This is a genomic window from Flagellimonas lutimaris, assembly GCF_051494225.1.
In the GTDB taxonomy this organism is placed as follows: Bacteria; Bacteroidota; Bacteroidia; order Flavobacteriales; family Flavobacteriaceae; genus Flagellimonas; species Flagellimonas lutimaris_A.
This window is the reverse complement of the sequence record NZ_JBNPYE010000001.1, coordinates 922741-980411: the sequence shown is the minus strand read 5'-3', so window position 1 is coordinate 980411 and position 57671 is coordinate 922741. Positions and strand designations below refer to the sequence as shown.

At 35.8% G+C, this 57671-nt stretch carries 53 protein-coding genes; 17 read left to right on the top strand and 36 right to left on the bottom strand.

What is annotated here, in order from left to right; all coding sequences use genetic code 11:
• Positions 1–103 precede the first annotated feature (103 nt).
• The 10 genes from ACQQ5U_RS04380 to ACQQ5U_RS04335 all read right to left on the bottom strand — a co-directional run bounded on the left by ACQQ5U_RS04380 (position 104) and on the right by ACQQ5U_RS04335 (position 11693).
• Positions 104–1069: a hypothetical protein gene (locus ACQQ5U_RS04380; protein WP_437395723.1), complete on the bottom strand. Its 966-nt coding sequence runs from the start codon at positions 1067–1069 to the stop codon at positions 104–106.
• 4 nt (positions 1070–1073) lie between these two features.
• Positions 1074–2528, bottom strand: coding sequence for an MBOAT family O-acyltransferase (locus tag ACQQ5U_RS04375; protein WP_437395722.1), 1455 nt, complete (start codon positions 2526–2528; stop codon positions 1074–1076).
• Positions 2529–2531: 3 nt separating this feature from the next.
• Positions 2532–3716 (bottom strand): GNAT family N-acetyltransferase, encoded by a 1185-nt coding sequence (locus ACQQ5U_RS04370; RefSeq protein WP_437395721.1) that lies wholly within the window; start codon positions 3714–3716, stop codon positions 2532–2534.
• 116 nt (positions 3717–3832) lie between these two features.
• Positions 3833–5071 (bottom strand): GNAT family N-acetyltransferase, encoded by a 1239-nt coding sequence (locus tag ACQQ5U_RS04365; protein WP_437395719.1) that lies wholly within the window; start codon positions 5069–5071, stop codon positions 3833–3835.
• Positions 5068–6105 carry a peptidoglycan bridge formation glycyltransferase FemA/FemB family protein gene (locus tag ACQQ5U_RS04360; RefSeq protein WP_437395718.1) on the bottom strand — a complete coding sequence of 346 codons (1038 nt, stop codon included), beginning with the start codon at positions 6103–6105 and terminating at the stop codon, positions 5068–5070. The genes ACQQ5U_RS04365 and ACQQ5U_RS04360 overlap by 4 nt, the downstream gene beginning before the upstream one ends.
• A gap of 630 nt (positions 6106–6735) precedes the next feature.
• Positions 6736–7509: an SDR family oxidoreductase gene (locus tag ACQQ5U_RS04355; protein ID WP_437395717.1), complete on the bottom strand. Its 774-nt coding sequence runs from the start codon at positions 7507–7509 to the stop codon at positions 6736–6738.
• Positions 7510–7558: 49 nt separating this feature from the next.
• Entirely contained in the window at positions 7559–8845 is a 1287-nt protein-coding gene (locus ACQQ5U_RS04350; protein WP_437395716.1) for a carbamoyl-phosphate-synthetase, read from the bottom strand.
• 9 nt (positions 8846–8854) lie between these two features.
• Entirely contained in the window at positions 8855–10117 is a 1263-nt protein-coding gene (locus ACQQ5U_RS04345) for a glycosyltransferase family 2 protein (RefSeq protein ID WP_437395715.1), read from the bottom strand.
• Between the two features lie 2 nt (positions 10118–10119).
• Positions 10120–10941, bottom strand: a complete 822-nt coding sequence (locus tag ACQQ5U_RS04340; protein ID WP_437395714.1) for an SMP-30/gluconolactonase/LRE family protein — start codon at positions 10939–10941, stop codon at positions 10120–10122.
• A gap of 5 nt (positions 10942–10946) precedes the next feature.
• A complete protein-coding gene (locus tag ACQQ5U_RS04335; protein WP_437395713.1) occupies positions 10947–11693 on the bottom strand; it encodes an SDR family NAD(P)-dependent oxidoreductase in 747 nt (248 codons plus the stop codon).
• Between the two features lie 659 nt (positions 11694–12352).
• On the opposite strand from ACQQ5U_RS04335, the gene rfbF reads away from it, so the two are divergent.
• From rfbF to ACQQ5U_RS04320, 3 genes are read left to right on the top strand one after another with little or no spacing between them, the layout of a single operon-like run.
• Positions 12353–13129 (top strand): glucose-1-phosphate cytidylyltransferase, encoded by a 777-nt coding sequence (gene rfbF / locus ACQQ5U_RS04330; RefSeq protein ID WP_437395711.1) that lies wholly within the window; start codon positions 12353–12355, stop codon positions 13127–13129.
• Entirely contained in the window at positions 13120–14211 is a 1092-nt protein-coding gene (gene rfbG, locus ACQQ5U_RS04325) for a CDP-glucose 4,6-dehydratase (protein WP_437395710.1), read from the top strand. The genes rfbF and rfbG overlap by 10 nt, the downstream gene beginning before the upstream one ends.
• A complete protein-coding gene (locus ACQQ5U_RS04320) occupies positions 14199–15113 on the top strand; it encodes an NAD-dependent epimerase/dehydratase family protein (RefSeq protein WP_437395709.1) in 915 nt (304 codons plus the stop codon). Before rfbG ends, ACQQ5U_RS04320 begins: the two co-directional genes overlap by 13 nt.
• 12 nt (positions 15114–15125) lie before the next feature.
• On the opposite strand, the gene ACQQ5U_RS04315 is transcribed toward ACQQ5U_RS04320, so the two are convergent.
• Both ACQQ5U_RS04315 and ACQQ5U_RS04310 read right to left on the bottom strand, forming a co-directional pair.
• Positions 15126–15734, bottom strand: coding sequence for a sugar transferase (locus ACQQ5U_RS04315; protein ID WP_437395708.1), 609 nt, complete (start codon positions 15732–15734; stop codon positions 15126–15128).
• Positions 15735–15903: 169 nt separating this feature from the next.
• Entirely contained in the window at positions 15904–16386 is a 483-nt protein-coding gene (locus ACQQ5U_RS04310) for a hypothetical protein (RefSeq protein WP_437395707.1), read from the bottom strand.
• Between the two features lie 474 nt (positions 16387–16860).
• Between ACQQ5U_RS04310 and ACQQ5U_RS04305 the strand changes: the two genes are divergently transcribed.
• Positions 16861–17499, top strand: a complete 639-nt coding sequence (locus ACQQ5U_RS04305; RefSeq protein WP_437395895.1) for a sugar transferase — start codon at positions 16861–16863, stop codon at positions 17497–17499.
• 69 nt (positions 17500–17568) lie between these two features.
• Here ACQQ5U_RS04305 and ACQQ5U_RS04300 read toward each other — a convergent pair whose 3' ends face one another.
• The 13 genes from ACQQ5U_RS04300 to ACQQ5U_RS04240 all read right to left on the bottom strand — a co-directional run bounded on the left by ACQQ5U_RS04300 (position 17569) and on the right by ACQQ5U_RS04240 (position 32521).
• Complete coding sequence (locus tag ACQQ5U_RS04300) at positions 17569–18705, bottom strand: glycosyltransferase family 4 protein (RefSeq protein WP_437395706.1); 1137 nt, start codon at positions 18703–18705, stop codon at positions 17569–17571.
• 67 nt (positions 18706–18772) lie between these two features.
• Positions 18773–19855 (bottom strand): glycosyltransferase, encoded by a 1083-nt coding sequence (locus ACQQ5U_RS04295; protein ID WP_437395705.1) that lies wholly within the window; start codon positions 19853–19855, stop codon positions 18773–18775.
• Positions 19856–19858: 3 nt separating this feature from the next.
• Positions 19859–20935, bottom strand: coding sequence for a glycosyltransferase (locus tag ACQQ5U_RS04290; protein WP_437395704.1), 1077 nt, complete (start codon positions 20933–20935; stop codon positions 19859–19861).
• 132 nt (positions 20936–21067) lie between these two features.
• Positions 21068–21667 (bottom strand): serine O-acetyltransferase, encoded by a 600-nt coding sequence (locus ACQQ5U_RS04285; RefSeq protein WP_437395703.1) that lies wholly within the window; start codon positions 21665–21667, stop codon positions 21068–21070.
• A 48-nt stretch (positions 21668–21715) separates the two neighbouring features.
• On the bottom strand, positions 21716–22273 hold the full coding sequence (locus tag ACQQ5U_RS04280) for an acyltransferase (protein WP_437395702.1): 558 nt from the start codon (positions 22271–22273) through the stop codon (positions 21716–21718).
• 201 nt (positions 22274–22474) lie between these two features.
• Positions 22475–24340 (bottom strand): Ig-like domain-containing protein, encoded by a 1866-nt coding sequence (locus ACQQ5U_RS04275; protein ID WP_437395701.1) that lies wholly within the window; start codon positions 24338–24340, stop codon positions 22475–22477.
• Positions 24341–24998: 658 nt separating this feature from the next.
• Positions 24999–25253 (bottom strand): hypothetical protein, encoded by a 255-nt coding sequence (locus tag ACQQ5U_RS04270; protein WP_437395699.1) that lies wholly within the window; start codon positions 25251–25253, stop codon positions 24999–25001.
• Between the two features lie 311 nt (positions 25254–25564).
• Complete coding sequence (locus ACQQ5U_RS04265) at positions 25565–26647, bottom strand: glycosyltransferase family 4 protein (RefSeq protein WP_437395698.1); 1083 nt, start codon at positions 26645–26647, stop codon at positions 25565–25567.
• Complete coding sequence (locus ACQQ5U_RS04260) at positions 26625–27731, bottom strand: O-antigen ligase family protein (protein ID WP_437395697.1); 1107 nt, start codon at positions 27729–27731, stop codon at positions 26625–26627. The genes ACQQ5U_RS04265 and ACQQ5U_RS04260 overlap by 23 nt, the downstream gene beginning before the upstream one ends.
• A complete protein-coding gene (locus tag ACQQ5U_RS04255; protein ID WP_437395696.1) occupies positions 27728–28624 on the bottom strand; it encodes a glycosyltransferase family 2 protein in 897 nt (298 codons plus the stop codon). Before ACQQ5U_RS04255 ends, ACQQ5U_RS04260 begins: the two co-directional genes overlap by 4 nt.
• Positions 28617–29948 carry a murein biosynthesis integral membrane protein MurJ gene (murJ, locus tag ACQQ5U_RS04250; RefSeq protein WP_437395695.1) on the bottom strand — a complete coding sequence of 444 codons (1332 nt, stop codon included), beginning with the start codon at positions 29946–29948 and terminating at the stop codon, positions 28617–28619. Before murJ ends, ACQQ5U_RS04255 begins: the two co-directional genes overlap by 8 nt.
• Before the next feature lie 124 nt (positions 29949–30072).
• Entirely contained in the window at positions 30073–31404 is a 1332-nt protein-coding gene (locus ACQQ5U_RS04245) for a UDP-glucose dehydrogenase family protein (RefSeq protein WP_437395694.1), read from the bottom strand.
• 76 nt (positions 31405–31480) lie between these two features.
• Positions 31481–32521, bottom strand: coding sequence for an NAD-dependent epimerase (locus tag ACQQ5U_RS04240; RefSeq protein WP_437395693.1), 1041 nt, complete (start codon positions 32519–32521; stop codon positions 31481–31483).
• Between the two features lie 511 nt (positions 32522–33032).
• Between ACQQ5U_RS04240 and ACQQ5U_RS04235 the strand changes: the two genes are divergently transcribed.
• From ACQQ5U_RS04235 to ACQQ5U_RS04220, 4 genes are read left to right on the top strand one after another with little or no spacing between them, the layout of a single operon-like run.
• Complete coding sequence (locus ACQQ5U_RS04235; RefSeq protein ID WP_437395692.1) at positions 33033–34166, top strand: DegT/DnrJ/EryC1/StrS family aminotransferase; 1134 nt, start codon at positions 33033–33035, stop codon at positions 34164–34166.
• Positions 34163–36109, top strand: coding sequence for a polysaccharide biosynthesis protein (locus ACQQ5U_RS04230; protein WP_437395691.1), 1947 nt, complete (start codon positions 34163–34165; stop codon positions 36107–36109). The genes ACQQ5U_RS04235 and ACQQ5U_RS04230 overlap by 4 nt, the downstream gene beginning before the upstream one ends.
• 14 nt (positions 36110–36123) lie before the next feature.
• A complete protein-coding gene (locus ACQQ5U_RS04225; RefSeq protein ID WP_437395690.1) occupies positions 36124–36894 on the top strand; it encodes a polysaccharide biosynthesis/export family protein in 771 nt (256 codons plus the stop codon).
• A gap of 51 nt (positions 36895–36945) precedes the next feature.
• On the top strand, positions 36946–39312 hold the full coding sequence (locus ACQQ5U_RS04220; RefSeq protein ID WP_437395689.1) for a GumC family protein: 2367 nt from the start codon (positions 36946–36948) through the stop codon (positions 39310–39312).
• Here the strand turns inward: ACQQ5U_RS04220 and ACQQ5U_RS04215 are convergent, their stop codons facing one another.
• Positions 39313–40056: a tyrosine-protein phosphatase gene (locus ACQQ5U_RS04215; protein ID WP_437395688.1), complete on the bottom strand. Its 744-nt coding sequence runs from the start codon at positions 40054–40056 to the stop codon at positions 39313–39315.
• Between the two features lie 274 nt (positions 40057–40330).
• Here ACQQ5U_RS04215 and ACQQ5U_RS04210 point away from each other — a divergent pair, with 274 nt between their 5' ends.
• From ACQQ5U_RS04210 to ACQQ5U_RS04185, 6 genes are all read left to right on the top strand, one after another.
• Positions 40331–41605, top strand: coding sequence for a sensor histidine kinase (locus tag ACQQ5U_RS04210; protein ID WP_437395687.1), 1275 nt, complete (start codon positions 40331–40333; stop codon positions 41603–41605).
• A complete protein-coding gene (locus tag ACQQ5U_RS04205) occupies positions 41598–42299 on the top strand; it encodes a response regulator transcription factor (protein ID WP_437395686.1) in 702 nt (233 codons plus the stop codon). The genes ACQQ5U_RS04210 and ACQQ5U_RS04205 overlap by 8 nt, the downstream gene beginning before the upstream one ends.
• Positions 42300–42696: 397 nt before the next feature.
• On the top strand, positions 42697–43461 hold the full coding sequence (locus tag ACQQ5U_RS04200; protein ID WP_437395685.1) for a hypothetical protein: 765 nt from the start codon (positions 42697–42699) through the stop codon (positions 43459–43461).
• Positions 43462–43552: 91 nt separating this feature from the next.
• The gene (locus tag ACQQ5U_RS04195) at positions 43553–46108 is read left to right on the top strand and encodes a M1 family metallopeptidase (RefSeq protein WP_437395684.1); all 2556 of its coding nucleotides are present in this window, start codon (positions 43553–43555) and stop codon (positions 46106–46108) included.
• Between the two features lie 145 nt (positions 46109–46253).
• Entirely contained in the window at positions 46254–46934 is a 681-nt protein-coding gene (locus ACQQ5U_RS04190) for a DUF6799 domain-containing protein (RefSeq protein ID WP_437395683.1), read from the top strand.
• Between the two features lie 68 nt (positions 46935–47002).
• Complete coding sequence (locus tag ACQQ5U_RS04185) at positions 47003–47914, top strand: hypothetical protein (RefSeq protein ID WP_437395682.1); 912 nt, start codon at positions 47003–47005, stop codon at positions 47912–47914.
• A gap of 5 nt (positions 47915–47919) precedes the next feature.
• Here ACQQ5U_RS04185 and ACQQ5U_RS04180 read toward each other — a convergent pair whose 3' ends face one another.
• Genes ACQQ5U_RS04180 through ACQQ5U_RS04160 form a run of 5 tightly spaced genes read right to left on the bottom strand, consistent with a single transcriptional unit; the run spans position 47920 to position 50582 of the window.
• A complete protein-coding gene (locus tag ACQQ5U_RS04180; protein ID WP_437395681.1) occupies positions 47920–48630 on the bottom strand; it encodes an acetolactate decarboxylase in 711 nt (236 codons plus the stop codon).
• 6 nt (positions 48631–48636) lie between these two features.
• Positions 48637–49614: a permease gene (locus ACQQ5U_RS04175; RefSeq protein WP_437395680.1), complete on the bottom strand. Its 978-nt coding sequence runs from the start codon at positions 49612–49614 to the stop codon at positions 48637–48639.
• On the bottom strand, positions 49607–50014 hold the full coding sequence (locus tag ACQQ5U_RS04170) for an OsmC family protein (RefSeq protein WP_437395679.1): 408 nt from the start codon (positions 50012–50014) through the stop codon (positions 49607–49609). The genes ACQQ5U_RS04175 and ACQQ5U_RS04170 overlap by 8 nt, the downstream gene beginning before the upstream one ends.
• A gap of 11 nt (positions 50015–50025) precedes the next feature.
• Complete coding sequence (locus ACQQ5U_RS04165) at positions 50026–50265, bottom strand: thioredoxin family protein (RefSeq protein ID WP_437395678.1); 240 nt, start codon at positions 50263–50265, stop codon at positions 50026–50028.
• Positions 50265–50582, bottom strand: a complete 318-nt coding sequence (locus tag ACQQ5U_RS04160) for an ArsR/SmtB family transcription factor (protein ID WP_437395677.1) — start codon at positions 50580–50582, stop codon at positions 50265–50267. Before ACQQ5U_RS04160 ends, ACQQ5U_RS04165 begins: the two co-directional genes overlap by 1 nt.
• A gap of 287 nt (positions 50583–50869) precedes the next feature.
• On the opposite strand from ACQQ5U_RS04160, the gene ACQQ5U_RS04155 reads away from it, so the two are divergent.
• Positions 50870–51751, top strand: coding sequence for a 3-keto-5-aminohexanoate cleavage protein (locus ACQQ5U_RS04155; protein ID WP_437395676.1), 882 nt, complete (start codon positions 50870–50872; stop codon positions 51749–51751).
• Complete coding sequence (locus ACQQ5U_RS04150; RefSeq protein WP_437395675.1) at positions 51748–52386, top strand: hypothetical protein; 639 nt, start codon at positions 51748–51750, stop codon at positions 52384–52386. The genes ACQQ5U_RS04155 and ACQQ5U_RS04150 overlap by 4 nt, the downstream gene beginning before the upstream one ends.
• A 298-nt stretch (positions 52387–52684) precedes the next feature.
• Here the strand turns inward: ACQQ5U_RS04150 and ACQQ5U_RS04145 are convergent, their stop codons facing one another.
• The 4 genes from ACQQ5U_RS04145 to mnmE form a co-directional block, all read right to left on the bottom strand.
• Positions 52685–53551, bottom strand: coding sequence for a sigma-70 family RNA polymerase sigma factor (locus ACQQ5U_RS04145; protein WP_437395674.1), 867 nt, complete (start codon positions 53549–53551; stop codon positions 52685–52687).
• A 15-nt stretch (positions 53552–53566) separates the two neighbouring features.
• Positions 53567–54301, bottom strand: coding sequence for an NYN domain-containing protein (locus ACQQ5U_RS04140; protein ID WP_437395673.1), 735 nt, complete (start codon positions 54299–54301; stop codon positions 53567–53569).
• Positions 54302–54305: 4 nt separating this feature from the next.
• Positions 54306–54500 carry a small ribosomal subunit protein bS21 gene (locus ACQQ5U_RS04135; protein ID WP_437395672.1) on the bottom strand — a complete coding sequence of 65 codons (195 nt, stop codon included), beginning with the start codon at positions 54498–54500 and terminating at the stop codon, positions 54306–54308.
• Between the two features lie 355 nt (positions 54501–54855).
• The gene (mnmE, locus tag ACQQ5U_RS04130) at positions 54856–56226 is read right to left on the bottom strand and encodes a tRNA uridine-5-carboxymethylaminomethyl(34) synthesis GTPase MnmE (protein ID WP_437395671.1); all 1371 of its coding nucleotides are present in this window, start codon (positions 56224–56226) and stop codon (positions 54856–54858) included.
• Positions 56227–56312: 86 nt separating this feature from the next.
• Between mnmE and ACQQ5U_RS04125 the strand changes: the two genes are divergently transcribed.
• Positions 56313–56675: a DUF4870 domain-containing protein gene (locus ACQQ5U_RS04125; protein WP_437395670.1), complete on the top strand. Its 363-nt coding sequence runs from the start codon at positions 56313–56315 to the stop codon at positions 56673–56675.
• Here the strand turns inward: ACQQ5U_RS04125 and ACQQ5U_RS04120 are convergent.
• Positions 56659–57471, bottom strand: a complete 813-nt coding sequence (locus tag ACQQ5U_RS04120; protein ID WP_437395669.1) for a GNAT family N-acetyltransferase — start codon at positions 57469–57471, stop codon at positions 56659–56661. The genes ACQQ5U_RS04125 and ACQQ5U_RS04120 overlap by 17 nt on opposite strands.
• Between the last annotated feature and the right edge of the window lie 200 nt (positions 57472–57671).

Below are 57671 nucleotides of genomic sequence, written 5' to 3'. Positions count from 1 at the left end.
TATTACAGTTGAATAGTCACTTAACACTGTATAAGAAAGAAAGCTATTTGGAGCAGTTTATAATAGGATTGGTTTTGGTGAGTATCACAAAAGAAAATCCTGATTATTGACAGTCTTGAGATACTTTGCTAGATTTCATATAATCGGAAATAACAGAAGCGATCAATTCTCTTCCATGGTTATTCCAATGGTGGTCGTAAATCAGAGTAACTGGTTTTTTAGAGCGTTCAAAAGTTGGGGCAAAATCCAAATACTTAATATTGTTTTCATCACAATATTCCAAAAATGATTCACTGGTTTTTCTGGAATCCAAAAGAATCGTGGTTTTGCACTTATCAAAACCGTATAACGATACAAGGCTTTTAAAATTTTCCAAGTATTCCTTTTCTTTTCGTTTAGGAATTTCAATTTTATTGGTTTCGTAGCCTTGCGCGTTATCCTGAAATGCCTTTCCTGTGATCAAATTTTTTATTGGATCTACGATTCCAATTTTTGAACCATACGCCAAAAGTTTAATGTTGTCCCTGATTTTAAACACTGTGGACCGTAGCATGGCTATTCTTTGTTTGTTGGGTTCGTATACTCCTCGGTTTAAATCACTTTCGTAATTCAGATAAATAATAATTTCATCGATAAGCTCAAATTGGTCTTGATAGGCATTGATCAAATGCATCTGGTTGGCCAAATCATATCCGGCATACCCATATTCATATACTTCAACGGTATCCAGGGCCATTTCTATTTTTTTACCGGTGGATTCATCATAATCTTGATGAAAACCTTCTATAAAAGAATCTCCGATCAGTGCTATTTCAAAACCTTCCTTTGTCGGTGTATACTCCCTGTATGAATTAAAACCTGAACTATTAATGTTAAATTCAGAAAAATTTTGGTTTCGATTTCCGGTCACGGCATAACCGTTGTGTCCGGGTACACGTTTTTCCACACCATACTCATCTATAAATCTTGGTGGGTCTTCGGTATATAAATGTAGCGCCCTTACCAATAGTTCAAGAGCAATAAGGATAAGAACCGTGTACAAGGCTGTTTTTATCAGGAACTTTTTCATAGTGCTAGAATTGGAAATAAATAAATGAACGGTTTACCCCATCATCGTAGAATAATAGCATGGCAAGAATAACTGCAGTGTACAGGAAGAATCTAACTATCTTAAATTTGAATTTAAAGGGTTCTCGCTCATGTCTTCTTATCAAATATTCATAAATAATAAACAGTGCCAATAAAATATAAAAATCCAACATTCTATACCCCATGGGATGCACATAGGATTCATAATTAAAGTTAGTGACAATTTGGTTTATGTATTGAAATGAATCTGTAAGGGAAGGAGATCGAAAGAAAATTCGCGAAAAGGTTACCAAGACAAAGGTTAAAAGTACCTGTAAGATTTCGATAGGAGTAGGGAAGAGGGTTTTTTCCCCCACCACATTGTCGGCGTACATTCTGTTGCGCCCCATTAAAAACACGGGAATATAAAATAATGCGTGCAATCCGCCCCAAAAAATAAATGTCCAGTTGGCACCATGCCAAAAGCCACTCACCAAGAATATTACTGCAATATTTCTAACTGCCCTAAGCTGGCTAACACGTGAACCACCCATGGGAATATATAAATAATGTCTAAACCAGGTAGATAGGGATATGTGCCACCTTTGCCAATATTCCGCCACATTTCTAGAAAAATTGGGAAACTTAAAATTGGACATAAGTTCCACTCCAAAAAGCTTGGCCGTACCAATAGCTATATCGGAATAACCACTAAAATCCCCATAGACCTGAAAACTAAATAAGCAAACACCAAGTATCAATGTAGAGGCTGGATACGATTGGTAGTTGGCAAAAATATCATCAACGATAGGAGCCAATGCATCGGCAATTACCAATTTTTTAAAGAATCCCCATAAAATAAGCTTTAAACCACTTGAAGCTTGATCGTAGCTAAAGGTTCGTTTATTGGTAATCTGTGACAAGAGGTTGGAGGCCCTTTCAATAGGTCCTGCCACCAATTGTGGAAAAAATGATACAAAAGCCGTAAAAGCAATAAAGTTTTTGGTAGGCGTCAGTTTTTTATAGTAAATGTCAAACGAATATGACATGGTCTGGAAAGTATAAAAGGAAATACCCACAGGTAGGATAATCTTTAATGTCCAAGTACTTTTAAAATCATAGCCAAAAGCATGGAACATATCGATAAAGGAATCAACGAAAAAATTACTGTACTTGAAAAAGCCCAGCATTCCTATATTAAAGGCCATACTTAGCCAAAGCCAGTATCTTGCTTTTTTCTTTTCATCAAGATGCTGGTATATTTTTTGGCCAACATAAAAGTCAACCACGGTACTAAGAAATATCAAAAGTAAAAAACGCCAGTCCCACCAACCATAAAAAAGGTAGCTCGCAAAAATTATAAAGATATTCTGAATCTTGGTGTTGTTTTTAAAAACAAACCAATAACTCAAAAAGACTAGGGGAAGAAATATGAGAAATTCAATTGAATTGAATAGCATTGATCAAACTTTTGAAGTATTAACTATTTTCTTGGCCATTTTATTACTTTTTATCAGATAGTTTTCTCCATCGTCCAAAGCATAAACCCTAATGTTTTCAGGTCTTTCTCCACTTAAAAACAGAAAATCGTATATAATGGATTTGGGAAGTGGGGTATCGGATAACACAATAGGGGCATTATTTTGAAAATCAATTTCATCTAGTTTTATATCTTCAAGAGTATAGTAATGGTCAGTATCGTAGGACGATTGTTTTCTTGAGAGGATGTTTTTTAGATTCCTGTAATAAATATTCACCCTTTTGGAAATAAGATAGGCCATAATTTCGGTTTTATAACCATATAACATAACTTGTAAGTAGGCCAATGGTGAATTTTTGGGGAAGATAAATTCGTGTCTGAAATTATAAATATTGTTGCTCCACCATTTTTTATAAGCCAAATCTCCCCATCCCATTTCAAAAAGCTCATAACCATTGGAAAGACACCATTCCAATCGCTTGTATATGCCTATCTGTCCCAAACTAAATTTTGAATAATCAATATTATAAGAGGTAACATACCCGAAGAGGATTTTGTTATAATGATAGTTCAAGGAGATACTTATGGGCTCGGTATCGTTATACCCAACAAAAAGAGAAGCTTTTCCTGTATTGATCAGTTCAAAGGATGTACTGTATATCTTATCCCATAACGCTATGTTTTCACTGGTTTCACCACGTTGCTCAAACCTTCGGAGTATCATACTTTTTAAGGTATCCATTAGAAAACTGTAGTTTTCCTTGGAAATTTTTCCATGATACATTGTGTATGTAATGTCAAAGCAAGAATCCAATTTTTTAAGTGATCTTGACAATGATTTCCGTTGGCTACGTCGTAGGGAAGGAAGAAAGTCGTTCATGGTTTTACATCCTCGCAACCAAACAGAATAGCCTTTTACCGACTTAAATGATTTTATTTTGAAATTTACCTTGTTTATTGGTACGGTCTCCACATATTCTGGAACATAACTGACCGAATACACCTGTTTTTTTAAATCTGATGAAAGTTTTTGGTTGGCTTGTAAGGGTATTTGACCTTTGCTCTGGCCCACACAATAAATGGCATCAGCGTATAATTTAGAGAGCAGACCATCCTGTTTAAATACGTCAAGTAGGAATGTGCTGTTTTCTTTTTTATGAAAGATCATACTGTCTTAGGTTGAAATTTAATAATGTAGCTGAATAACTTGGGTGATGAAAGAACTATATTTTACCAATTTGTGATAAATATAGAATAGCAGACATTGGAATAAAAAACTATCCGTCAAAAGTTTATCCTTATTATGCTTTCATTGTCCGTGCCTTTTATTAAATAAAGTGAATCCCTATCTGCCAATCGGTATACGTTTATATTTTTTTCATTCTCGGGGAACAGATATAAAAAATCATAACAAATTTTTTTGAACAATGAATTCTCGGGCAATGTTATATCGAGTTCTTCAAGCTCCTTTTCATTATAGTTCTGAAGTGTTTTTTCAAAACTATATTGAATGTTTTCTGATTCTTTGTTTTTTATTGCAAAGGTTAACTTATGTAATTTTTCATTAACTCCCTTTTCTCTCAAGTACTGCTTTAAAGTGAAATAATATTTCAGACAAAGAGAATAGACTTGAGCTCTTAATGATTTTTTATCGAACCATATATGATAATGAAAATCAAATTTCTTGTTCGACCAACGTGTCTTATAATCAAAATGTCCTTTCGAAAAGTCAAGTATTTTCCACCCATTTTTTAAACACCAATCAACTAGGTACATGATTTTTATACTCCCAAGGTGGAACTTTGCATAGTCTATATCAAAAACAGTTATGGCATCAAAAATCCTGTTTTCCGATAAATAGGTCAAAGTAATGCTTATAGGCTCCTCATTTTTGTATAACACAAACAAGGATGCTTTTTTTTCCAAGATTAATGGGTAAGCAACATCTTTATAAAAGTCCCATTCTTCTGTATTGAGGTTATTGTTGCTAATTTGTTTTTCCTCAAAGCGTTTTTTTAGAAGTTTCCTGAAGTACAAAAATACAGTGTCATATTCTTCTTTGGACATTTCTCCATTATAAGCTTTAAATGAAATGTCGAAACACTCCTCAAATCGTTTTTTGTATTTACGAAGCTTATATCTACTACTCTTTTTAAAGGTGTTCGACAGAAAATCATCCAAGGTATTATATGATTCCAGGTCAATTAAATAACCAGGATATTGGCGAACAACATAATGCCCCAACCTATTGTTGGTAAAAACCCTTTTTTGGCCCTCTGAATCTATTACATCATAAATTAGAAAGGTTTTTCCCTTTTCCTCTTCTCCAGATGATTCACCCATTTCAAAATGAATGCCCTTGGTTAAATTTTTCCCGGCATTGACAAAGAGCCCTGGCAATTTGGACTTATAAAAAGATAAATTTTTGGCGAAAGAAAAACTATGGTTTTTTTTTTCTTTCAAAAAATGCTTGGACCAATAGTCAACAAAAGTAGTCGCGGTAAATGGATTGTCCCTGCTCATTTTGAAGTGAATACTAGTCGGTTACTACATCTATAGAGGGGGAAAAAATCAGAGTTGTTTATGGTAAATGATTCTTTGGTCATTTTATTATAAACCTCTGGGTTTACTATTAATTTCCAAACATAAAAATCCACCATGTTTTTGGAGAATGATGATTTGAATCTAAGTAGAGAATCATCTGTACCAGAAAGCCCACCGCCTAAATTGAAATAGGTAAGTCCCAGTTGGGAAGCTTTTATCCTCATTTCGTCGATCAAAAGTTTTGTGGGCATTAACGGAAGGTATTCTGTTTTTGTCCCTGATAAATGATAATGAACAACGGAATTTTTATAGATGAACATGCTGGCGCCCATTATTTCACCAGATTCATTATGAATGGCCAAAAGTGTTTCGGTATGAAAACTTTTACTTTTAGCTAGAACTTTAAAGTAATCGTCTTCAAAATAATACATTGACGTTGCATTGACTCTGTCCATGTTTTCATGATAGATTTTGATAAACTCTTGAAGTTCTTCATCATTTATGGCTTTCTTTATAGTACAGTGTCTTCTTGCTTTGTTAAGTTGACCTTTAAGTCTTTTTCCAAATTCTTGGCGTTGTTGGTCTATGGGCTTTCTTAGGTCAATGGCTACGATTGGGCCTTTTTTATCAATTTCACCTATATTTTGCAGAATGTGATTTTGTAATGGGAGAAAAGGATTAAGTCTTGAAAAGACAGAAACTATGTTATTTGAAGAAAAGTACTCAAGTAAATCACTTTTAAAATGATTGCTGTCAAAGTCGTCGGGAATATTTTTATATAATGGTCCTGGATAACCATAAACCGAAGTAGCATCATTAAAGGGCGTACCTGGAATATTTCGTATCAAAAGTGGTAAACCTATACTTATTTCACCGTTCGAATATTTCAAAAGCACAGGCTTGCCATCCTCTTTCGCGATCATATGATAATCGAAAGTGTGGTATAGATCTGACTCTTTAAAACTTGAGATAAATTCATCCCAATGTTTTTTTTCTTCAATAACTTCAATCATTTACTCAAGAGAATAGTTTAAATAAAAACAAAACTAAATGCTGTCAGATTTACATATTATATAACAAATATTATCACATATTATTTTCTGTCCATCAAAAAAGAATATCAATTTATTCCATTTTATTTTAACTAGAACAGACTAAACGGTTCGACCTTTGCCTTAGAAAAAGTAAAACTTTGAGGCTGAATACATGTAACAGATGCCATTTTGTAAATAAAGCTGGTCTTGGCAGCACCAATTTTACTGATTAAGGGTTTTATTGGACAAGTGTTTATTTTTTTAATTGCTTTATTAATTTTTAAAATCTATGGGTAAAAATTCAATTAAAATCAGAACAAAATTATCGGTTGTTACAAATTGAACAAATAAAATGGTTTTGTTACCGGTTTAATAGACAAAGAGCTATCTTTTGTCAATAGGCCTTATATGTTATTAATGTTTGCATGTATTTGAGATCAGATTGTGAAAAATTCATTGTAAAGTGACAATTTCAATTCGAGTTGGAAAGTAAATGCATTGATGCCTGTCACGGCCAATTAAAAACGGAATTTATAGAGACAGGAAAAACACTTAACTGTAACTGGTTAAATTGATTTGTAACTTTACAATACAGAGTCTTCATTTGTCCTATCTGGCTATATACCCACCGTCTACCGGAATTACGCTTCCTGTAATGTAATCACTTGCCGATGAAGATAAAAAGACAGCCAGGCCTTTTAGATCTTCTCCAGTGCCCCATCTTTTCATTGGAACCCTATTGAATACTTCCTCTGTTCTTTTCTTGTCATTGATCAAGGCCGTGTTCAATTGTGTGTCCATATAACCAGGTGCAATGGCATTGACACAAATGCCTTTGGCGGCCCAATCATTGGACAGGGCTTTTGTCAATTGTGCGACACCTCCCTTGGATGCAGCATAAGCTGGTATAGTAATGCCTCCCAAAAAGCTTATGATCGAGGCAATATTTATTATTTTTCCACCTCCGTTTTGTAGCATGGTATTTCCTGCGTGTTTGCAATAATAAAAGGTGGCGTCCAAATTTATTGAAATAACCTTTCTCCACTCTTCATCTGGAAATTCTTCGCTGGGATATCTCCTCTGGATTCCTGCCGAGTTTATCAAAATATCTACTTTGCCACCCAGAATATCCAAAGCATCTTCATAGGATCTTTTGATTTCCGATACCTTACTTACATCGGCTTTGATTGGACTTACATTTAAACCACTATTTTTAAAATCTTCGCAAATACCAAATAACCTATCATCAAGATCGATTACAACGGTTTGAGCCCCTGCTTGGGATATTGCTTCGACCATGGCTTTTCCTAAGTCACCAGCTCCTCCGGTAACAATGGCCTTTTTGCCCTTTAAACTAAACTTTTCTAAAATATTTTGTTCCATTTTTTAATTTATATGAATAAATAGGTCTATTTAAATTAAAACGGGTCGTCTAAAAAATATAATCTTTAGTGTTCCACGGCTTTAGCCATTCAATGACCATATCATCACCATTGGAATCGGTAATTTTTAAGGTGTTTTTAATATCTTCAATGGTTTGATTTATGTCGTAAATAGAATCTGCATCGGTATAAATTCTGTATAGGACCTGTCTTTCTGTACCAATCCACTCATCTTTGACCGTGTCACCGATCTTAAATCGTTCAACAACAAAATTTACATTCTCATGGGATTTTACCTCATCCAACCCTTCTATAGAATCAATTTTCCCTGCTTTTAGTAGTATCCAAACAGAACAAGCGGACTTGCCTCTCATCATGTAATCATTTTTTTCGGCAAAATCATCTTCTCCGAACACTCCTGTTAATGCATAGTTTATCAGCATTTTCCTGTGGTCAAATCCATTTATGTGTTCAAGGTGAATGTGAGGAGCTTCCCCCTGTAACCTAAACCCTGGGTCATAACTGTAAAACTCATTGTTCTCTACAAAGAACTGTACATTTATAACCCCTGTTTGCACATTGGTACTTTTAAACAATTCTGATAATTTGGGATGAACCTTATCAATGAAGGATTTGGTGTATTTCGAAGGATATACGGTGCCTAGAGCTATAGGGCTAGAGTCACCTTGTATTCTGGTCAAAGTCCTATCAAATGTTGCTGAAAGATATGGTATGCCATCTTTAAAGGTATAGTAGGCAGACATATCATCACAATTATCGTCCATATATTTTTCGACGAGAACTACTCCTTTTTTAGAGAATTTCAATGCTTTTTCCACAGTACTATTGTAATCCTCCTCATCCCGACATATTTTCATGCCGACACCCCCTCCGCTATCAACAGGTTTTACCATTAAGGGAAGCTCAAGACCTTTTGGTTTTCTTATACTGTCGTTTTTGGTTAAATAAATCCCCGGGATATCTTGGACGCCGTGTTCCGCACAATATTTTTTATAACCATCTTTACTGCAAAAAGCTTCTACGGCTTTTTCGGTCGCATAGCAAGGAAATCCTAATTTATTACAAATTTCCCTGTAGGGTTTCACCAATATATCGGCGACTCCGACCAAGACGCCATCTACTTTTTCTTTTTTGGCAAGATTGACAATAGCATCAACATCAAAGCCATCTATATCAAAAGATTCTGTAGCATTTTTCTTTGCTGGGGCATTAGGGTTTGGGTCAACAACAATAGTGTGGATTCCCATGGATACGGCGATGTCCACCAGAACACCTGTTTCTGGGTTACCGCCCAATATAATAAGTTTTTTGGCCATAATATGCATTTACATAATTTCGGTTCTCTTTGAAGAATATTTTAAATTTCGTGAAAAATCACTGTTAAAGCCCAAGCTTTTTAATAGGTTGATTATTTCGTTTTCATCATGACCTATTTGTACGATCTTATGGGTATCTATCCCAACAAGTTCCAAGTTTGATTTTATTTGTTCGTAATTGCTAGGGTTAGTTGTAGCAATAATCAAATAATCAAACTCATTATTGTCAATTGCGCCTATTGGTTGTACCGAATTTCCATCGATGGTCATATCGTGATAATCGACGTCTATCCAACGGACAATTTGAAAATATTTAAGCTTGGCGTTTGTACTCAATATGTGCTGCCCAAAAGAACCAGAGCTATAAACAACAATTCTTGAATTTTTTGAAGTATTTAAAAAGGGGTTAAAAATAGTATTATTGACTACTTTATTTGAAATTAAACCTCCCGAGCGAACCAAAATAAGGGAGTAGAGATAAGAAGTCAGTTGGCGTCTTAAACTTTCTTCACTCAAATAAGGGCTGAGTTTTTTCCTTAAAAATACCAGCAGAAGGCTTAATCGTTTGTATTCCATCTCTGGGTCTTCGATGGATTTCACAATTGAATCCGGTCTTTGACGATAATAGTATACAGGGATGTCACAAATGGTAATGTGTTTACATAAAGTTAGATAGGTATAGGTGATGGCGGCATCTTCACCCATTATGATGTCATTTGGAATATCCAATACATATTGAATCAATAATTCTCTTTTGAAAAGTTTATTCCAAACGTAAGTGGATATATTGTGCTCACAAAACCGCTCATTGCAAATGGCATTGGGTAAAATTGAAGATTCAATTTCGGATGCGTTATAATTTCCAGTAATTACCGGCTTTATGGTTTCTATTTTACCATCAAATTCTCTAAAATGCCCAGTTACGACCAAATCTGAATTGTTGGCTACCGCCATTTTATAAAGCGTATCCAAATAAAAAATGTCCACCCAATCATCCCCATCTACATAGGCAACATATTTACCTTTTGCCTTTTCTAAACCAGCTTTTCTAGCACTCAGTAAACCGTGGTTTTCTTTATGTATTACTACGATCCTATTATCGATGGAAGCATACCTATCACATATTTCGGGGCAATTGTCCGGACTACCATTGTCAACTAATATTAACTCAAAATCGGTAAAGGATTGCGCCAACAAGCTATCGATACACTGAGGCAAATAAGGTTCAATATTGTGAATAGGGACTATTACACTGATTTCAACTTCTTTCATTTTTATATTTTCTTGTTCAAATTAACGTAAAAAAGACCTCCGCCAAAAATATCATCTGGGCTATCCGATTTTGCAGTAGTCACAAAAAGGTTGCCCAAATCATCCAAACAACAAGAACTCACATTTGGACAGGGTAGTTTTATTCGGCTGATCATTTCTCCATTATTTGGATTCCATTTTGAAACTTGGCCACCGCCCCATTCCGCAATCCACAACATGCCATCTTGATCCATGCACATACCATCGGGACTACCATTTCCATTGAATTGTATGATATAAGAATCAAAAGTGGCATTTCCATCTGCCGTGTCATAATTATATTTGGCCACTTTTTTAGTTGGGGTATCGATAAAGTATAGGGTTGTACCATCTTTAGAAAAGACCAATCCATTAGAGATAGTAGTATTTTCAATGATAACTTTATAATTTCCTTTAAAGTACGAAAATACCTTGCCCACATGGTCCTGTATCTCAGGATACCCCATTGTGCCTACGATATACCTACCTTTGGGATCTTTGGTTCCATCATTGTAGCGAACTAAATCTGAAATCTTCAATTGAAAAGCAAAATGGCTTGTACGGGTTCTGAAATCAATCTCGTAAAACCCATTTTTAGAGGCAGCTAACACTTTTTTTTTGTCGCGTATAAAGACACACCCTACGGGTGAGTCCAATTTAACACTTATTATTTCTTTGGTAGCAATGTCTAAGCAATAGACCATTCCATCCAGAATAGAGACAAAATAAAGGAAGTTGTTTGTGGTATCATATACTGGTCCCTCAAGGAGTTTGGAGTCGTTATAGAATATCAATGTATGATCCATGTTCATTAAATAAAGTGTCCTCCTGTGATTCTAATTATTGATCCCGTTGTCATGGCAGAATCTTCGGAAATGAGATGCATGACAGCTGCAACCGGTTCGGTAGGATCTAACATGCGGCCCATGGGAACAATTTTAGAAGCCATGTTCATTAATTTTGCTTCATCCGTTCCTTCTTTGGCCCTTAAATTAAGTTCTCCTTCTGTATTTGTCCATCCCATGACCACATAATTGGACCGTATTTTGAATTTAGCGTAATGGTGGGCGATATGGTTCGAAAGGGTATAGAGACTTGACTTTGTAAGAGCATATGCAGCTCTATCTTCGTGTCCATAATCCATATGGGGAGAACCAAAGAAAACAATAGATCCAGAGTGGTTTTCTTTCATGTGCTTTAATACATGTTTCAGTAAAAAATAGGGGGCTTTAAGATTAACATTGAATACATCATCGAAATGTTCTTCAGTGGTGTCCAATATTGTGGCAATAGGGGATATGCCGGCGTACAAAATAAGTGCATCAATTTTGGTGAACCTTTTTATGGTTTCTTTATAGTAACTCTCAAGCCCATTGATGTTGGTTAAATCCAGAGTGTGGTAATAAAGATTTTTACTCCCATTTAATTCATCTATTATTTTTTGACCCTGCTCCCTATTCCGACCACAAAACGCAACTTGATAACCTTTTTCATGGCATGATTTTAAAATTTCCAGCCCAACTCCTTTAGCTCCACCAAGAATCATAACGGTGTACATCGTAAATTACATTTTTTAGATTCGTATTTCAGTTAACGTTTTGCGAGTTGACATTTCTATGTATTGTTGGCACATCAAACATGTCGTTTAACAATTAAGTGGTAACGCCATCCGGTTAACTTTATTTTTTTCAACTTTCGCTAAAGTTATTGTATTTTAAAATGCCAAATTAAAGAGAAAAGTAATGGAATTATTAAAATTTAGTTCAAAGCTAAGTTTTTAGGATTAAGTGAAAGTATTTATTAAAAACTCAATAAAAAGCAATTATTACTTAAACCGGAATTTGTATTGATACAATGGTTTGTCTTGCAAAAGAGATTTAAGATATCTTCTATACTATTTATTTAGAATCGGGTAAACCATTATTCCATGGGTTTGATTTACTTTAATCTCATCGTCGTCGTTGAGATGCTGATTTTTACCAATATGAGGTCTTTTCTTTTTTGTAAACAAATCAATAAATTTTCACTTCCAAATCTCAACTTTGTTCTTTTATGCGGGCACTGAAAAATAACTTGAGGCTCTGAATATCAATTTTTTATATAATATCGAATTAATAATTTTTTTCGAATTGAAAACAACTTCACAAAAATTTTCAATTCTTGATTCGCATATTTTGTTAATTAATGCGTTTATCTTTGGTATAAACTCAATATATTATGAAAGTTGTTTTATTGGCAGGAGGTTTTGGCACAAGACTCAGCGAAGAAACCCAAAATATACCCAAACCAATGGTGCCCATAGGAAATAAACCGATTCTATGGCATATTATGAAGATTTATTCGACTTATGGATATAATGATTTCATTATTTTATTAGGATATAAAGGGTACGTCATCAAAGAATATTTTTCAAATTATTTTCTACATCAATGTGACGTTAAGATTGATATTCAGAACAATAGTACTGAGATTATCAATAATGAAGCAGAACCATGGAAGGTTACCCTCGTGGATACTGGATTGCATACTATGACCGGAGGCAGACTAAAAAGAATAGAAAATCTTATAGGTGACGAAAGGTTTATGCTAACTTATGGGGATGGAGTGGGCAATGTGGATATAGCCCAATTGGTTCATAGCCATGAGAAACACGGGAAAGCAATTACCATGACAGCCGTACAGCCGGAAGGTAGGTTTGGTTCCCTAAAATTTATTGGTGATGAGCAGATTGCCTCTTTCCAAGAAAAGCCAAAAGGTGATGGATCGTGGATCAATGGAGGTTTTTTCGTATGTGAGCCAAAGGTATTTGAATATTTAAATGATGGTGATTCAACCATATTTGAGAGGGATCCACTAGAAAATATGGCCAAAGACGGCGAATTATTTTCCTATAAGCATTATGGATTCTGGAAACCAATGGATACTCTACGGGACAATAAAGTACTTAATGAAATGTGGGAGCAAGGCAAAGCTGATTGGAAAATATGGAAATAACTAGATTGTTCGGCGGAGTCTATAAGGGGAGAAGGTGCCTGGTAACCGGTGATAGCGGTTTTAAAGGATCTTGGTTAGTGGCATGGCTTGCTCAAATGGGTGCGGAAGTGGTAGGATATGCCTTACCCCCGAACACCCCGACAAACCATAAAACACTTTTACAAACGAACTACAAGTCGATAGAGGGTAATATTTTAGATTATGATACGCTGAAATCGGTCTTTGAGGAGTTCCAACCTGAGATTGTTTTTCATCTGGCGGCCCAGTCCCTTGTCAAATATTCCTACGATAACCCAATAGAAACGTATCAGACCAATGTAATTGGTACATTGAATGTGTTTGAGGTGTCTAGACAAACAGAATCGGTAAAAGCCATTGTCAACGTAACCAGCGACAAGTGCTATGAAAATAAGGAATGGATTTGGGGGTATAGAGAAAATGACCCCATGGGCGGTCATGATCCATATAGTTCATCCAAAGGATGTGCTGAATTGTTGACACAGTCTTATCGAAAGTCTTTTTTTAATGGAAGTACTTCGCAAACTTTATTGGCAAGTGGCAGAGCCGGTAATGTTATAGGTGGGGGAGATTGGTCTCAAGATAGATTGATACCCGATCTTATTAAAGCGGCCGCTATCGAAGGAGAGACCGAAATACGAAATCCTTTGGCAACAAGACCATGGCAACATGTATTGGATCCCCTTTCCGGTTATCTCATGTTAGGATGGAAGTTACTCAGTGGAGAGAAAGAATTTGCCGATGGTTGGAATTTTGGTCCCGATCTTTCGAGTAATCTATCGGTTCAAGAAATTACGGAGGAGGCCAAGTCGTTTTGGTCAAAAATTAAATATGTAGTAAGTACAAATAAAAAAGATCACCACGAGGCTAACCTTTTGATGTTGGATTGTTCCAAATCCAATAAACTACTAAAGTGGACACCGGTATGGGATAGGTCCGAAACCATTCGGAAAACCATTGTGTGGTATAAAGACTTTTATGAAAGAGGTGCGGTCAATACCGAAGAGGATATTACCCAGTACATTCAGGATGCAATAAATAAAAAGCAGGCGTGGACCCTTTGAGAAACTTTAAAGGAGATAGGATACTAGTAACTGGTGGAGTTGGATATTTGGGAAGCAATTTGATATCCCAATTAATCAAATATGGCTGTGATGATGTGCATTCCATCGATTTGGAACATACTGAAGAAAAAAATCCGAAAATTACTTTTCATCAAGTAAATCTCTTGGATTCTTCAACCCTTTCCGATATAGTCAAAGAAATCAAACCGACATTGGTATATCATCTGGCCGCAAATTTGAACCGATCTAGAGATTTTTCCATTGTTCAACAGTTAATGGACGTAAATTTTACGGGGACAACTAATCTATTGAACGTATTAGAGGATATTCCTTATAAAAATTTCATTTATACGAGTACCAGTGAAGTTTATGGGGGTAAGGATATAACCCCTCCATTTAAAGAAATAGGTGATTTTGTTCCTGCATCACCCTACTCATTGTCCAAGTATTGTGGAGAAATGGCTTTAAAAACTTTTTCAGAAATAAAGGAAAAAAAATATACGATACTTCGTATGTTCAATTTTTTAGGGTCGAATATGCCCACTAACTTTTTTCCTTCGCAATTAAAAGAAAAGCTAAACCGCAATGAAGATTTCCCCATGACTTTGGGTGAGCAAGTTCGGGATTATCTTTATTTGAGCGATGTTATAGAGGCTTTATTGTTGGCTGGACTCACTACAAGTACCAATCAAGTTTATAATGTTTGTTCAGGTGAGGGCATTTCCATCCGTGAGTTGGCCGAAAAGGCCAAAACAAAGATGAAGAGCACATCGAAAATACAATTTGGAGCCTTACCCTATCGGAACAATGAAGTCTGGAATATGGTAGGTGACAATTCCAAAATTCAAAAAGAACTGGGGTGGCGTCAAAAAATCTCCATTTGGAAATATTTTGAGGAATAAAAAATAATCGAATTATTCCTTATTTCCTTCCCAAAGTGCAAACGAAGCACTTTCAATGGAGGACATGGCCTCCCTATTAAATACTTTTTGAACTGTTTTCCACAAGATTTTTATATCATTTTTGAAACTTAAATGATCAACATACCAAACATCATGGGCAAATCTTTCATTCCATGATAAGGCAGTGCGACCATTCACCTGCGCCCATCCAGTGATACCTGGTTTGACCAAATGTCTTCTTGCTTGCTCTTTGTTATACAATGGAAGATATTCAATTAATAGGGGGCGGGGACCGATGAGCGACATATCGCCTTTCAAAACATTGACCAATTGCAATAGTTCATCCAAAGATGTTTTTCTAATAATAGCACCAACTTTGGTAATGCGCTGTTCTTGATTCATTAATTCACTTTCATTGTTTTTGGGATCTTTCATCGTCTTGAACTTTATGATAGTGAATATTTCTGAATTCTTCCCTGGCCTTTTCTGAAAGTAAAAAGGTTCACCTTTGTTAGCAAACAACAATAGAACGATCAATGTAATAATCAACGGAGAAAATAAAATCAACGCGACAAGTGATATTGAAAAGTCCAGAATTCTTTTAAACAACTTTATATACATTATCAAGCAATCATTTTAGTTATGTCTCTCTTATTAAAACTTTCAAAGTTTTGGTTTTAAAAATCTTAAAAACTGATTTTAGGAGAACCCTCATAAAATGTAATATACATTAAGGCGAATGGTATGATGATGAAAAGAAGTAATCTAGAATTGGACTACCACATTGATATTACTGATATCTCAAATACCTTTCTGGCAGAGAAAATTCTGGCGAAATACCATGCCACATCATATTGATAATCCACCATCTATCCTTGTAAAAAGCCAATTGGATACTTTTTACATCTTGCTTATAAGGCTTATTGTTAGCCATATCTTCTTTGCTGTGAAAAGCCTCGCAAGTACTTAAAACGTGGGAAATATTTCCATAAGTTTCTTCAATCCTACCCATTTCTCTTTCATAGAATGCTGTTTTACGAGTTGTTTGCAACCAATGCCCCGTTCTCTCAACATATTCATTAGGAGATATAAATTGAGGCCTTAAACTACCATTTATATCTTTTTCATAACCGATTTTATTGGCCTGGGGGTGAAATAGAAACCTAAAGAAATCCCAATCTCTTGGTTCACCGGGTTCACCACCTAAACAAGCATAAAAAGACTTGATTAAATCATCAACAGATTGTACATGTTTCAAATACTCTTCTTTCATTTTAAATTGATATTTCGGTTAATGTTTTATTTAAATGGGTAATAGATTCTATGTGACATGAAGAAACTAAAGAGCTTAAAATTAGAGATATTATTTTAAAATCTTCAGTACTATAATTTCATATTCGATGTACAGCTCCTTTATCGGATGCACGACAATTTCCTCTTTTCTTTCACAAGATCACGAGATTTTTAAAGCAGAAACGATTCATGGGTGCAGATTATTTGAAAAATGATATGTGATTAGGATCTCACTGAAATTAGATATCGTAACTTATAGTAAAACAATGATTTATTTTTTTATCAACCAGTCTTTATTTATTTGAAAAAGTGGGTGATTGCCCAATCAGGTGTTGTATATCTTATAAAATGGGTAACTTATCGTGTAAACTGGCAGCACCTAAATTATTTCTATTTTTTTGTTTTGTCAAACACCACAATTTATTGCTAAATCTATTATCCCATGCCCAAAAATCTGTACAAGAATTACTTTAAACGCCTCTTCGATTTTACAGCTTCAGTAATTGGTTTTTTGTTATTGTCACCCATTTTTATTTTAGTGACGATAATTCTTTGGATTGATTTTAAAGGCACTCCTTTTTTCTTTCAAGAACGTCCCGGAAAGGATGAAAAAATCTTTAAGATCATTAAGTTCAAGTCCATGAACAATAAAAAGGATGCAAATGGGAATTTACTATCCAATAGGGAGCGCATCACAAAGCTAGGGATGTTAGTTCGACGTTATTCCTTGGATGAAATTCCACAATTGCTCAATGTCATTAAAGGAGACATGAGTTTGATAGGTCCCAGGCCCCTTGTGGTCCTTTATCTTCCATATTACAACGAAACCGAACGTAAAAGGCACTCTGTAAGACCAGGTATTACCGGGCTTGCCCAAGTAAAAGGGCGCAATAGTCTAGTATGGGAAGACCGCTTTGCCCTAGATGTCCAATATGTGGAAAACTTGAGTTTTACGTTTGATGCAAAAATCCTGTACTGGACCATACAGAAAATATTTTCAAAATCGGAAGTTGCGGTGGATCAGGACGAATTTCTGGACTGGTTCAATATTTACCGACAAAAACAATGGGAAGCTGAAAAGGCTACGCAATAGCAAGCCTTTTATTAATTACGATTGATTTTAGAAAGGTAATTTGAGATAGGGGGGAAGGAGCCCCCTTTTTTAATGGTCCAAGACTGTTTCTATGTTATCTACCAAATGCTTGTTAATTATATTCACATCAAATTTTTCCTCAGCCAATAGTCTACTTCGTTTACCCATTTGATTTATTTTACTTGGGTTTTCAATAAAAAACTTGCATGCTTGGATTAATGGATCCAGACTATTTGGGGCTATTAAAAAGCCATTTTCATTCTCAACAATAGTTTCTTTACAACCAGGAGTATCAGTCGTAATAATAGGCATTCCAATGGAAAGAGCCTCTAAAATCGATCTTGGTATACCCTCCCTATAAAAGGTAGGCAATACAAATACATGCATATCTTTTAAAAATTCAGGAACATTGTCTTTACGTCCATGAAAAACAATAACACCAGAGTCATGCAGGGTGTTTAAAGCTTCGATTTTAACACTTGAAGGAGAATTGCCCACTCCGCCAATAATATGGAATTCTGACAAGGGAAATTGCTTCTTTAATGCTTTCGCGGTATCCATGAACAATTGAATGCCCTTTTCCTTGATTAATCGTGCGACTATAACGAACTTCACCTCTTGTGAGTTTACATTGATCTCACGGAATGGATATCGGTCCAAATTTACTCCTGACCCATTTACAATGTCAGTTTTTTGTTTCTTTGAAAGAATACGCTTTTCAAAAAATAGCTGTCTATCATCCTCATTTTGAAAAATGACCAACTTATTTTTTCTTAATGCGTATCGATATAATCTTTTGGTTATTTGTTGAAGCATATTCGCCTTTGTTGATGCTCCACTAAAAGTAAATCCCAGTCCTGTAATTAACGAAATAGTCGGTTTATTGCACATGTTAGCTGCAATGGACCCATATACAACTGGTTTAATGGTATAGGGAAAAACCAAATCTATATGATGTTTTGTAATAAGATTTTTGATTTGCAGAACCGATTTAAAATCCTTTACTGGATTAAGTCCTGTTCTATCCAAATCCAAAGTAATTGGAGTGGCCCCTAATTGAGTTAATTCATCGATATTTTTTGAGGTCATTTCAGGGGCCGCAGCAAATACAGTATATCCCTGCTTAATAAGTTCGGCTATGAAATCACCTCTAAAATGGGGCAATGAATTTGCCATAGAGGCTATGATCAATACATTCTTATTCATCTATTGTTTTTAATTCCAAGTATTTCTAATTGGTTGACACCTGAAAGGTTATAGTTTTAACTGTAATTCAATTATTTTTTTGATATAACACCTGATATTGTCTACACATAGTTAAAATATCATATGTCTTTGCTCTTTCCTGACATTTTGAAGCTACATCATTACGGTATTTCGCATCTTCTGCTAATTTTTTAATTGCAGGGATGAGACTATCTTCATTGTCATCTTCAAATAAGACTCCCGCACCTTTTACCACTTCGGTTAAGCCGGGAACATCAGAAGCCATAAAAGGTTGTCCTGATGCCAAACCCTCTACACTAGATAAGGAAAGCCCCTCAAAATGCGAGGAGAGGATTACGATATCAACACTTTTCAATAACCTTGGAACATCTTTTCTTACCCCCATAAAATGAACCCTGTTTTCTACTCCAACGGTCTTGGCCAGTTCCTCAGACTCCTTTCTTAAAGCCCCTTCACCGACCAATAATAAAACATAGTTGTCGGGCAGTTCTTTTAATGACCTTATTAAGAAATTCTGGTTTTTTTGTGCGGTAAAGCTGGAAACCTGCATTAGTGCAACATTGTTATCCAGTAGTTCCAACTCCTCCTTTTGGTAGGGTTTAGCTTCGGTAATTTCTTGAAGGTCTATGCCATTGTATATTTTGGTAATATTGTTGAAAGAGCTTCCCAAGTGTTTTTTGAGATTTTCATCCACAGAATCGGATATACTCACAATCTCATCGTACCTTTTGTATATGATTTTGTCCAAAAACTTAAAAAGTTTGGAGGATCTTCTTCGATTGGTCGTATTGTGCTCAGTATAGATCATTTTAGGCTTTTTACCTATCATGGAGGCTACGCTGGCCCAGTATAGACAAGGGAATAAGTGGACATGCACAATGTCGTATTTAGAAAAGTGTTTCCGGAGTTTTACAATGTGGAGTGGATTGTACACGCTGGTAGTGGTGCTCAACCAAAAGACATTGATATTGGGATAATCATTTAACTTAGAAATAAATGGGGAATCTACATTTTTAAGGAGCAAGATATCTACATCCACACCCAATTTTGAATAGGTTATGGCAGCATCAACCAGTAGTTTTTCTGCCCCCCCGGCGCCCAACGAATTGATTAGTTGTAAAACTTTCATATTTTATTTTTGTAATAGTTCCAAAAACAGGTTTTCATATTTCTTCAAAATTTTGGGACTATTGAATTTTTCCAATACGGATGAACTGACAACTGTAGGTTCCAATTTTTGTTTCAAAATCAAATTTAGCTTTTCAATGAACTCAATTTCGTTCTCAACTATATACCCATTTAGACCATCCTCAATAATCTCATCAATTCCACCCAAAGCTTTGTATACAATTGCCGGCGTACCTGTAGCACAGCTTTCAAGCAATGCATTCGGAAACCCCTCAACATAAGAGCCTTGCAAGAATACATCGGCCTCTTTAAGGTAATCCGAAACATTTTTAGTGAATGGGATATGTTTTACATACTCCTCAATTTTATTTTCTTTAGCGAAATTTAAAATCTCCTCGGCCTTATTTCCATCTCCCAACATGGTATATTCAAAAGGCCCATTGTACTTTAAAAGTGCTTTTAAAATTCTAAGGTGGCCCTTTCTTTCAACCAAACTTCCAACGGTTATAAATTTTGGAACAGTGTTGTTGGGTAAATGTTCTTTTGGCGCAAATGATTTGGATATCGGGTTATTTATTATCCTTATTTTTTGGGATGGTACATCAAAGTTCATCTGCATATCATTGGCCATATCTTTGGATTGACAAAGTATAATGTCCAATAGTTTATAGGAATATTTGGTAAAGTCTATGAATGAAAACCATTTTTTGGAAGATTGGATCTTTGAAAGAACACTGATGACATTGACTTCCCTACCAATAAAAATGACTTTTTTAAAAAAAATGGATTCAAATGCCATGATTGCATTAACATGACCAATGGCACTGATAACAATATCAGGTTTTTGTTTTCGCAAGAGTGAAAATATGGGTGGAAAAGAGTGTAAAACTCTACTCTTTTCCAAAAAAACGAGATTGATATTGTCAATAGAGTAGGCGTAATCATTTTTACTTCCAATAACTACCAAGGTTGTCTCAAATAATTCTTGATCAAGGTTTTGAGCAACAAAGGACATTACCCTTTCTGCTCCACCAGCCCGGAGTGAGGGAATCACAAAAAAGACCTTATATTTTTTATGCATATGAAAAAATAATATGATTCAAATTTAGCCAGTTCACATCTAACCAAGTTTGGATTTTAAGTTGTTTTTTGAATAACCTAACAATTAAACGGAGTAAAGAATGAAATATTTGTTCTGGAGGAACTATGTTTATTATTGATAATTTCCACTTTTCATATTGGGAATAATACCGCTGACATCGATGGTTTTTATTTTTTTTGCAGGGGAACCGGCTATAAGGATATTGTCTTCTAGAATAGACTTGTTAACACTTGAATTGGTAGCTATGGCAATGTTGTTTCCAAGGGTTATGTCTCCATAAATTTTGGCACCGGGCCCAATATAAACATTATCGCCCATAACTGGTGCTTTTTCAGTTCCACCAGATGCTCCAATATTGACACATACGTGTATGCGGCAATTTTTACCCACCCGTGCTTTTGAATTTACTACGATGGTACCATAATGGGCAATCGAGAGCCCAGGACCAAAAACGTTTTCCGGGATAGAAAATGAGAGTTTTAAGGCCAGTTTTCGATGTTTGCTCTTTAACCAATAATAGTAGAGTTTATTGATTAAACCTTTTTTACAATTTTTATAATATTCCAGTTTTCTTAGCCTTCTCTGAAACTTCCAAATATAATTTGGGGCTATAAGTTCGCGAATGAACAGCAAAAATCCTGAGCCATGAATGTTTAGTGCAGATTTGTCTGCTTGTAGATATGCTTTGTATTTCTTTTTTGAGTCTATCACAGTAATAGAAAGGTTGATTATAAGCGGGTTATTTTGTAGGGTAATTTATTAGATATCCTTTTTTTTAAGAAAAGGTTTGAACTCTTCAGAAACAACATTTAAAATACGTTCTTTAAAAGGTTTTGAATAATCCATTTCGGATTTGGAAATGTAAGTTTTTAAAACTTTGTCTTTGTAATCGTCAGTTTTGGCAATAATCCTTGCAGGATTTCCCCCAACTATGTAGCCAGAGGGAACCGACTTGGTGACAACACTTCCTGCAGCAACAATACAATTGTTTTCAATTTTTACTCCAGGCATTATAATTGAATTCAGGCCAACAAAAACATTATTACCAATTTCAACTCTTGCAAAAAACTCCCTTCTGCCTTTTTCATCTTCTACGAGCCAAGTTGCGCCATCATGCGTTATAATACGTACACCTGAAGTTATGGTAACCTTATTGCCAATTTTTATCAACCAAGGTTCCGAACCAAATTTAGGTGAAGATATAATTCTACAATTTTCACCAACTTCCACTCCAAGATGTCTGGCGTATTCAATATTGGATTTGGTGAATCTGTGGTAATAGTTTTTTAAGGTGCCGGTTAAACTTTTGAGGTTCATTTTAATTACTTTTTTTTGATAAAAACCAAAACTTATATCTCTCTATGTGAGATTTATAGATTTCGTCAGTGTTAATTTTTAACTAAAAAGCTAAACACATTTAGTAATTTAAACGAAAAGAACATGTAACAAATTGCATGCTCTAAAAAATAAGTTTAATTCAATTGACCTATTGAAATTGACAAGTTTTATGGATAAAAATTAATTGAAATCTACTTGGGCCATAAATTCTTCTATATTGGTGTATCCATCGCCATCAAAATCACCCCTGTAACTTTGACTTAAATCACCAAATGTACGAATTTCCCATGCATCGGCCATACCATCGTTGTCCGTGTCATAGGAGTTGGGCCTTGTATTGTGCGGAATAACAGGAAGTACCCAGTTAGATGCATTTTTTGGTTCATAGTCAGAGTTATTTTTTACAATTTCCAACTGGCTAGAATCAAAGGAATCGCGGTAGGTTTGAACGTAACCATTGTCATCTAAGTATTTGTAAGCACCAATATCTCCATTTGAAACTAATTTGTCAAATGCTTCGAATGGAGATAGCACGGTCACCGGGTTTGGAAATCCAAGACTATGTCTGGTCTGTGTAAAGTAGGATGAAGGAGCTGTTATTGTGGCGTCAAGAGTTGACCACATTATAGAATTATTCTCACCACTATTACCATTTAAATTTACATTAATTCCTCCAACCGTGCCGTTAAAGACGTTTGAGTCGGTATATATGGATGGATTTCCAGAGGTAGCATCATCTACATCAACCCTAACTTTATCGGGAGTGGTGCTTTGCTTTTGATAGTAATTGCCTTCTACATTTAAAACTAGTGAATGATAAACCGAGGTGTTTTTCGACGGAGTATTATGAATTATGTTATTAATTTTTTCAGCCCTTCCATTGAATGCAAGGTTTGGTGTTCTGTTAACTGAAGAAAAAATGTTATTGTGCCAACTTACCGCATCGACATATTCTTCTGGATCTCCACTTCTATTGGGATTGATTTCCACATATCCTCCAGTATTTGAATCTTGGATGAAATTATGTTGAAAAGTCAAGTTTTTTAAACCACTTCCATTTGTCACATGACTTTCATCTATGTAAGCACCTATTCCCTTATCTTGAGCAAAGGAAACTGAGCAGTGGTCCACAATAATATCTTGACCACCATAAAACATAAAGCCCCATGTAAACGCATCATCATCCGTAGAAACAACACCATTTTGATCGTAAATCGGCCTACTTCTTAAATATCTGAAGATCAAATTTTGATTATCTCCAAACCTTCCGTCGAATCTTATACTTCTTTCGGTTAGCGTAATTCCACCTTCTGGTGCTGATTGCCCAAAAACGGTTTTGTTGTTAACTCCTTGAAAACCAGCATACCATCCTTGAGCAATACCCATATGTAAATCTCCCGATACATCAAATACGATATAACCTACATTTTCCTCTTTAAGGGCAGAAATGAAACCTCCTGTGTAATACTCATCATTACCACCATTGCCAGAGTAGTATGTCAAGGCGGCATAGGGATCTAGAGTGTTAACTATTGCCAGAACTTTACCTCTGCCACCAGTAGCAATGGAACCAGGCCCGGATGCAGTAGGAAATGCTTTTAACGCACCCATGTCCTTGTCCGAATCAGAATATTGTGTTTTAACAGTAACAGAGGCTTGTTTTTTTTGTGTTAGGTCTCCATTGGTAATTTCAACCGTATAGGTAAACGAATCGGTAACTACATCTCCGCTTCCTTTGTTGTCATCTATAGTTGGTGTGTAGGATAGCACATTATCTTCGTTGACCGTTAATTCGCCATCTTGCGGTACAGTGGTCCCTACAATATCGACCACTACGTTTTCGGGAATACTGTCGTTATTCAATACTTCTAAAAGAAAGGCAGTGTTTGTTGCATTGATGGTATACTCATCATCTACAGGTTGAAATCCATTTGAACTTATTCCAGTGTTATTTTCTTTATTAACTATTTGCTCTTCTATAGTATCGGAAAACAAATCGCTGTCCTTGCTACATGATAGGATAAGAATTGAAAATAATAAGAACATAAGCTTGTGTAGAATGGTTTTGTGGGGCGCCATTAAACAAGTGGTCAAGAGGTTAATAATTAAATTGATTTGGAAAACTAAAATACTACTCTTCTTCATAAAATCGGTAAAACACTATTTTTTTTCGATGAAATACATCTTTTTTAATGGGGATACTTACGGTGAGGATTGAATTGTGGATGTTGGTAGACTTTTTATTCGATGAACTGCCTATTTTTTTAACATTCCATAAATTTTTCAATTTTTTAGAGATGATTGTTTGAATTCAGATGGATAAAGAATAGGATGTCTATTGAACTCGTGAATTTTCTTGTTTGAAATATATTGAGATAAGCAAACGGAAATAGTGGAAAGTGTAATAGATAACTCGTGTGTAAGGTAAATAAGTGCTGTATCAATGAAAAAGTAGAAGCTATTTTAAAAGAAACTATTTACCTGTTTTAAAGTATGATTAATACGGGCAAAAATAAAAACCTACGAACAACTCAATAATGTGTTGTTTTATTCTTGATAATTTCAAACTAGTAAAGCAATTGGCTTTTTTTGTTTTTTAATAACCTAATTGTTGGAAAGTTTAATCTTGATGAATGTAAGTGAAATCTTTTGAAAAAAGGACATTTGATAAATTGCACCCTAAATTTTTGAAAGGAAAGTACCATTATCGAATATGTTTAATTATTCTGTAAATGTTAATCTCTTTTATTTTTCTTGCCTGAGAACCAGCTAATAATATCCCATCTTCGTTAAATGATTTGTTAACCGAGGAATTTGCCACTATTGCTATATTGTTGCCAAGGGTAATGTCTCCATATATTTTAACACCAGGTGCAATATAAACATTATCGCCTATTTGAGGTGCTTCAGGGTAGCCGCCAGACGCTCCTATATTTACACAAACCTGGGCCAAATACATTTGGGGGTATAGAAAAACCAAGTCTTAGAGAAATACTACTAAATCTTTTTCTCAAGAAAATTATATAGATTCTTGAAATCGGGTCTTTTTTGCAATTTAAGTAATATTAAACCTTTCTAAGTCTTCTTTGAAATTTCCATGTTGGACTAGGGGAAAAGTATCGTTTTAGTTTTTTCCTTATTGATTTTGTATCAATGCCTCGTGCCAATACATCTTGTTTTAAATAATTTAGGTAGTCTTGTTTGCTAGTTATTATTTACAATAAAGTATTGATTGACTTCATAATAGAAAATAAATTAATGATGACACACTTACTTTGGTATATTAGCACTTTCCTTAAATAACTTTGTCCAAAGATTGGATACATTATCAATGTCGTATTTTTGCAAACTTTTGATAGCATTTTTTCCCAATTCAATTCTTAATGTTTCAGAATCAATAAGTCGGCTCAGACCTTTTTTCATTTCTTCTTCATTTTGATCTTCAATCAATAAACCGTTGAAATTGTTGTCAATCATTTCAGCGGGGCCGGTTTTACAGTCGTAAGCAATGCAGGCCATTCCTTGTGACATAGCTTCAAGCAGAACCATAGGCAAGCCTTCGAACCTGGAGGGTAAAATAAATATTTCTGATTCGGACATTAGCTCTTTGACGTTATTTATCTGGCCCGTAAAATGAATACGGTCAGATAGACTTGCTTTTGCGACCAGATCATTCAAAAATATTTTTCCATTTTCACCCCCTCCAATTATTTTTAATTGCCAATCAACATTCTTGTTTAGAATGGGTTCTATTAAACGAATCAGATTGTCAAATCCTTTATGATGATATCGATCTAAGTTGCCAACAGCAAGTATGTATTTATTTCTTGAAGTTGGTAATTTTGAAATTGGATTGAACGTAACTGGGTTTGGCATTACTACGGTATTACATCCTTTTCTATTATAATAGGGTAAGTCAAAGGAAGTAAGAACCGTTACATAATTTGCCCTGGGATAAAGAAAAGTCCTTGTAAAATCGCAAAGCCATTTTGGATTTTGAAACCTTAGGAAGCTATTATGTTCGGAGACTATAATCGGGATTTTATAAAACTTGGCAACAATAATGGAAACCAAATTCATCAAAGTGATAAATGAGATAATTACATCGGGTCTGCTCTTTTTCTCTTTATAAAATTTAAATAGATTGACCAAACCTCTAATTCTGGCCGCTCTAATAGACCCTTTATGCAACTTTACTCTATTGACACTTTTTGAAACCGTGTAGGCATCACCTTCATTAAGACTAATTAATCTTACATCATGGCCAATTTCTGAGAAATGATTTGTCAAAAGAACCATAACCCTTTCAGCTCCACCTGGATTGAGTCCACTAATTATAAAGTCGATCTTCATTTTCTGCTTTTTTGATATTTTGATAAAACCATAGAACCACAAACAATAAATAATAAGATGTGAAATAATTGTGGTTTGTTAGTAAAAACAAACCTTGCGCTATAAAGAGCATTATAAAAGATGGATGTTTGTTAAAATACTGAATACTTTTTTTGAGAAGTACAAATTGAAATGCCAAATAAATTGAAAAGGCTATGATACCCGCTTCACCAATAATAAATAAGTAAGTGTTGTGAGGGCCAATCCGATGAACCCCATTTGCTTGAAAAGACCCATGCCCGTTTCCTATAAAAGGTTTATCCATTATATAATCATAAAACATAGCCCAAGTTTCCGTTCTGGAATCTTCGTTTAATTCGCCAGTATTAACTTTTTCGTTTGTAACGATGGATTCTAATTGTTTAAACCGGACAGCATTAAGTTGTAATGCTTCTGAAAAAGTTATCATGATGATTATTACTACTGCCCCTAAAACAAAAATCCTGGCATTTTTTAAGTTGATTTTTAGGGATATTAAATTGACCAATAACCAAATAAGTATAAATGTTCTTGAAAAGGTTAAAAAGCCAGCAAGACTAAAGACAAATTGCCCGAGAATTTTATCCTTTGATTTATTAAGTTCATAGGTTAATGCATAACCTGCAATACAAACAAAACCAGCGGCATTTGGATCTATATAAACTCCACCATACCTGCCATAATTATCAGGAAAGAAAACGGCATTTATTATGACTGTTGATGCCCCAATAAGAAGAATCCAATACATTTCTTTTAAAGAGGTATGTTTTAAAATAGCTCCAGCAAATACAGCAATAATCAAAAATTTGAACGTACGCGCGATAAATTCATTTGGATCATAATAACTATCCAATTGAAAACCAGAGATAATATAATAGGATGCCCATATTAACAAATACCAAATAGAAGGATATATTGATTTTGAAAAAACTGCATATATGATTATCAATAAAAAACTTAGGGCACTAAATAGACTGCCCAATGAACCTCCAAATAAATACAATGAAATTGTGGGAAAATTTAAAATGGAAAAACCGAGAGCAATATATTTTAAAGCTTTATTCATTTTCTACGGTAAACAAGGATTTTCGGAAGAAGATAAAGAAAAATGAGTAGGCATATCAAATTTTTTAAAAACCCCAAGTCGTTTCTTTGAAATCTGAAAAAGACTTTGGATTTAAAATAATTAAAAGCTAACCTGTTATAATACCCATATTTAATGATATTTAATGGTTTAACAATGTCTAGCTGGTGGTAGGCCGTAAAATACTTGGTCATTGCTGATTTCAGTTTTGATCTTTTCTTTACAATTAATCCATCTTCTGAATAAAAATACATTCGGTGGATGAGGTTTAAGTGAAGAAAATCAAAATCTAAATTAATCGCGTGCCAAGTTGCACTTTCCCCAATATGACAATTTTCATTGCTGTACATATTGTATTTCTTGAGAACTTCTGTTCGCCAACTATGCCATTTTTCACCTTTTACTGGCATATTTTTTTTCAACAACCTGTCATGAAGATTTGTTTGCCAAAAATCATAGGGAAAATATTCGCCAACAACATTATGATTTTCATCTTCAACAAGCGTCCAAACAGTTGCTATTTTCTTGCCATTTTTCATTTGATCCACTCGGTTCCAAATTTCCTTAAGATCATTTATGGTGTTGGGAGCAAAGGAATCATCACTGTCTGCAATTATAGTAATGGGTTCAGAGCAAAATTCAAATCCGTAATTAAGAGCGGCAGGTTTTCCTTGGTTCACGGGCCTTTTATGATATTCAATCTTAAAATCATTGGTCTGATTGATATAGCGTTTTACCACTTCTTCCGTATTATCATTACTGGCATCATCGACGATTATCCAATTAAATGATTTATTGGTTTGGTTGCACAATGACTCGAATACTCTATCCAAGGTATGTGCTCTGTTATATGTTGGAGTAATTACACTAAACATTTAAACTTGATTTTAATCTTGAAATATAAATAAATATTACCACCGTATTAGTGAGCGAAACAATTGATGTGGCCAGCGCCAAACCTGATACGCCCATTAAATCTATGAAAACGGTGTTGAGAGCTATGTTTAAAGCCAGACTAATGATTGAACTGATGACCAGAAAATTATTTTTGTTGATCGAGGTTAAGAATCGATTAAAAATAATGCCGACAGCATAAAATGGAATTTGAAGTACAAACATTTGCTGGATAGGAAAAACAAATTGAGTGTCTTCTGGTTTGAATTCATTTCTTTCAAACAGTAGTGAAATCAAAAATTCGGATGAAATGAACATTGCTAGTGCAATCATAAGCCCTGCTATGAATACAATTGAAGACATTTTTTTCATTCCTTTTAGTGCCAATGAATGACTTTTGACCGCCAATGATGAAAAATGGGGGAGAACCACATTGCCTATTGCAATGGCAAATATTCCAATCGCAAAAGCGGGTAATTTATTGGCATAATTTAAAGCTGAGACACTACCTATGGTTAATTGTGCCGAAAAATATTTATCAACTGGCTCATTCAACCCATTGATTAATGCTGATGCTATTTTGACAGGTATCTGTTTAATCATCTCAGATATGCTGCTTGTTCTCCCAGATCTGAATCTCAATTTCAAAATATCTTTTCGATAACATAAAATAACAAGGTAAATCAAATTAATAAATGAGCCTATAAATGTGCCTATGGCTAGTACTAATTCTCCAAAAGTATTCCTAAAAAATAGTAAAAAGAAAATTGTAGCAATTGGCGTGAATATCCCACTTAATGAGGACCAAAAAAACTCTTTGTAAATGTTTAAAAGGCCATTTAAAACAGAGGTGATTGCCCAAATTGTAATACATGGTAATAAAAAATATAATTGATTTTTTATTAATTGGTAGTATTCTGATGTGTGTCCCTGATATAAAAATTCCACAAAAACATCGCTCACCAAAAAAGTCACCAAAACAAGAACTAAGCTTGTGTAAAAGCTTATTGATAAAGTTTTTCCTAGAAAAAAGCTTATGTCTTCACCTTGTTCTTTTGCAATTAAAAAGTTTGGGATAAATACCGATTTGTATGGTCCAAGAAAAATGGTGCTTATAAACCCTGGAATTAAAAATGCCAACAAATAGGTATCTATAAGCTCAGATAACCCAATAAAATAGGCAATAATCAATTCCTTAAAAAAGCCTAATATTTTTACACCAAAAGTGATACCCCCGACCAAAAGAATATTTTTGACCAGTTGATTGTTCAATTGATTGTAAACCTTTTGGATAATTTTTTTCATCCTTCGTTTTTCACGACCTCATCTAGCATGTAGAGGAACAAATCCCTATGGTACTGGTTAAAAAATATTCAAGTCCAGCGCACACTTGTAAATCGGACTTAGGTGCACGCCATTTAAGAATCAATTAAGCTTTTTTTCCAATTTGATAGTATTCAAATCCCAACGCCTTTAATTTTTCATCTTCATATTGGTTTCTTCCGTCAAAAATGACTGGTGACTTTAACAGTTTTTGTAATTCACCAAAATCGGGTGCCCTGAACTCTTTCCATTCCGTTAGCAATATCATTGCATCTGCTCCTTCCAAGGCAGCGTATTTTGCGGTGAAGTAATTTATATTGGGAGTATCTTTAAGGTAAAAATGTTTTGCTTCCTCTATGGCCTTTGGATCATAGGCGTTGATTACAGCCCCTCTTTTGGTTAACTCCTTGATTATGTATATCGCAGGTGCTTCTCGCATATCATCAGTACCTGGTTTGAACGCAAGTCCCCAAACTGCAAATGTTTTTCCCTTGAGATCTTCCCCATATTTATCTACTACCTTTTTCGCAATGACAAATTTTTGGCGATCATTGACATCTTCCACTGCCTTTATAAGTTCTGGAGTATATCCGTGGTCTTCTGCAGTTCTTTTAAGTGCTTTTACATCTTTTGGAAAACAAGACCCTCCATAACCACTTCCAGGATAAATAAAGCTATATCCAATTCGACTGTCTGAGCCAATTCCAATACGAACCTTATTTACATCGGCATCGACCAATTCGCAAATATTTGAAATCTCGTTCATAAAAGAGATTTTGGTTGCCAGCATGGCATTGGCCACATATTTTGTCATTTCAGCTGAACGCACGTCCATGGTAATCAAGCGGTCCATACTACTTCTAAAAAAAGGAGCATACAAATTCCTCATAATACTTGTGGCTCTTTCATCATCAGAGCCAACCACTACACGGTCCGGTTTCAAGAAATCATTGATGGCATCTCCTTCCTTCAAAAACTCTGGGTTGGAAACTACGTGGAATTCAATTTCCACGTTTCTTTTTTTCAATTCGTCTGATATGGTTTTTTTAACCTTATCAGCTGTGCCGACCGGAACAGTTGATTTATCGACCACAATCAATGGGGTTGACATATGTTCGCCAATTTCTTTGGCTACTTGCAAGACATACTTGAGATCTGCAGAGCCATCTTCTCCCATAGGAGTTCCAACCGCGATAAAGGCAACATCACAATTTTCAAGATTATCTTTTAAACTGGTACTGAAAAGCAGGGTGCTATTATCAATGTTTCGGTTTACCATGGGTTCCAAACCTGGTTCGTAAATTGGGATAACACCTTTTTTTAGTCCTTCTATTTTGTTTTCATCAACATCTATGCAGGTTACCGTGTTTCCCATTTCGGCAAAGCAGGTTCCACTGACCAGACCTACATATCCAGTGCCAATTACTGTTAAATTCATGTTTGATTTTATTTAATACGTTTTTTTAATAATCTATATGGACAAGTATTTAAACTTAAACGCAATAACAAGGAAATTATGATATTGCTTTTTCAGAATGGTAAAATTGTTTGTACCAATCAATAAATTTTTGGACACCTTCGCCTATCGGAGTGTTGGGTCTGTAATCGTAATCCTTGATCAAATCATCAACATTGGCCCATGTTTTCTCTACATCCCCAGGTTGCATTGGCATATTATTCCTTTTGGCCTTTATACCTAGACTTTTTTCAATTTCTTCAATAAAGTCCAGTAATTTTACTGAACTACTATTGCCAATGTTATATAATTTATAAAGTTGGTTCTCCTTTATTCTTTCCGAAACATCGGCTTCAATAATTCGAACTACACCTTCTGTTATATCATCAATATAGGTGAAATCCCTCTCTAGCTTACCATGGTTGAAAACCTTGATCGGATCACCATTTAAAATTGCTTTGGTAAACAAGAACATTGCCATATCCGGTCTGCCCCATGGACCGTATACGGTGAAAAAACGGAGGCCAGTGGTCGCAAATCCATAAAGGTGACTATATGTGTGTGCCATTAACTCATTGCTCTTCTTGGAAGCAGCATATAAACTCACGGGGTGGTCTACAGAATCACTGGTTTCGAACGGTATCTTTTTATTTAATCCATAAACACTAGAGCTACTGGCATACACCAGATGTTTAACTTTATTGTGACGACACCCTTCAAGAATATTTAGAAAACCTACTATATTACTGTCCACATAGGCCTCGGGATTCTCAAGACTATATCGCACACCAGCTTGTGCCGCAAGGTTGCACACTACGTCAAACTTTCCCTGTTTAAACAATTCGGATAAATTGTCACGATCACACAAATCCATTCGGACAAAACTAAATTTGGCCTTTTTGGTGCTTGTGGTCAGTATACCTTTTTTTGAAGCATCTTCTTTGTCAATGCCCAGTACACCCAGTCTGGCATACTTGAGGTTTACATCATAATAATCATTGATATTGTCAAGGCCTATCACCTCATGTCCTAGGTCTATCAATTTACAAGATACATGGAATCCAATAAAACCAGCGGCGCCGGTAACCAGTATTTTCATATGATTGTTTGGTGTAGTTAGTGCTTATTTTTGATCGAATGTTAATAGAAAATTGTAGGAGCTCGATTTTGTACAATCTTATTCTCAATACAAATTTATTTCATTTACAATGCAAAGATGTAAAAAAAAAGGAGGGTAGTACAAAGAGAGTTGTTGATATACTAAAATCTTCGATTAAGTTCAATATTGTTTTTGTATCACATTGGATATATTACATTTTGGTGATATGTATACAAAACAATGGTTTCCAGTTTAAATGGAAAATGTGCTCTTGGTTAAATCTATCTAAATGACATAATTTTATCGAAGACATTTAATCGGTTGTAATCATATAATTAAAATGATAATTGGGATTGCATTAGGGGTCTAATACTTTCTTTTAAACACTTAATCGATTATTTTTTTCCTTGGGCGAATAGTCGGGCAAAATGTTCCTAACGCTCAATTTTCCTTTTACTTTTACTTTCGAGAATTAAAACTCTCGCCCTACTTATATCAACCCAAAACTGAAATGGAAACCACAGTATTAAAGAAAATATGGCTATCACCACCGCATATGGGCGGTAATGAGGAAGCTTATGTAAAGGAAGCCTTCGATTCCAATTGGATTGCCCCCTTGGGGCCCAATGTTCAGGGATTTGAAAAATCAATTGAGGACTTTGTGGGCAACAAAACTTATGCAGCATGTTTAAGTTCTGGAACTGGAGCCATACATTTAGGGCTTGAACTCCTAGGGGTTGGCCAAGGCGATGAGGTAATTTGCCAAAGCTTCACTTTTGCGGCATCCGCAAACCCTATTACTTATTTGGGGGCATCACCTGTATTTGTAGATAGTGAAGAGGAAACCTGGAATATTTCACCGGTTCTTTTAGGAGAAGCAATTAAGGATAGATTGGCCAAAGGAAAAAAGCCGAAGGCCATTGTTGCGGTACATCTATATGGAATGCCTTATAAGGTCGATGAAGTACATGCAATAGCAAAAAACTATGATATTCCGGTGATAGAGGATAGCGCCGAGGCTTTGGGAAGTTCTTACAGGGGCTTTAATTGTGGAAGCTTTGGGGATATCGGGATTTTATCTTTTAATGGAAACAAAATTATAACCACCTCTGGTGGGGGAGCTTTGTTGTGCAAAGACCAGAATATTAAAGAAAAGGCCGTGTTTTTGGCTACTCAGGCTAGGGACAATGCTCCACATTACCAACATTCTGAAATAGGGTATAATTATCGAATGAGCAATGTTTTGGCAGGAATAGGCCGTGGTCAAATGGAAGTGCTCAGAGATAGGGTGGAGTCCAGAAGGCGTAATTTTCAATACTATAAAGATCACCTTTCAAATTTATCGGACATCACTTTTGTCAATGAACCTAAAGGAAGCTATTCTAACAGATGGTTGACTTGTGTGTTGACTCCTTCTTTTGAAGTAAGGGAAAAAATAAGAACTGCTCTGGACAACGAGAATATAGAATCAAGGCCTTTATGGAAACCAATGCACACACAGCCTGTCTTTAAAAATTCCGTATCTTATGTGAACGGGGTGAGCGAGGGGCTTTTTGAAAGGGGACTTTGTTTGCCAAGCGGCTCTAGTCTAGAGGTTGATGATCTGGAAAGAATCTGTAAAATTATCAAAAACGAACTCAAATGATCAAGGAATTCTTTTTTAGAAGTGGTAGGCGATATGCTTCAAAGTGGACAGTACTGTTCATAGACCTTTGTATTGTTTCGTTTTCGTTTATATTGGCTTATTTCATTAGGTTCAATTTAAGTTTCAATTTCGATGTACAGCGTTTATGGACCCAGCTCCCGGTTATTATTTTGTTGTTTTCATTGGCCTTTTTGATTTCGGGAAGTTACAAAGGAGTAGTAAGGCATACAGGGATTAAAGATGTTTATGCCATTTTTAATGCCGTATGTTTGGCCAGTATAGGTGCCATTGCCGTTGTTTTGACCAATAGATATGTGGAGTTTGTTGATGAATTTACAATTCCACTGTCCATTATCATAATTAATAGCTTATTGACTTTTATTGCCCTTGCTGCATCCAGATACGTATTTAAAATTGCTTTTGAAAGTATTATGAAAAGGGGGCGGGCACCATCAAAAAACTTGATTATTTATGGAGCTGGTGAATCTGGAATCATTACTTATAATACATTGACCAATCACTCCAAAATGGGAGCGAAGGTTATTGGTTTTGTGGATAACAACCTTCAAAAAGTTGGAAAACAGATAAATGGGGTCAAAGTATATGATAAATCCATACTTACCGAAGAATTCGTCAAATTCCATAGTATATCAGAGGTTGTTTTTTCTATCCAGAGTATCAATCCAAAACAACTAAGAACTTTGGTTAATGAAATAGTCGATCTTCCTGTAAAAGTTAAAATTGTTCCTCCTGTGGAGGATTGGATCAATGGTGAGCTTAAAGTTTCCCAGATTAAACGAGTACAGATTGAAGACTTATTGGATAGGCCTCCAATTGAGATAAAGAACAGTAAGGTCATGAAAGACTTTGACGATAAAGTTATCATGGTTACCGGTGGTGCAGGATCTATAGGTAGTGAATTGGTTAGACAGATTTGTAAGTACAATTACCGGTCTCTAATTGTAATCGATCAGGCCGAATCTGCACTCTACGACCTTCAACAAGAATTGAAGCAGGCTGGTTTTTTCAACTTTGTCCCTATTGTAAGTGATATTAGGGACAAAAACAAAATGCGTGTCCTTTTTGAACAATATCAACCAGATCGGATATTCCATGCAGCAGCATATAAACATGTTCCGCTTATGGAACAGAACCCTTATGAAGCAGTAAAGATCAACGTGGCAGGTACCAAGACCATTGTTGACCTTGCATCTGAGTACGAAGTGGAAAAGTTTGTCTTTGTTTCTACGGATAAAGCGGTGAACCCAACCAATATTATGGGAGCTAACAAACGTATTGCAGAGATGTACATCAGCTGCAGACAGCAAGAGGGAAAAACCAAATTTATAACTACCCGATTTGGAAACGTTTTAGGATCAAATGGATCTGTAATACCATTGTTTAGAAAACAAATTGAAAAAGGTGGCCCGCTTACTGTAACGCATAAGGATATCACAAGGTATTTTATGACCATTCCAGAAGCATCCCAGTTGGTATTGGAAGCTGGGGCCATGGGTAAAGGAGGAGAGATTTTTATATTCGATATGGGAGAATCCGTAAAAATCATGGATTTGGCCAAGAATATGATTAGACTTTCCGGGCTTCAATATCCTGGCGATATTGATATTAAGATTACAGGTCTGAGACCAGGTGAAAAGTTATATGAAGAGCTTTTGGCCAATGGAGAAAATACACTTCCTACGTACCATGATAAAATCATGATCAGTAAAGTAAGAGATATTAATTATCCAAAAGTTCGCACCATGATCGATGAACTTTGTATATCAAACCTTTTCTTTAAAGACAATGTCGTTCAATTAATGAAGAATATTGTTCCGGAATATATTTCCAACAATTCAGATTTTTGTAAATTGGACAAACAGAATCCAATAAAAGAAGTAAATAAGACTTCTAATATTGAACATCCTCAACTCAACAACTAAAAATGTACATTTCCATGCGCCAAAAACTCAGATTGGTATGTTATCTTGCTATTGCATGCCTAATTTTCTCTTGCACATCTTCTAAAAACGTAGTTTATTTTCAAGACGCCACCCAATTTGAAACCTTAGTTGATGACAATACGTTTACTTCCAAGTTTAAAGTAGATGATTTGGTAAGTATCCATGTTTCTACACTGGATCCAGAAGCCAGCGCACCTTTTAATCTATTTAGGGGAGCAGAAGAAGGCGGGTTGTCAATGCGTCCGGAACAAGTTAACTATTTGGTGGATGAAAATGGAGAAATTGATTTTCCGGTAATCGGCAAAATAAAAATTGAAGGACTTTCTCCAAGCGAAACGAAGACCCTATTGAGAGAAAAATTGTCAGATTATTTGAAAGATCCTATTATAAACGTTAGAATTCGAAATTTTACAGTGACAATTTTGGGAGCGGTCAATCGTCCAGGAACCTATCCAATCAACGGTGAGCAAATCACTATTTTGGAGGCATTGGGTTATGCAGGGGATATTAATATTAAAGGTAGGCGGGACAATGTAATGGTTATCAGGGATTTTGATGGCACCAAAGTATATAATCGAATTAATCTCAATAGTAAGGACGCTCTTCGATCACCAGTATACTATTTAACGCAAAACGACGTTGTTTATGTAGAGCCCAACAAATCAGGAAAAGCTCAATCTACTTTAGATCAGAGGAGTACCTTGGCCTTTTCCATAGCTTCATTGTTGATTACTTCTACCATTATCTTGTTAACTAGAAATTAATATTTCAAATAACCTTATTTCAATAGGTTAAATTAACACGCTCCAATTTGTATGAACAATTCTGAATTTGATCTTAAGGCTCTTTTAAATAACTATTTGAAAAAATGGCATTGGTTTGCAATTACAGTTATAATTGCATTGGTTCTTGCTTTTCTTAAGCTAAGATATTCGACACCAAAGTATCAGATAAATTCTAAAATTCAAGTGATTGAAGAGAAGAATTCGGTTTCAGAGCTCAGTGTTTTACAAGATTTGAATGTTTTTAGCGGAAAGGGAAGTACCGAAATGACGGATGAAATAGAACTACTAAAATCCCGCGATAATTTTATTAAAGTCGTTCAGAAATTAAAATTAAACATCTCTTACCAAGTATTGGGTAACTTACGAAATACAGAAATTTATCCAAATTATCCAGTAGCCATTAATTTTTTGGCAGTAGATTCCGTTCAAAATAAAAGTGAATTTTCATTTTTCATTAAAATATTGAATGAAAATGAGTTTACATATGCGGTTGAAGAAGATGCAGCAGAGAAAAAGATACCGTTTGGATCAAAAATCAAAACAAATGTTATAGGAGATATAATAATTACACCTAATATTGATTATTTAAACGGTTTTTTAAACAAGAATATACAGGTAACCATCAGACCTGTTCCTTTTGTTGCCCAAATATACAGAACCAATGTAGAGGTGTCTACCATAGACGAATTTTCTAGAATAATTAATATTTCTCTGCAAGATGCTATTCCCCAACGCGGGATTGACGTCCTTAACTCCTTGATACTGCAAAATAATGAGAATCAAGTTCAGGATAAGAAAACTATTGCAGATAGAATCAGTCAATTCATAAATGATCGTATTGGAGATATTTATTCTGATCTTTCCTCTGTTGAGGAAACGGCAGAAAACTTTAAAGAAAGTAGAGGGATAGCTGATTTAGCATCGCAATCCAGTGTAAACTTTCAACAAAGTGCGGCTAGTCAATCTGAATTGCAAAATGCAAATATTCAGCTGGATATTGCTTCTTCGATGCAAAATATGTTGAGTGAACAGGACGATTATGAGATTATTCCAAATGCTGGGCTTACGGATGCCAGTATAGACAATATTGCTACACGTTATAATGAATTGGTAGCAAGAAGAAATCGTTTGTTGGAAAGTTCCAATGAAAGAAACCCTGTGATTGTGGAATTGGATCAACAATTGGAAAGTTTAAAACGTGGAATGCAGTCAAGCTTAAACAATGTTACCAACAACTTGAATCTTCGGGTCAATAGTTTGAGCAAACAATTATCTCAGATTAACTCTAGAATTTATGCAACCCCTGGTGCTGAAAGGGCATTGAGGAATATTTCTAGAGAGCAGCAAACTACTGAGGGACTCTATATTTACTTGTTGCAAAAACGTGAAGAGGCACAAATCGCTTTTGCCTCTGCTTCACCTAAAGCAAAAATTGTTGACCATGCTTATTTGGCAACACCATTTCCAGTAGAACCTAAGCCAAAAATCATGTATTTGGTAGCATTAATAATTGGGTTGATGGTTCCATTTTCGGTAATTTATATCCAAGACTTGCTGGATAATAAAGTCCACAATAAATTGGATTTGGAAAATATTGCTGGAGATATCCCTGTAATCGTGGAGATTCCTAAATTGAGCAAAAAGGATAAAAAACTGGTTAAAAAAGAAGATAGGTCTGTATTGGCTGAATCCCTTAGAATCTTAAGAACCAATCTCAACTATATCCAACGATCTCATAAATCCGATCCCGATAACATTGTATTTATTACATCGAGTGTACCAGGTGAAGGAAAAACATTGATATCTTCCAACCTTGCTGCCATTTATGCCAATGCTGGCAAAAAAGTTTTGCTTATTGGTGCAGATATTAGAAATCCTAAGTTATATGATTTCTTTACAACTGACGATATGGTCCAGGCCGATAAAATGAAGCCGAGAAGAAGTACAAAGGATGGTTTGACCGAATACCTTGTCAATTCTAAATTAACTGTTCAGGATATAATTGTTCCAGCCCAGGTCAATGAAAATTCCGTTGATATTATATTTTCGGGAAAGATACCACCCAATCCCTCTGAGTTATTGATGAATGATAGAATGGGCGATCTATTTAAAAAAGCATCGGAACTTTATGATTATGTAATTGTTGATACCGCTCCATTGATGGTTGTAACCGATACGCTTCTGATCAGTGAATATGCAAGTCAAATTCTTTATGTGGTAAAAGCAAACGGCACAGAAAAGAAGGTCCTGAACTTTCCTGTAAAACTTAAGGCCGAAGGAAAGCTTAATGGTTTGTCTTTTGTTGTAAACAATGTAAAGCAAAACAACTTGGGCTACGGAGGCAAATATGGATACGGCTATGGAAAGTCCACAAAAAAATGGTGGAAATTCGCTTGATCAATAAAAAGTCTGAATTGTATTTTCAATTACCGGAAGTAATCTGTTCAAGACCTTTTTGGAAAGTTTGATTTCTTTCAATAATTCAAGCTGTCTACTATTGTGAACATCGGTTCCCACAAAATCTATTAAGCCATCTTTTAATAGTTTTTCAGCGACCTTTTGCACATCTGAACCATAAGATTCTGATGTTAACGAAAGGAGATTGAGCTGGAATAAAATACCATTCGATTTCATGGAAGGGTACTTACCATAATTTCCATGGTAGTACATATAACGCTCTGGGTGGGCCAGGATTGGAAAATATTTATGTCTTGCAATTTCCTCAACAGAGGTATCAAAATTAAAGGAAGGTTGTAGATAGGACATTTCAATCAGCAGATATTCCTCTTTTAAAGGCATAACCTGTTGTTCCTCCAAAATGTTTTCAAAGTCGTCATCGATCATATGCTCTGCGGCATAATCAATTTTGACATCCGACATACTTTTTTTTTCCAACTCTTTTGAAAGTTGTTCAAATGCCTTTTTAATAGTTTTTGGAGTGTTGTCATAATGGTTGTGCATGATGTGGGGAGTGCACTTAAAACTAGTCACTCCAAACTGTGAAAACCCATTAATCAAAGACAAGGACTCATCTACCGACTTTGCACCATCATCAATACCTGGAAGTAAATGATTGTGAATATCCACTAGGCCATGTAAATAATCGGCCAAATAATTTTTCCTCTGAAAAAAATTGAACATGCATAAAATTTGGACTGTAAAGATAAAGGATATGTGTGCTTTATTCATATGACATAGGTCAAATAAAAGGACACTAAGTAGATAGAAAAAAAACCGGCCCATAACAGGCCGGCATGATAGATTCACTTTTAATGTATTTTCTAACTAAACTCAAGTACTAATTTAAGCCTTATTGCATTCCATTGGGATTAACAAAAGATCAAAAAGGTTAATGAAAGATTAATAGGGTTAACCATTGGGTAAATAGCTGCCATTTTTTTGTTTATTTAGCGGTATGCTGACCAAGAGGAACCTGTATGTCTTTGTTTTTGTAATTGCCGTAATTGGCCTTTTGGTGGTACAGTACCAATATTTAAGGGTAGGTTTGGGCTTGGCAAAAGCCCAGTTTTCTGAAAAAATAGATAAGGCCAGGGAGAATATTAATAGCGAATTATCAGAAGTGAATTCCTTAACCTATACCTTGGGAAATGCTATCAGAAAAGATACATCCGAGGTGAATATAGGATTGGATAGCCTCGAGAAAGCCTCCCAATACTATTTAAATGATTATATTTCCTATCAATTGAATGTTTCCGGTATAGATGCACCTTTTTCTTATACCCTATATTCTCGTGACTCCATAAATTATTTGAGTTCTGTACGGCCACACCTCAAGGCGGAGGATAATTTGACCTATCCAATACAAATCAAAGGATATTTGCCAGAATTGCTTCAAAAGGAAATCATTCTGGAAATTGGCTTTGAAGACTTGAACAAATATTTTTTAGGCCAATTAAGAGGATTGATTGTTCCAGGACTGCTATTTTTACTAGTGATCGTTGTTGTTGTTGTATGGGTGCTCCGATCATTCTATTTACAGCGAAGTATTAATACAACGACAAACGATTTTATAAACAACCTAACACACGAGCTCAAGACCCCTGTTTTTTCTATTGGTTTGGCCAGCAAGATTTTGGAAGAAGATCTCCCTGATAATAAAAAAGCAGTCGTGGTGCTAATCCGTACCGAGACAGATAGACTAAAGAAGCATATTGATAAAGTATTGGAATTGGCCAGTATGGAATCTGGTAAAAACTTGCTACAGTTCCAAGAATTTGATTTTAAACCTGATTTAGAGCGAATTTGTGAGGGTTTTGCCCTGTTGGCCGAATATGAGACCATTAAATTTGATTACGAGCTAGGGGAGGGCCCATATTACATTCGGGCAGAAAGGTTCCATTTGGAAAATGTAATTGGGAACCTTTTGGAGAATGCAAGAAAATACTCGGATCAACCCGATGTCAAATTAAGGGCCCATACCCATAAGGGGAGATTACTGATTGGTATTACAGATAACGGGCAGGGCATTGCAAAGGATGACATCAACAAAATCTTTAGAAAATACTATAGAATCAAGAATGGTGATGTGCACAAAGTAAAAGGGTATGGATTGGGATTGTATTATGTACAAAAAATTATAAAAATGCATCGTGGAAAAATTACGGTGGAAAGCGAACTGGGAAAAGGAACCACATTTATCCTGTCCCTTAAATTGGCCAAAAATGGATAAAATATATAAATTATTACTGGTAGAAGATGATAATTCACTTGGGTATTTGCTCTCGGAATATCTAGGAATGAAAGATTTTGCGGTTACTTGGGCCAAAGATGCCGCCGATGGGCTTCTCAAAGCTAAAACAAATGTATTCGATCTAGCCATTTTGGATGTTATGCTCCCCGACATGGATGGATTTGAACTCTCTCAGAAAATAAAGAGCATCAATCCAGAGTTACCTTTTATTTTTCTTACGGCACGGTCGCTTAAAATAGATGTTTTAAAAGGATTTTCCCTTGGGGCGGTGGATTACCTAAAAAAGCCAATTGATGAAGAGGAATTGGTAGTACGTATTAATGCACTAATGTCCAGATTGGTGGATGATAAGGAGGAAGAGGCCCAAGTCTCCCAATATGAAATTGGGGATTATGTTCTGAGTATGGACAACTTTGAGCTCAATTATAAAGGGCAACATATAAAATTGACAGGTAAGGAGTTTGACCTTTTGGCCCTTTTGGCCAAAAACAAAAACCAATTATGCACTCACAAGGAAATATTGACCACGGTTTGGGATAAAAATGACTATTTCAACAAAAAAAGTCTAAATGTTTTCATTTCGCATTTACGAAAACACCTTGGTCAAGACCCTAAACTCAGCATTGTTAACATAAGCCGTCGCGGTTTTATGCTTCGGGTGGAAGAAGAATAGACTAAAACGTTATGGCTTGATTTTTGTAGTATTTATGGAAAAATCAGGTTACCCTTTATTTGTATGTTCAAGTTTTTCAAAAATAGTTCCCCTGACCCCTCGTTGCACCAATTGGACCATCTTTACGGTCAAACAATATGCAACTGTCCATTACAAGAGAAGATTTCCTATTGTCAAAGACTTATTGAAAGATCGGAATTTCATTTACAGCAATCTTGCCCTAAAAAGGATTCCAATCATTTTAAGTGCCTCATCGATGCGGCCAATAAAGAACTTCAAAAATTGAATTCCCAAAGAATGTCCTAAAAGATTTGTGATTAGTGGAATTGGAAAAAATCATTTCTGTTTGATAAAACGTCCTAAAAAATAGTAAGTTTAGAATCGAAAAATTACCGAAATGAAAAAATCAATTCTTGCTCTAATCCTATTTTCAATTTGTATCAATGCATTTGCCACAGAAACCAAACTTATGGTCAGGGCAAAAGCCAAAGATGCCAAGTTTGTTGGGAGCTCTCTGGGAGGTGCCCATGTAATAATTAGAAACACCTTGAACGGGGAAATTCTTGCAGAAGGAAATACAGTCGGAAGTACAGGCAATACCAATGTTATAATGAAAAGTGTCCATGAACGTTACACTCAACTCTCCGATGATAAAACTGCTGGTTTTTTGGCGGTTGTAGATATTGATGTGCCCACTTTTGTCCGTGTAGAAGTATTGTCTCCCATCAACAAAAAAAATGCACAGGTACATGCAAGCACCGAATTGTGGCTCATCCCGGGAAAGGATATTTTGGGTGATGGCGTTGTGGTTGAAATTTCCGGTTTTGTAATCGATATTCTAAAACCAAACACACATCAATACATCGCATTGGAATCTGTTCCGAAATCCGGTTTGCAGATTGAAGCCAATATTGTAATGATGTGCGGTTGTCCCATACAAAAGGACGGTATTTGGGACTCCAACCTTATGGAGGTAAAGGCCATAGTTCATAAGGATGGTGAATCTTTTGGAGAAGTAACATTGGACAATCCAAAACAGAACACTTTTGAAGGGAGATTACAAATAACCGAAGCAGGTTATTATCAAATTACCGTGTATGCCTACAATTCCAAAACAGGTAATACAGGGGTTGAAAAAATCAATTATATCATCAGGGGGTAGAACCTACTTAAGCTAGGTTTTAAAAACGATTTTGATTGATTGGGTTGTGGAAAATTGGTACCTTTTCTGTTTCAAACCCAACCCGCTTGTTATGAAAAAGAACATTGTGTTCTCCCTGTTTTTATTGATTCTTGGTACAGCCTGTGATTCAAAACCCAAAGTAGATTTATTGGAGAAAGGTATTCCTCTAAAAATGGCAGAATACAGGAAACAGCAGGTTTCCAATGTAGTATATGCTTTATCTTTTGATATTCCTTCGGAAAAAGAGGAACCAATACCTTCTCGATTACAACTAGATTTGGAAATCAATGACCTCTCACAACCTCTCTACCTTGATTTTAATGCAGAAGCTTCTTTACTGAAAACTATTCAGGTGAATGGTGCAGAGCAAGAAATCAATTATCAGAAGGAACACATTATAATTTCAGAGAATCTTAAAAAGGGGGCTAATAGCATTGAAATATCTTTTAATGCAGGAGAACTGTCCTTAAACCGTAATGAGGATTATTTATATACCCTTTTGGTACCCGACAGGGCCAGTACCTTGTTTCCATGCTTTGACCAACCCAATATAAAAGCACGTTATGTTTTGGATGTTACGGCCCCAAAAGAATGGGAAGTACTATGTGGCGCCCCAGTGGAAAATACCTCGAATAAGAACGGTAAAACCCATTATCAGTTCGGGGAGAGTGACCCTATGAGCACGTATTTGTTCTCCATGGTTGCAGGAAAGTTTGACTCAAGTACTGAAAACCCTGGTGTATTTGATATGAAGCTGCTATACCGTGAAACGGATTCAACCAAAATAGATTACAGCCTTCCCGTTATTTTTGATTTGCACCAACGGTCCATAGATTTTTTAAAGGATTATACGCAATACGACTTTCCATTCCAAAAGTTGGATTTCGCGGCCATACCAGGTTTTCAATATGGAGGAATGGAGCACGTAGGGGCCATTCAATACCGGCAATCGTCCATTTTTTTGGATGAGAGTGCCACGGAACGCCGTCGTATGGGAAGCGCAAAGCTTATTGCCCATGAAACCTCCCACATGTGGTTTGGGGACATGGTGACCATGGATTGGTTTAACGATGTATGGATGAAAGAGGTATTCGCCAATTTTATGGCGGATAAAATCATAAATCCAACGTTTCCTGATATCAATCACAGATTGCAATTTATGATTTCTCATTACCGAGGAGCTTATGGGGAGGATAGAACCCGGGGAACCAATCCTATTCGCCAACATTTGGATAATCTAAAGAATGCCGGTAGTCTGTATGGTGGAATTATTTATAACAAGGCCCCGATTATGATGCGTCAATTGGAAGCAACCATAGGAGAGAAGTCGTTTCGGGACGGAATAAGAGAATATATTTCCACCTATGCCTACGGAAATGCAACTTGGACCGATTTGGTCAATATTTTGGATAAGCGCACCCCAAAAGATTTAAAAAAATGGAGTGAAGTATGGGTGAACCAATCGGGCAGACCCATTTTGGAAGACAAAATAGATTATGCGGACGGAAAAATAACCAACTTTTCTATCTCCCAACATGCTGAAGATGGAAGTGACAAATTATGGCCACAATCTTTCGAAGTGACATTGGTGTATCCGGACAATACCCGTACCATTCCTATAACCATTTCTGAAAGTAGTGTGGAAGTGGATTTAGCTATAGGATTGCCAAAACCAGAAGCTATAATCTATAATTCCAATGCCTTCGGGTACGGAGTCTTTCCGTTGGCCCCTTCGGATTTATCCATAATCCCAACTTTAAAAGATGAGGTGGCACGTGGTTATGCCTATCTCAATACCTACGAGAATGTATTGTCCGGGAATATTTCACCCACAAAGGCTTTTGACCTATATATAGAAAGTATTTCAAAAGAACAGAACGAATTGGTTCATGGGATGATCTGCGGACAGGTAAGCAGTATATTTTGGAGTTTTTTGGATGAGGAGCAACGAAGAGAAAAACAAGTTCTGGTGGAAAATATGCTCTGGAAACGACTCCTTGATGATGGGTATGAACCCAATATCAAAAAAAATATATTCGGACTTTGGAAAGGATTGGCATACTCCAATAATGCAAAAGAAAAGCTTTATGGTATTTGGAACAAAAGCATCGAAATTCCAGACTTAAAGTTGAATCAGGATGACTATACCGATATGGCCATGTCTCTTGCTTTGTTTGAGCACCCTAAATCGGAAACAATATTGGAACAAGCAAAAGCGCAATTGAAAAATCCGGATAAGGTGAAACGTTTTGAATTTTTGTTGCCAGCGTTATCATCTGATGAATCTGTAAGGGATGCCTTTTTTGAATCCTTCAAGAAAGCCAAAAACCGGGAAAAAGAGTCATGGGTTGCCACAGCTTGTGGTTATTTGAATCATCCGCTTCGTCAAAAAACGGCAATTAAGCATGTGCCCATGGCCTTGGATTTGCTCGAAGAAATACAAAAAACAGGTGATATTTTCTTTCCAAAAAGATGGCTTTTATCCACAGTGGGGCAGTATCAATCCAAAGAAGCTTTACAGCATGTTGAAAAGTACCTAAAAGACCATCCAAATGTTAATTCTTCCCTAAAAGGAAAACTACTTCAAGCAACGGATAATTTGTATCGTTTTGTAAATCAGGAGTAAAGAGAATTTTTCTTGGTGTTGTGTAACTTTAGTTACAATATAATGATTATAAATAACTGATTTACAGTGTTTTGATGACCAAAGTCATTGGATTCCTAGAACAGTGATTATACCTTGGTTCCAATAAATTTTAAATACGAGTACCATGAAAAAGATTTTAATGTTGGTGTTCGTTGTTCTTGGAACAGTGACACTAATGGCACAGGACAGGGATAGGGACAGAGTCCAAGATCCCGATCAAGATCGAGACCGTTTAATGCTGGTCGATGGCGATGTACTTCAAATTCGCGATCGTGATCAAATTCGTTTGCAAGACCCCATTACGCTAAACGATGGAACGGTTGTTAATCCAAATGGAACTTATTTTACCCGAGATCGAGACAGACTTAGGTTAAAAGATGGTGAATGTTTGGATAGTGATGGAATTAAATACCGTAATGAGTATCAGTATCGTTACAAAGTGATGCAATCTGACAAAGGACTTACCGATGCACAGGTTCAGCAACGCACCCAAAACAGGTATCAATTGATGCTTATTGATGGTGAAGTCTATCAAATTAGAACACAGTCACAAAATAGATTGCAACAGCGACTTGAACTTGCAGATGGAACTACCGTTAATCCAAACGGTACTTACATGAATCAAGATCGTCAACAATTAAGGCTTCAAGATGGTGAATGTTTGAATTTGAATGGTGAAAAGTTCACCAACATGTACCAGCATCGTAAAATGATGGTCAACAAAAATATGAAGTCCATCAAAAACATGAAGTCTAAAAAATCCATGAATAAAGCTACCCTTAAGAAAAAAGGGGGCATCATGTGATGGTACTGGATTAAGGGCTTGACCACCATATGGTCGAGCCCTTATGTTTCATCTGTAAATCATTTATCATGAAACGGTATTTACTCTTAAGCGTAATATTATGTTTGGGTACCATAGCAGGCGCATTTGCCCAAAAGTCCAATAAAGAAAAGGCCAATAGCGAAGATTCTTATGTTTTGATGGATGTAAGTTATATGAACGATGCGGTATTTATGGGTAGGAGGGATTCCATAGCCGCTCCGTACCTATTACCTTCCATTGGATATTATGACAAGTCAGGATTGTTCATTGATGCTACGGTATCGTATCTAACAAGTTCTGATGAGCAACGTGTGGACCTTTTTTATTTAACTGGAGGATACATGTTCGATTCCGACAATTGGAGCGGAGGTGTTTCGGGAACAGCTTACTTTTACAATGAAGATAGTTACAATGTACAATCCGAGGTGGTCGCAGACATTACAGGGTTGATCAGTTACGATTTTAAATTACTGGAACTATCGGTTTATGCCAGTTCCTATTTCAATAAGAATAGTTCACCCGATATATTTTTGGGTTTTATGGCCGATCATACCTTTAGGGCATTTAACGATCATTTGTTGTTTGCCCCTCGATTTTCGGTTTATGCAGGATCCCAATATTTTTATGAAGAATACTACACTACGAGCAGATTGGGCAACAGAAAAAGTGGGACTAATGGACAGGGTAGTGGTTCCGGAGGGTCTATAGATTTAGGAACCGAGGTTACGACAGTACAAATTGCCGAAGCTTCCGAATTCAATATCCTAAACATGGAATTGAGTTTTCCCATGCAATATCATTTCGACCAATTTATTTTGTCCTTTACACCTACTTGGGCATTTCCCCAGACCCCTGCAACCCTTACCACAGATACGGGTACATTTGAAGAGGATTTGGAGAATGTATTTTACTGGTCGGTAGGCTTAAGCTACTGGTTCAACACAAATAAGAAGAATTAAGTCTCCTATTTTCTTTTGGGCAAATACAATTTATAGGTTTTGCCCTTTGTGGTTAGTTTATCCAAGTGACCCATAAATGATTTGTCCTTCATTAAAAAATGAACATGCACAAAACTATTGGTATGTGTAAAAACTCCTTGGTGATGCTCGGAGTAAAAACCAATGAACTCCCCTTTGGTATTTTCAAATGAAAACTTTTGTGATTTTACACCTTCTCGATAACCTTCCACTTCGGGCAAACGAGGAGTAACAATATGAGCTGTTAATGCATCGAACTCACCTTTTATCTTAAATGCGAAAGCTTGGCTTAGGTCATAACCGTTTTCTTTCGCAATAGAAGCTACTTTATTCTGAATATCGTGAACATTATTAAACTCACCTTCTATTTTAAAAATATGCCATTGATCAACATTGGAGTATACTAAAAATGGCGAACGGATGTCCCAGTCTTTTCCAACCTCATACGTTCCCTCGTTAAAAGCGGTGGCAAAGTAGGGTTTTCCGTCTACAACAGTAATTTCCCCCTTCATTTTATCGTAAGGACCCATACCGTACAAATGGTTTTTTGGAGCGATGGTATCCAACCAAATGTTAAGGTCATAAGTATTCCCCATATCTTTCATGGCACCAATGGAATGGATTTTTGGCAATTGGGCACTTAACTGAATCACAAATAAAGATACCGTAATCGTAAATAGAAGATTTTTAATAGTCATTTTAAGTTATAGAATTAGATTGAAAAGATAGCCCGAAACAATGATACATAGCATCACCACTCCGAAGAATACCCCGATTAATTTAATGGTCATTACTTTTTTAAGGAGCATGGCTTCTGGAAGCGATAAGCCCACAACCCCCATCATAAATGCAATTGCTGTTCCCAAGGGAATCCCCTTATCCACCAAAACCTGAACAATGGGCAATATTCCGGAAGCATTGGAATACATGGGTACAGCTAGAATAGTAGCGATGGGAACCGCAAAAAGATTGTCCTTGGCCATATATTTTTCAAAAAAGCCTTCTGGAATATAGCCGTGCATAAGTCCACCTATAGCTATACCGATAATCACATATGGAAGAACTCCTTTCAATATTTTCAAGGCTTCGTCCCAAATAATGGGCAACCTTTGTTTAAATGACTGCTTTTCCTCTTCAAACCTTTTTTGATCCCTTTGTGCATTGGCCAGAACCTCTTTTACCCATGGAGTAAGATACTTTTCCAACTTCAATCTTTGTAGTATCAATCCAGATATGGTTCCCAATAATACGCCGCTCAAAACATATAAAATTGTTGTTTTTACTCCAAAAAGTCCCACAAAAAGACCAATGGCCACCTCGTTCACCAAAGGTGATGTAACCAAAAAAGCAAAAGTGACTCCCAAAGGAATTCCCCCTCTCACAAAACCAATAAATAAGGGTACGGAAGAGCAGGAGCAAAAAGGAGTGACCACTCCAAACAGGCTTGCCATAAAATATTCGGCCCCATACAGTTTATTCCTGGAAAGGAAATTCTTTACTCGATCTATGGGGAAATAGCTGTTGATAATCCCCATTAAGAACACGACAGTAAACAGTAACAACAATATTTTGATACTGTCATATATAAAGAAGTCCAAGGCCTTGGCTAAATGGTCTTCAGGGTTCATCCCCAAAACATTGTATACCAACCATTGGGCCATATGTTCGAGCCAATCAAACAAGGGGTTTAATTTTTACGGTTCCAGATATGTTGCACACCTGCTTAATTGTATTGTAAATAGTGCCAAACTTTTCTAAGTTTTTTTGTAAAAGCTTGGTGTTTAAGTTTGAATCCTGACTATGTATTGTCAATTCATAAAAGATATCATCCATTCGTGGCGGCCCATCAAGCCTTTGTGCCTTAATGTCTATGTGTGCTTTTAAGTAATCAAATTTTAAAAGGACAGAAAAGCGTTCCACATTTTTTAAGATACAAGCTGCCAAAGATCCAAGGAACAATTCCGCTGGATTAGCTAAATCATTTTCAGTTTTGGTAGTTGTTCCAAATTCGAAAATTGAGTTCTTTATGGATAATGTGCCACTGCTCCCGGCAACAGACATTGCTTTTATCTGATAACTCATGGGTCGTCTTTTTAGTTTTGAAGCCAAGTTGTTAGTTCAGTCTTGGAAGGTATGCGCCCTTTGGCTACCACATTACCATCTATAACCAAGGCTGGAGTCATCATTACATTAAATTTCATGATTTCCGCTATATCCTCGACTTTATCTATGGTGGCATCAATTTGGTTTTGATCTACAACATCTTTAACAACATTGGTAAGCTTTTGACATTTGGGACAACCAGTTCCCAAGATTTGAATGGAATGTTTCATTATACTATATTTTTACTAAAAAATTCATTGAACAGAGATTTGGCTTTTTGCCAATTTTCCTGATTTATACAATATTTGATTTTTGGTGGGTTTACTTCTCCTTGGATTAATCCAACTTTTTTGAGTTCTTTCAAGTGCTGGGAGATTGTTGATTGCGCAAGAGGGAAAACATCTACTAAATCACCGGTATAACAGCATGAACTATTATCCAAATATTTTAAAATAGCGATACGTATTGGATGACCTAGAGCCTTTGCGAAACGTGCAATTTCTTCGGTTTTCCTCTCATGGTTGATATGTTCGGTAGTTCTTTCCATAGTTCATCGCAAATTTACGATAAGGAAAAGAGGGAAACTGTAACATTTGTCACAGTTCAATTACTTTCCAAATAAGACATTTCCCTTTTGTAGTAAATTTTTATGCCTTAATGGAATTAACTTTCAGATTATCAATATAATTAACTTGGTAACATAACTTTTTAATTGTCTTTTAATCGAGTTTTTTTAGGTGGATTCTACATTATTATAATATTGATAAGTATTCAAAAACCATCCATCTCGCCATTATAATTCGCATAGGTTATTTGGGCTAAATCAGACATGTTATGAGCACCGACTTTATATTGAATTTTACGCCAACCGGCATGATTCCTACCAAGGATATGACAACGCATGTTCCCATTTCGGTTTCGGAAATTGTTGAAGATGTTCATCAGGCTTCAGAAATTGGTATAACTATGGTTCATCTACACGCTAGAGAAGAATCCACGGGAGTTCCTACATATAAAAAAGAGATTTACGCCCAAATTGTTGAGGGTATTAGAAAATATGCTCCTGAGTTAGTTATTTGCTTGTCTCTGAGCGGAAGGAACTTTAGTGAAATTGAACTGAGAAGCGATCCACTAATGCTGGAAGGAAACTTGAAACCCGATATGGGGAGTCTGACCCTAAGCTCGTTGAATTTCAATAAAACTGCCAGTGTGAATTCTCCCGATACCTTAATGGCTTTGGCCAACATAATGAAAGAAAAAGGTATTGTTCCAGAATTGGAGGCGTTCGACATAGGTATGATAAATTATGCCAAGTACCTGGAAAAGAAGAACCTTATCGAACCTCCTTATTATTTCAATCTTTTGTTCGGCAATATAGCTTGCTCTCAGGCCAATTTATTACATGCCGGTGTTATGATCAATGACCTTCCACAAGATTCATTTTGGAGTTTGGCTGGGATTGGAAATGAACAGCTTAAAATGAATTCATTATCCTTGGCCTTTGGAGGTGGGGTACGAGTAGGAATCGAGGATAATATTTGGTACGATACCAAGAGGACTGTTTTAGCAAAAAATGCAGATCTGTTAAAACGAATTCATGTTATAGCTGATGCAAACGAAAGAACTTTAATGACTCCTCAAGATTTTCGAATTAAAATGAATCTTAAAAAGGGATTTGGTGAATATGGCAGAACCTTCAAAGGTGTTGATTCATGAAGATTGAGAAAAACAAAAAAATCTCCAAGATTGACAGGTATTGGGGGATAATCCGCAATGGTCTGTTTCTTTTAGGACTCCGAAATCAGCTTGCTAAAATCGGGATTGATATAACTCCGTATTATTGGGTTCAAGAAGAAACCGAACCCTGTAGCGAACCCATTATAAAAGATGACGCAACCTATACCGTCAGATATTTAAACCAAGAAGAACTTAAGAAAGTATGTCACCTTAAACCTGGCGAAGACTACGATAGGATGATGGAGGGTGTTGAAAAAGGTCAGTTGATTATTGGCTTAGAGACCAATCATAAAATTGCGGCCTATACTTTTGTCGAACTTAACGATTTTGATTTTAAGGGCAGGAAATTTGAATTAGGACCTCACGAAGCTTATCTTTTAAACATGTGGACCTTTCATGAGTACCGGGGCAAAAACCTAGCACCGTATTTACGATTTCAAACCTATAGATTGTTGCAAGAAAAAGGAGTTAGTACAAAATATAGTATCACAAATTATTTTAATAAATCTTCGATTAAGTTTAAGAATAAATTAAACTCCAAACATCTTTTCCTTTATTTATCCATTGTACTTTTTAAAAGGTATAAGTGGAATTTTAAGCTGCGCAATTACTAGCGTATAACATACGCTAACATTTAAATTAAAAAATATTCATTTCAAATATTTATTTGGATGACAAACTAATATAGATGATTCAATTACCGAAGAAGCTTATTTGTTTTACCCATATAATTATTGATTTTTTTAATGGATTAGTTGATATTATAATTACTCAACTTTAGCATTATTTTACCCATCTTGGTGTCCATCAAAACCAAAAAACATGAATTAAAGCAAACAGTACACACTTACTACGATTATATTAATTATTCGATTACATCGTGCTGTAAATCAGCCTAGGACCATATTTTTATTATACTAAGTATTCTTTCAATAGTTCAACTTTGGACGAGTTCCTCAATCGGGCCAAAGCTTTCACCTTTATTTGTCTTACCCTTTCGGTTGTCAAGTCTAAATTAAGGGCAATTTGTTCCAATCCCATGGTATCATTGGTGCCAATGCCAAAGTACATTTTAATGATATACGCTTCACGATAGTTTAGTATTTCCAAAATATCATTTAGTTCTAACTTTAATGAACCTCTGAGTAAGTTCTGGTCTGGATCAATGGTATCGTCTGAACGTATTATATCGTGGAAGTTAAAGTCATTCTCTCCAACTTTTAATGATTCATCCATAGATATTGGCCAAGAGGAGTGTTTTAAACAAAGCTTAATTTCAGATAGCGATGAATCAATTAATTCTGATATCTCTTCTGCTGTGGGAGGTCTTTGGTTGATTTGTTCGAAATGGGAAGATGCTTGGTTTATTTTATTTATGACATTGATCTTATTTAAAGGCAATCTTACCATCCTTGATTTTTCGGAAAGCGCTTGAATTATTCCTTGACGTATCCACCAAACGGCATAGGAAATAAATTTAAAGCCACGGGTTTCATCAAATTTTGTGGCTGCTTTGACCAATCCAAGATTCCCCTCATTGATTAAATCGTGCAAGTTCAAACCTCTGGACTGGTATTGTTTAGCAACTGAAACAACAAACCTCAAATTGGCGGATACCAATTTCTCCAGTGCAGGAATATCCCCATTTCTGATTCTAATCGCTAATTCGACCTCTTCTTGTTCCGTAATCATTGGGATACGACTTATATCACTAAGATATATGGTAAGGGAAGGGGTATCCCTTTTGGTAATCTGTTTTGATATGGATAGAGGTCTCATAGTATTTCTTTTTCATTAGGTCTTTGTCCTTACATAAATCAGGTTTCCGTTGCCCTTTGGATTTTTTCTGGAACCTATTTCTATTTGATCTAAGGACTTGACCATAGGTGTCAGTTTTCGGAATCCGTAATTTCTTGAATCAAAATTGGGATGCTTTTTTTGGAGCAGCGTACCGACTTCGCCCAAGAATGCCCAACCTTCTTCATCCTCCACGTCAGCAATGGTGGTAAGAATCAGATCAATTACCTTAGGGGTAATTTTGTCAATCTTACTTTTATCGTTCTTTTGTAGAGCATTGGATTCTCCCAAATGTGGTTTTTGTAGAATTTCTAGATAAATGAATTTATCACAGGAAACTATAAATGGGTCGGGTGTCTTTCTTTCACCTATACCGAAAACCGTCATTCCAGCTTCTCTTAGGCGTATGGCAAGTCGTGTAAAATCACTATCACTGGATACCAGGGCAAAACCATTTACCTTTCCAGAGTAAAGGATGTCCATTGCATCTATGATCATGGCACTATCCGTGGAGTTTTTACCTGTGGTGTACCCATATTGTTGAACGGGAGTAATGGCATTTTTAAGAAGAACATCTTTCCATTTCACCAAACTTGGCTTTGTCCAATCTCCGTAGATCCTCTTAATGCTAGGATTGCCATATTTTGCAATCTCTTCCAACATCTCCTTTACATATTTAGAGGGGATATTATCGCCATCGATTAAGACGGCAAGGTTTAGATCTTTATCCATAAAATCACTCCTCATTCATTTTCAAGTACTCATTCTTGTAAATGGCCTTTGCTACCATCTCCCTTTTTTCCTTGGATTTTTTGGTAAACTCTTGATTGTTCCTAATATTTTTTAGCTGTTTTGTATTTCTAACTTTGTTTCTATATCTCTTCAAGGCTCTTTCTATGTTCTCACCGGGAACCAATTTAATTTTAAGCATATTTATGTTTTATCATGTTATTTTGAATATGGCCATTTTACCATGCATTATAAGCATAGCTTTTTCCAAGAAATACGGCGGTATTCTTGACCAATATAATTTTAGACTTTGGCCTCACTGGCCCTTGATGAGGGTATTGTTACAAGCAAAAAATAGTAAGATGCGACTCTGGATAATTTTGAAAAGTAATGGAGAGCTATCTTTTATTTAAGGATTGAGCAATCGTTGTCCTTAATACATAATGGAATGTAAAGGAAAGGATTTAAATTGAGAGTAAACCTGTTTATTCTATTTATTTTGAAGGAACATCCTCCATTTGCTGTTGAAAATAAACCAATTGGTGCTCGTTGTTTGATTACTTCCCGATGCAGAAATTGGAAAAGATATTTCCCAAAAGATCATCGGTTGTAACACTTCCTGTAATTTCTCCTAAATGATATAGTGCTTGACGAATATCGATGGCCATTAAATCGCTGGAAAGTTCCATGTCCAGCCCCTCCTTCACTTTTTGAATTTCTTCCAGGGCCTTCAATAGGGCATCGTAGTGCCTACTATTGGTGATAATGGTGCTATCTCCGCTTAATGCTCCTGAATCCACTAAAGAAAGAAGTTTACCCTCGAGTTCAGCAATCCCTTCTTTAAATTTGGCAGAAAGAAACAATACCTTGGGGATTGCTTCTTTGATTTTATCAATTTGGGTTTCATTTAGCAAATCCATTTTATTGCAAATAGGGAGCAACTGTTTGCCGGGGTATCGTTTTTGGATTTGTTCAAGCTCTGCTTTGTCAAAATCCATTCCTTCGAATAGGTAAATAATGAGCCTGGCCTTTTCAATTTTCTCAAAGGTACGTTCGATACCAATTTTTTCAACAACATCCTCGGTTTCACGGATTCCAGCTGTGTCGATAAACCTAAAATTTATTCCTTTTAAACTGATGTGATCTTCAACGGTATCTCTTGTTGTCCCCGCAATTTCGCTTACAATAGCTCTTTCCTCATTGAGCAATACATTGAGCAACGTTGATTTTCCGACATTGGGTTGTCCTACGATAGCTACCGGAATACCATGTTTGATGACATTTCCTAGTGAGAAGGAATCAATCAGTTTTTTAAGGACTTCGCTAATTCGGGTAAGCAGTTCGTTGAACTGGGTTCTGTCGGCGAATTCAACATCTTCTTGGGAAAAATCAAGTTCCAATTCAATAAGCGAAGCAAAATTGAGAAGTTCTTGTCTCAATTCTTGGATTTCGTTACTGAATCCACCCCGCATTTGTTGCATGGCAATATCGTGGGCTGCCTCGCTATCGCTGGCAATAAGGTCCGCTACTGCTTCGGCCTGACTCAGGTCCATCTTACCGTTTAAAAAGGCCCTTAAGGTAAATTCTCCTGCCGATGCAGCACGGCAACCATTTCGCAACAAAAGTTGAATAATCTGTTGTTGAATAAATGGGGAGCCGTGACAGGAAATCTCCACCACATTTTCACCGGTATAGGAATGTGGACCTTTGAATAAGGAAACCAAAGCCTCATCCAGAATTTTATCACCATCAACAATATTACCTAAATGGATGGTATGGCTTTTCTGCTGCCCGAGTTTCTTTCCTTTAATTGATTTGAAAAGCTTATCAACTAGGGTAATGGTATCTGGTCCCGAGACTCGGATTATTGCAATAGCTCCTGTACCCGAGGGTGTTGCCAAGGCTACAATGTTATCTGTATACGACATAGGCACAAAAGTACAAATTAGCTGGTGTTTGTAACATTTTTAGTGATTTCTATACTAATAAGTTGAATCATCAAAATCAATCAAAAATGGAAGTTATAAATCAAAAAGCTGTTAGAACGGACAATACCTTGTTGGCCGTGACGCATCTCACACAATTATTGAACTATGCCTTAGGTTTCGGAGGACTCATCACCCCTTTGATTATTTGGTTGGCATCCAGAAACAGGGTAGAAGGGATGGATGAGCATGGAAAGGCTATCGTGAATTTACAAATAAGCTTGATACTTTATATTATTGTTAGTATTCCTGCCATCTTACTTTTGGGTTTGGGAATATTAGGTCTTATAGGTACTGCTATTTTAGGTTTTGTAATGCCTATCGTAAATGCAGTGAAGGCCGCCAATGGGGAGTCGCCGTCTTATTTTATGACGATTAGATTTTTAAACTAACATTTTGAAAATAGCCATTGGAATTATTTAGATCAAGCCATCGGTTTTTATATGTTTTTTCAGGTTTGTTATACCTTTTTTCTTTAAAAATTATTACGAAATAATATTTGATCATTAAACCCCAGCTAATCAAGAATGCCAAAATCCTTTTAAATAGATTTTTTTTGGGATAAAAGACTTTTGTATCATAATAAAAGACAGCGTTACAAAATTTAATCTTGTATTCTATATTGCCCCAACCAGTATCCAATAACTTATAATCATTTAAGAAACACCATTCAATTTGATTGACAAACATCAACTTTCCTAAACTGTATTTATAATAGTGTTCATCAAACGAAGTAATTGCCGCTGTAAGAATATTTTTATGAGAAAAGCTAAGGGAAATTGCTATAGGCCTATCATTATCGTACAAAACGAAAAGAGCTGCATTTTTGGATAAAATCATATTATAGCAAGATTTTATGTAAAAATCCCATTTTGATAAAGCGGTATGCTTGTGTTCCCTTCCTTCAAACCTTTTGAGAATATATCCTTTTAGGGTATTGAATAAAAACATATAGTTGTCTTTATCTATCTCCCCGTGATATACTTTTAAATGGATGTTATTGCCTCGGTACAACCTTTGCCTATCTTGACGTAAGTTTTTATACGGTTTTTTACCCAAAACGTCTTTTAAGTATTCTGTAGCGCAAGATGAATTGGATAAATCCATGGCGTAACCCAAACGATAAGATTTAGAATAAAAACCATAATCGTCAATTATAGTACTTTTTCTTTTTCCAATATAGGGCATTACACAGTTAACAATATGAACTTTATTGTCTTTCTTATGATTATCTCTAAAATAGGATTTCGGAACATTTTTAATTTCCTTAAAAAAAAAGGGCACCTTATTTTTTTCATAAAAATCAAAAGCAAAGTTATGGGATTGTATACCGGGTAATTTCATTTGAAACGAAAAGCTAATCTATTAATGAACAATAAAACAAAAAG

What these genes read in the sequence shown, in the direction of transcription:
- ACQQ5U_RS04265 (WP_437395698.1), bottom strand. Translation starts at nt 26,647, where the DNA reads ATGAAGATCGACTTTATAATTAGTGGACTCAATCCAGGTGGAGCTGAA.
- rfbG (WP_437395710.1), top strand. Translation starts at nt 13,120, where the DNA reads ATGGAAATAACTAGATTGTTCGGCGGAGTCTATAAGGGGAGAAGGTGC.
- ACQQ5U_RS04220 (WP_437395689.1), top strand. Translation starts at nt 36,946, where the DNA reads ATGAACAATTCTGAATTTGATCTTAAGGCTCTTTTAAATAACTATTTG.
- ACQQ5U_RS04195 (WP_437395684.1), top strand. Translation starts at nt 43,553, where the DNA reads ATGAAAAAGAACATTGTGTTCTCCCTGTTTTTATTGATTCTTGGTACA.
- ACQQ5U_RS04255 (WP_437395696.1), bottom strand. Translation starts at nt 28,624, where the DNA reads ATGTTTAGTGTAATTACTCCAACATATAACAGAGCACATACCTTGGAT.
- rfbF (WP_437395711.1), top strand. Translation starts at nt 12,353, where the DNA reads ATGAAAGTTGTTTTATTGGCAGGAGGTTTTGGCACAAGACTCAGCGAA.
- ACQQ5U_RS04240 (WP_437395693.1), bottom strand. Translation starts at nt 32,521, where the DNA reads ATGAAAATACTGGTTACCGGCGCCGCTGGTTTTATTGGATTCCATGTA.
- ACQQ5U_RS04275 (WP_437395701.1), bottom strand. Translation starts at nt 24,340, where the DNA reads ATGTTCTTATTATTTTCAATTCTTATCCTATCATGTAGCAAGGACAGC.
- mnmE (WP_437395671.1), bottom strand. Translation starts at nt 56,226, where the DNA reads ATGTCGTATACAGATAACATTGTAGCCTTGGCAACACCCTCGGGTACA.
- ACQQ5U_RS04180 (WP_437395681.1), bottom strand. Translation starts at nt 48,630, where the DNA reads ATGACTATTAAAAATCTTCTATTTACGATTACGGTATCTTTATTTGTG.
- ACQQ5U_RS04370 (WP_437395721.1), bottom strand. Translation starts at nt 3,716, where the DNA reads ATGATCTTTCATAAAAAAGAAAACAGCACATTCCTACTTGACGTATTT.
- ACQQ5U_RS04270 (WP_437395699.1), bottom strand. Translation starts at nt 25,253, where the DNA reads ATGTATTTGGCCCAGGTTTGTGTAAATATAGGAGCGTCTGGCGGCTAC.
- ACQQ5U_RS04295 (WP_437395705.1), bottom strand. Translation starts at nt 19,855, where the DNA reads ATGAAAGTTTTACAACTAATCAATTCGTTGGGCGCCGGGGGGGCAGAA.
- murJ (WP_437395695.1), bottom strand. Translation starts at nt 29,948, where the DNA reads ATGAAAAAAATTATCCAAAAGGTTTACAATCAATTGAACAATCAACTG.
- ACQQ5U_RS04260 (WP_437395697.1), bottom strand. Translation starts at nt 27,731, where the DNA reads ATGAATAAAGCTTTAAAATATATTGCTCTCGGTTTTTCCATTTTAAAT.
- ACQQ5U_RS04355 (WP_437395717.1), bottom strand. Translation starts at nt 7,509, where the DNA reads ATGGAACAAAATATTTTAGAAAAGTTTAGTTTAAAGGGCAAAAAGGCC.
- ACQQ5U_RS04170 (WP_437395679.1), bottom strand. Translation starts at nt 50,014, where the DNA reads ATGAGTTATCAGATAAAAGCAATGTCTGTTGCCGGGAGCAGTGGCACA.
- ACQQ5U_RS04335 (WP_437395713.1), bottom strand. Translation starts at nt 11,693, where the DNA reads ATGTACACCGTTATGATTCTTGGTGGAGCTAAAGGAGTTGGGCTGGAA.
- ACQQ5U_RS04300 (WP_437395706.1), bottom strand. Translation starts at nt 18,705, where the DNA reads ATGAATAAGAATGTATTGATCATAGCCTCTATGGCAAATTCATTGCCC.
- ACQQ5U_RS04160 (WP_437395677.1), bottom strand. Translation starts at nt 50,582, where the DNA reads ATGGAAAGAACTACCGAACATATCAACCATGAGAGGAAAACCGAAGAA.
- ACQQ5U_RS04215 (WP_437395688.1), bottom strand. Translation starts at nt 40,056, where the DNA reads ATGTTCAATTTTTTTCAGAGGAAAAATTATTTGGCCGATTATTTACAT.
- ACQQ5U_RS04350 (WP_437395716.1), bottom strand. Translation starts at nt 8,845, where the DNA reads ATGGCCAAAAAACTTATTATATTGGGCGGTAACCCAGAAACAGGTGTT.
- ACQQ5U_RS04140 (WP_437395673.1), bottom strand. Translation starts at nt 54,301, where the DNA reads ATGGATAAAGATCTAAACCTTGCCGTCTTAATCGATGGCGATAATATC.
- ACQQ5U_RS04315 (WP_437395708.1), bottom strand. Translation starts at nt 15,734, where the DNA reads ATGTATATAAAGTTGTTTAAAAGAATTCTGGACTTTTCAATATCACTT.
- ACQQ5U_RS04365 (WP_437395719.1), bottom strand. Translation starts at nt 5,071, where the DNA reads ATGAGCAGGGACAATCCATTTACCGCGACTACTTTTGTTGACTATTGG.
- ACQQ5U_RS04345 (WP_437395715.1), bottom strand. Translation starts at nt 10,117, where the DNA reads ATGAAAGAAGTTGAAATCAGTGTAATAGTCCCTATTCACAATATTGAA.
- ACQQ5U_RS04230 (WP_437395691.1), top strand. Translation starts at nt 34,163, where the DNA reads ATGATCAAGGAATTCTTTTTTAGAAGTGGTAGGCGATATGCTTCAAAG.
- ACQQ5U_RS04205 (WP_437395686.1), top strand. Translation starts at nt 41,598, where the DNA reads ATGGATAAAATATATAAATTATTACTGGTAGAAGATGATAATTCACTT.
- ACQQ5U_RS04200 (WP_437395685.1), top strand. Translation starts at nt 42,697, where the DNA reads ATGAAAAAATCAATTCTTGCTCTAATCCTATTTTCAATTTGTATCAAT.
- ACQQ5U_RS04310 (WP_437395707.1), bottom strand. Translation starts at nt 16,386, where the DNA reads ATGAAAGAAGAGTATTTGAAACATGTACAATCTGTTGATGATTTAATC.
- ACQQ5U_RS04125 (WP_437395670.1), top strand. Translation starts at nt 56,313, where the DNA reads ATGGAAGTTATAAATCAAAAAGCTGTTAGAACGGACAATACCTTGTTG.
- ACQQ5U_RS04225 (WP_437395690.1), top strand. Translation starts at nt 36,124, where the DNA reads ATGCGCCAAAAACTCAGATTGGTATGTTATCTTGCTATTGCATGCCTA.
- ACQQ5U_RS04145 (WP_437395674.1), bottom strand. Translation starts at nt 53,551, where the DNA reads ATGAGACCTCTATCCATATCAAAACAGATTACCAAAAGGGATACCCCT.
- ACQQ5U_RS04375 (WP_437395722.1), bottom strand. Translation starts at nt 2,528, where the DNA reads ATGCTATTCAATTCAATTGAATTTCTCATATTTCTTCCCCTAGTCTTT.
- ACQQ5U_RS04280 (WP_437395702.1), bottom strand. Translation starts at nt 22,273, where the DNA reads ATGAACCTCAAAAGTTTAACCGGCACCTTAAAAAACTATTACCACAGA.
- ACQQ5U_RS04290 (WP_437395704.1), bottom strand. Translation starts at nt 20,935, where the DNA reads ATGCATAAAAAATATAAGGTCTTTTTTGTGATTCCCTCACTCCGGGCT.
- ACQQ5U_RS04210 (WP_437395687.1), top strand. Translation starts at nt 40,331, where the DNA reads ATGCTGACCAAGAGGAACCTGTATGTCTTTGTTTTTGTAATTGCCGTA.
- ACQQ5U_RS04120 (WP_437395669.1), bottom strand. Translation starts at nt 57,471, where the DNA reads ATGCCCTATATTGGAAAAAGAAAAAGTACTATAATTGACGATTATGGT.
- ACQQ5U_RS04185 (WP_437395682.1), top strand. Translation starts at nt 47,003, where the DNA reads ATGAAACGGTATTTACTCTTAAGCGTAATATTATGTTTGGGTACCATA.
- ACQQ5U_RS04360 (WP_437395718.1), bottom strand. Translation starts at nt 6,105, where the DNA reads ATGATTGAAGTTATTGAAGAAAAAAAACATTGGGATGAATTTATCTCA.
- ACQQ5U_RS04235 (WP_437395692.1), top strand. Translation starts at nt 33,033, where the DNA reads ATGGAAACCACAGTATTAAAGAAAATATGGCTATCACCACCGCATATG.
- ACQQ5U_RS04150 (WP_437395675.1), top strand. Translation starts at nt 51,748, where the DNA reads ATGAAGATTGAGAAAAACAAAAAAATCTCCAAGATTGACAGGTATTGG.
- ACQQ5U_RS04245 (WP_437395694.1), bottom strand. Translation starts at nt 31,404, where the DNA reads ATGAATTTAACAGTAATTGGCACTGGATATGTAGGTCTGGTCAGTGGA.
- ACQQ5U_RS04380 (WP_437395723.1), bottom strand. Translation starts at nt 1,069, where the DNA reads ATGAAAAAGTTCCTGATAAAAACAGCCTTGTACACGGTTCTTATCCTT.
- ACQQ5U_RS04155 (WP_437395676.1), top strand. Translation starts at nt 50,870, where the DNA reads ATGAGCACCGACTTTATATTGAATTTTACGCCAACCGGCATGATTCCT.
- ACQQ5U_RS04340 (WP_437395714.1), bottom strand. Translation starts at nt 10,941, where the DNA reads ATGGATCATACATTGATATTCTATAACGACTCCAAACTCCTTGAGGGA.
- ACQQ5U_RS04190 (WP_437395683.1), top strand. Translation starts at nt 46,254, where the DNA reads ATGAAAAAGATTTTAATGTTGGTGTTCGTTGTTCTTGGAACAGTGACA.
- ACQQ5U_RS04135 (WP_437395672.1), bottom strand. Translation starts at nt 54,500, where the DNA reads ATGCTTAAAATTAAATTGGTTCCCGGTGAGAACATAGAAAGAGCCTTG.
- ACQQ5U_RS04165 (WP_437395678.1), bottom strand. Translation starts at nt 50,265, where the DNA reads ATGAAACATTCCATTCAAATCTTGGGAACTGGTTGTCCCAAATGTCAA.